The sequence below is a fragment of the Thioclava atlantica genome, assembly GCF_000737065.1.
In the GTDB taxonomy this organism is placed as follows: Bacteria; Pseudomonadota; Alphaproteobacteria; order Rhodobacterales; family Rhodobacteraceae; genus Thioclava; species Thioclava atlantica.
The window spans coordinates 54,979-111,663 of sequence record NZ_AQRC01000006.1; the positions used below are offsets into that span (position 1 = coordinate 54,979).

A 56,685-nucleotide genomic window follows, 5' to 3' on the forward strand; every position below is an offset into this window, starting at 1 on the left:
TCCCGGCAGGATTCGAACCTGCAACCTGCCCCTTAGGAGGGGGCTGCTCTATCCAGTTGAGCCACGGGACCACGCGCCTCTTGATGCCGTCAAAGCGGCGTCTGTGCAAGTCGGGAGCTCCGCAAAAGAAAAGGGGACGCGTATTGGCCCACCGCATCCCCTTTTGGCACTCGCCCCACGATCGGAGTCTACACGCGCTGCGAGCTATGGCGGCGACCGGAAGATCTGGAGTTCGAACCGGCACCGTTATCGCTAACATACGGCGCATCATTCGCTTGCGCAAGGGAAATGTTTGACGCTAACAAGAATTGACCCATCAGAGGAAGATCGCGTGTCCCGCCCCACTGAAACCCGCCGCCCCCTCACCCTGCGCGATGTCTCCGAGGCATCCGGCGTCTCCGAAATGACGGTGAGCCGCGTGTTGCGCAATCGCGGAGACGTGTCCGAAACCACCCGCGAGAAGGTGCTTCAGGCCGCCAAGGCGCTCGGCTACGTGCCCAACAAGATCGCCGGCGCCCTGGCGTCGCAACGGGTCAATCTGGTGGCGGTGATCATTCCCTCGCTGTCGAACCTCGTCTTTCCGAAAGTGCTTTCGAGCATTTCGGACGAGCTCGAGGATACCGGGCTGCAGCCCGTGGTGGGCGTGACGAACTATTCTCCGGAAAAGGAGGAACAGGTCCTCTACGAGATGCTCTCCTGGCGGCCCTCGGGGGTCATCATCGCCGGTCTCGAACACACGCCGGCCGCGCGGGCGATGCTCGAGAATGCGGGCATCCCGGTCGTCGAGATCATGGATGTCGATGGCGAGGGCGTGGATTCGGTCGTCGGCATCTCGCATCGCCGGGCGGGTCTGCACATGGCCGAGGCGATCATCGCCGCGGGCTACCGCCGGATCGGCTTCCTCGGGTCGAAGATGCCCGAGGATCACCGCGCGCGAAAGCGGCTCGAAGGTTTCCAGGAGGGGCTCGCGAAGGCCGGGATCGAGCTGGCCGATACCGAATTCTACGCGGGCGGCTCGGCGCTGGCCAAGGGCCGCGAGATGACCGAGACGATCCTCAAGCGGACCCCCGATCTCGATTTCCTCTACTATTCGAACGACATGATCGGCGCGGGCGGGCTCCTGTGGTGTCTCGATCAGGGGATCGACGTGCCCGGCCGCATCGGCCTTGCCGGCTTCAACGGGCTCGACCTGCTCGACGGGTTCTCGGTGCGGCTCGCGACGATGAACGCCTGCCGCGGCGAGATCGGCCGCAAGGCCGCGCAGATCATCGCGGGACGCTCGCAAAGCAACATGATCGGCGGCGAGGTGATCGAACTCGAGCCCGTACTCGAACCCGGCGACACGATCCGCAAGGCCTGATCCCGAAACGGGGTCAGCGGCGCGCGCCCCAGCTGATCGAGGCGTATTGCCGGGTGTAGAACTCGCCCATCAGCCCGATCATCAGAAGCGCCAGCCCGACATAGAGCGGATAGTGCCAATCCGAGAAATGCGGATTGTAATTGATGAAGGTGAACCCCCGCGCCTGGTCGATCGTGTGGAACAAGGGGTTCCAGTCGAACAGGACCAGCATCTTGTGCGGCAGGTTGTTGGCGAGGAACATCTTGCCCGAGGCGATCATGTTCGCGCGGCTGTAGATCTGCTGGATCACCCCGACCACATCCGGCGCCCAGGGCTTGGCGGCCAGAAGCACCAGCCCGATCGCCAACCCGGTGAACCACGACAGCAGCACCATCCCCAGCGCCCCGACCCAGTTGTAGATCTCGATCGGGTGGAAGGCTGCGTGATAGATGAAAAGCACCACGATCATCGACAGCATCTGGATATAGAGCGTGCTCAGCGCGGCCGCCGAGATCGAGATCGCGGTCGTCATCGGCGCGTGTTTCATCATCGCCGAGGTCGGCCCCTCGGCGCCGAAAACCGCGCCGATCGTCTTGGTATGCGTCATGAACAGGAAGATCCCGCTCATGATGTAGAGCAGGAAATCGCCACGCACCGAATTGCCGCGCATCCCGAGCACGCCGAACATGATGTAGAAGGTCAGCACCAGAAGAAGCGTCTGCACCATGTTCAGGATCAGCCCGACCAGCGCGTTGCCATGCGACTGACGCAACCGGCGGACGGTCGCATGATAGATCCGCTCCAGCAGGCTGAAGGTCGATCCGAGCGTCGAGTTGCTGCGTTCTGCTCTGAACATAATCCTGCCGGTTCGGGGTGCCGCTCTGCCTGACGCCGGGCGCCATGCTTGCTCAAGCCGTGCCGGCGCATCATAAGAGGGGTGTTGGAGCATATCAATTGGGCCAGATCATGGCCGGAATGGAGAGAGCATGGATTTCGAGCATCTGATCAAGGTGATGCGACGGCTCGCGCTCGAGGCGGGCGACAAGATCATGGAGATCTACAACGCGCCCGATTTCGAGGTGAAATCCAAATCCGACAATTCCCCCGTGACCGAGGCCGATGAGGCGACGGATGCGTTGATCTCGGCGGGGCTGCGCGCGGCCTTTCCCGATATCCCGCTGGTGACCGAGGAACAGGCCGAGACCCACGATCAGTCCGTCTCGACCTTCCTGATCGTCGATCCGCTCGACGGGACGAAGGAATTCGTCCAGCGGCGCGGCGATTTCACCGTCAACATCGCCTATGTGGAAAACGGCGTGCCGCTGCGCGGGGTGGTTTTCGCGCCGGCCAAGGGACGGCTCTTCTATACGCTCGCCGAAGGCCGCGCAGTCGAGGAGATCGGCCCCGATTTCTCCAAGGACACGGTCGGAACCCAGAAGCCGATCACGGTCTCGGTGCCCGACAATCGCGGGCTGATGGTGGTGGCATCGAAATCGCATCGCGATCAGGCGACCGACGACTATATCGGCAAATACGCGGTGAAGGACATGCGCTCGGCCGGGTCCTCGCTGAAATTCTGCCTCGTCGCGACCGGGGAGGCCGATCTCTATCCGCGGCTCGGGCGCACGATGGAATGGGACACCGCAGCCGGTGACGCCGTCCTGCGCGGCGCCGGTGGCGAGATGATCCGGTTCGAGGATCATGCGCCCTTCACCTATGGCAAGCCCGGCTTCGAAAACCCCTTCTTCATCGCCTATGCCCCCGGCGTTCTCCTGGTGAAATAATGTCCGTTCTCATCGTCATCCCTGCCCGCTACGCCTCGACCCGCTATCCCGGAAAACCGCTCGTCGAGCTGACCGGGGTCACGGGCGAGAAAAAGACCCTGATCCAGCGCAGCTGGGAAGCCGCGCAAGCGGTGAGTGGCGTCGACCGCGTCGTCGTCGCGACCGATGACGAGCGGATCCGCGCCCTGAGCGAGGGTTTCGGCGCCGAGGTGGTGATGACCTCGGAGGCCTGCCGCAACGGGACGGAACGCTGCGCCGAGGCCGCCGAGACGCTGGGCGGCGGTTTCGAGATCGTGGTGAACCTCCAGGGCGACGCCCCGCTGACCCCCGCCTGGTTCATCGAGGATCTGGTGGCGGGGCTGCGCGCGAATGACTGGGCCGAGCTCGCCACGCCGGTGCTGCGCTGCGAGGGCGCGATGCTCAAGAGCCTCCACGAGGATCGGATGCACGGACGCGTCGGCGGCACCACCGCGGTCTTCGGCGCGGGCAACCGCGGGCTTTATTTCTCGAAGGAGGTGATCCCCTATGCCGGGAAGGATTACGCCCCGGAGGCGCCCACCCCGGTCTTTCACCATGTGGGCGTCTATGCCTACCGCCCAGGCATTCTCGCCGATTACGCGACCTGGCCGATCGGGCCGCTCGAAACGCTCGAAGGGCTCGAACAGCTCCGCTTCCTCGAGAACGGACGCGCGGTGCTCTGCGTCGAGGTCGAGGCGCGCGGGCGGCAGTTCTGGGAGCTCAACAATCCCTCGGACGTGCCGCGCATCGAGGCGATGATGGCCGAGATGAACCTCGCCTGAACGCCCGGCCCCTCCGGCAGCAGACCTGGGGAACCCGATACAGATTTGCGCATTCGGTCAGTGTCTGGGCAATAACCAGCGAGGGACGGGATCATGCGACAGCAGGTTCCTTGTCCCTTCGCGCGTTTGTCGTCACAATGACACCAAACCCAGCGAGCACATCGCAACAGATCGAAGGTGACAAATGAAACGCAAGGTGACGAAGGCGATCTTTCCGGTTGCCGGCCTTGGAACTCGATTCCTCCCCGCCACGAAATCGATCCCGAAAGAGATCCTGACCCTGGTGGACCGCCCGCTCATCCAGTACGCGATCGACGAGGCGCGTGCCGCGGGCATCCGGGAATTCATCTTCGTGACCTCGCGCGGCAAGTCCGCGCTTGAGGATTATTTCGACAACGCGCCCGAACTCGAGGCGGCGCTGCAGGCGAAGAAGAAGACCGAGCTCTACGACGAGCTGCAGAAGACCAACATGGATTCGGGCGCGATCGCCTATGTGCGCCAGAACCAACCGCTCGGCCTTGGTCACGCGGTCTGGTGCGCGCGTCGGCTCGTGCATGACGAACCCTTCGCGGTCATCCTGACCGATGACGTGATCGCGGCCGAGAAGCCCTGCCTGCAGCAGATGATGGAAGCCTATGAGGAAACCGGCGGCAACGTCGTGGCCGCGATGGAAGTGCCGCCCGAGAAGACCTCGTCCTACGGCGTGCTCGACATCGCCGAGGCGAACGGGCCGATGCTGAAGGTGAAGGGCATGGTCGAGAAGCCCTCGCCGGAGAATGCGCCCTCGAATCTCGCCGTGATCGGACGCTACATCCTGACGCCGAATATCATGCAGAACCTCAACAAGAAGGAAACCGGCGCGGGCGGCGAGATCCAGCTCACCGACGCGATCGCGCATGAGATCGAGGTCGGCAATCCGGTCTACGGCTACCGCTTCAAGGGCCAGCGCTTCGATTGCGGCTCGAAGGCGGGTTTCCTGCAGGCCACCGTGGCCTTCGGCCTCCAACGCCCCGACCTCAAGGACGAGTTCGGCGACTATCTGAGCGATGTGATGTCGATGCGGACCGCTGCCGAGTAAGCGATGAAGCCGCATGTTCTGGTGACGGGCGGTGCGGGCTATATCGGCTCGCACGCCTGCAAGGCGCTGAGCGAGGCCGGCTATGTGCCGGTCTGTTTCGACAACCTCTCCACCGGGTGGCGCGAGGCGGTGAAGTTCGGCCCGCTCGAGGAAGGCGATCTCGCCGACCGCGCCCGGCTCGACGAGGTCTTCGCGACATACAGGCCCGTCGCGGTGATGCATTTCGCGGCACTCAGCCTTGTCGGCGAGTCGATGCAGAACCCGTCGAAATACTGGCGCACCAACGTCAATTGCGCGCTCAACCTGATCGAGGCGGCAATCGATGCGGGTTGCCTGAACGTCGTATTCTCCTCCACCTGCGCCACCTATGGCGATCAGGATGGCGTGGTTCTTGACGAGAACACCGAACAGCGCCCGATCAACGCCTATGGCGGCTCGAAACGCGCGATCGAGGACATGCTGCGCGATTTCGGCGCCAGCCACGGGTTGAACTCGGTGATCTTCCGCTATTTCAACGTGGCCGGCGCCGATCCCGCGGGCGACATCGGCGAGCAGCACGTCCCCGAGACGCATCTGATCCCGCTGATGCTCGACGCGATCGCGGGCAAGCGCCCCGCGCTTACCGTCTTCGGATCGGATTATCCCACGCGCGACGGCACCTGCATCCGCGATTACGTCCATGTCTCCGATCTGGTCGACGCGCATGTGCTGGGGCTGAAATGGCTCGAGGCGGGCAAACCCTCGCGGGTCTTCTGCCTCGGCTCGGGCAACGGGTTTTCGGTGCGCGAGGTGATCGAGGCCTCGCGTGCGGTGACCAATCGCGAGGTGCCGATCGTCGAGGGCGCGCGCCGTCCGGGCGATGCGGCGAGCCTCGTCTCGGGCTCACGCCGGGCGCTCGAGGAGCTGGGCTGGCAGCCGCAACGCTCTGATCTTTCGGTTATGATCGCGGATGCGTGGCGCTGGCATCAGGCGAAAGAGTATGAATACTGATCCGCAAGCCGCGGGTCAGGAGTTCGGATGCCATCGCGCCGCGATTTGTGGGAAGCCTACCGGCTGCGCCTGAAGCGCAGGTCGTTCCTGTGGCGGGCCCTGCGCAAGCGGCGCGAGCTGGTGCGGATCGCTGACCGCACGCGGCAGATCCGGCCGGGCGCGATCCTTCTCTTCGCGGTGATGCGCAACGAGGCCGACCGCCTGCCCTTCTTCCTGCAGCACTATCGCGGGCTCGGTGTCGACCACTTCCTGATCGTCGATAATGGCAGCACCGACGGCACGGCCGAGATGCTGCGCGATGCCGGGGATGTCTCGCTCTGGCGGACCATGGCGAGCTATCGGTCCTCGCGTTTCGGGCTCGACTGGGTGACCTGGCTGATGATCCGGCACGGGCATGATCACTGGTGCCTGACGGTCGATGCGGACGAGTTGCTGATCTACCCCTATCACGACACCCGCCCCCTCCCCGCGCTCACCGAATGGCTCGACGCCTCGGACCTTCCGGCCTTTCCCGCGATGATGCTCGACCTCTATCCGAAGGGGCGCCTCGGGGCGCAGCCCTATCGCCCCGGGCAGGATCCGCGCCGCATCCTGAGCTGGTATGACGCGGGCAATTACACGATCACCCGTCAACGCCGCAGCGACGCGCTCTGGATCCAGGGCGGACCACGGGCGCGCGCTTTCTTCGCGGATCGGCCCCGCCGGGCACCGACGCTCACGAAGATACCTTTGGTGCGCTGGAACCGCCGCTGGGCCTATCTCAACTCGACCCATGCTCTGCTGCCGCGCCGCCTCAACCGCGTCTATGACGAATGGGGCGGCGAGGCGATCTCGGGGCTGCTGCTGCACACGAAATTCCTCGATCTGGTCGTCGGGAAATCCGCCGAGGAGAAGAGCCGCGGCGAACATTTCGGCCGACCGGGCGATTTCGACCCCTATTACGAGGCGCTGATCGCGGACCCCGAATTGTGGACGCCGCATTCCTCGCGTTTGGGCGACTGGCGCCAGCTCGAAGCGCAGGGCCTCATGTCGCGCGGAGGCTGGGTCTGAGCGTTTGTCGCCACATTCGACACAATACGCGCGTCGCAAACGCGTTGATTTCTTCTCAGCGCCCGCGAAGGGAGCTATGACTATGCGTGATATTGTAGTGACGCGCGGAACTTGTTTTTCTGAAAACGGCGACACTTAACCCTTTGATAAGTATATTTCGAAACAAGGGACCGCAGCAGCGGAAGGGACAGTAGTTGGGACTGAGGGATCTGATCAGGCTGCGTCGCAAGCGCAGGTTGAGACAGCTTCGCGCCTTTCTAAAAAGGCGGGAACTCAAAGCCCTTTCCGATCGCACCGCCCAGATCCGCCCCGACGACATCCTCGTCTTCGTCACCGCCCGAAACGAACGCGTCCGCCTGCCCTATTTCCTGCGCTATTACCGCGACATGGGCGTCAACCATTTCCTTTTCGTGGACAATGGCAGCGATGACGGTTCGACCGAATATCTCGCCCGGCAGGAGGATTGCTCGGTCTGGCACACGGAAGCTTCCTACAAGGCCTCGCAATTCGGCATCGACTGGATGAATTGGCTGCTGCGCAAATACGGCACCGGTCACTGGACGCTCACCGTCGATCCGGACGAGTTCTTCGTCTACCCGTTCTGCGATACGCGCCCGATCCGCGCGCTGACCGACTGGCTCGACACCTACGGGCTGCGCTCCTTCCCGGCGATGCTGCTCGACATGTATCCGAAGGGCCCGATCGACGCGAAACCCTATATCGAGGGGCAGAACCCGTTCGATCAGGCCTGCTGGTTCGACGCGGGCAATTACATGATCTCGCAGAACCCGGACTACCGGAACCTGTGGATCCAGGGCGGGCCGCGGGTGCGGATGTTCTTTGCCGAGGATCCCTATCGGTCGCCTTCGCTCAACAAGATCCCGCTGGTGAAATGGGCGCGCGGTCATGTCTATGCCTCCTCGACGCACATGCTGCTGCCGCGCGGGCTCAACCAGGTCTATGACACGATCGGCGGCGAGATGGTCTCGGGTTGCCTGCTGCATGCGAAGTTCCTCTCGCCGCTGACGGCGAAGGTGGCCGAGGAGCTGCGCCGCGAACAGCATTATGCCGGGTCGCGGGAATATCACGCCTATGCCCAGACGATCGCGCAGCAGCCCGATCTGTGGTGCAAATGGTCGGAAAAATATATCAACTGGCGCCAGCTCGAGATCCTCGGGCTGATGTCCAAGGGCAATTGGGCGTAGGGGGCTCGGGCGAGTGACGGTCGGTTTCATCATGATGTGCCACACCGCGCTCGACCGGGCGGCACAGGTCGCGCGGTTCTGGGCCGAAAGCGGCGCGCCGGTGGTGATCCATGTCGACAAGCGCGTGCCGGGGCTCGAATTCGGCGGGCTCAAGCGGGCGCTGGCGGACCTCGACACCGTCTCCTTCTCGCGGCGCTACAAATGCGAATGGGGCACCTGGTCGCTCGTCGCCGCGAGCCAGGCCGCGGCCGAGCAGATGCTCGAACGTCACCAGCATGTCCGCCATGTCTATCTCGCCTCCGGCTCCTGCCTGCCATTGCGCCCGGTTCAGGAACTGACCGACTACCTCGACGCCCGGCCCGAGACCGATTTCATCGAGAGCGTGACCACCACCGAGGTCGGGTGGACGGTCGGCGGCATCGATATCGAGCGTTTCACCCTGCGCTTCCCCTTCTCGTGGAAGAAGCAGCGCCGGCTCTTCGACCGCTATGTGGAATTCCAGCGCAAGACCGGCTTCCGGCGCCGCATCCCCGACGGTCTCGTGCCGCATCTGGGCAGCCAGTGGTGGTGCCTGACGCGGCGCACCCTGTCGGCGATCCTGCAAGATCCCGACCGTCCGCTCTACGACCGGTATTTCAAGCGCGTCTGGATCCCGGACGAGAGCTATTTCCAGACCCTCTCAAGGCTCTATTCCACCTCGATCGAGAGCCGGTCGCTCACGCTCACGAAGTTCGATTTCCAGGGCAAGCCGCATATCTTCTACGACGATCACCTGCAGCTTCTGCGGCGCTCGGATTGCTTCGTCGCGCGCAAGATCTGGCCCCGGGCGGACAAGCTCTACCGCACCTTCCTGTCGAAGAATGCCGGCGGTTCGGCGATGGCGGAGCCGAACCCCGCCAAGATCGACCGGCTGTTCTCGAAATCGATCGAACGGCGCACGCGCGGGCGGCCCGGGCTCTACATGCAGAGCCGCTTCCCGCAGAAAGACCACGAGAACGGCAAGACCTCCGCGCCCTATTCGGTCTTTCAGGGCTTTTCGGATCTGTTCGAAAACTTCGACGGCTGGCTTTCGAAATACGTCGGCGCGCGGGTGCATGGCCATCTCTTCGCCCCCGACCGGGCCGAATTCGCGGGCGGCGAGACGATGTTCAACGGATGCCTGACCGATGACGCGACGCTGCGCGACTACAATCCGCGGGCCTTCCTGACGAACCTGATCTGGAATTCCCGTGGCGAGCGGCAGTGCTTCATGTTCTCGCCGCGCGACAATCAGGCCAATAACTGGTTCACCGCGACCGATCCGAACGCGCAGATCTCGGTCATCACCGGGGCCTGGGCGCTCCCGCTCTCGCGGGTCAACGCCGATTTCTCGACGATCCGACGCGAGGCGGCGCGGTTGCAGAAACGCGAACTCGAACAGCTCGAGATCCTGCGCTCGATGTATGTGAAGGCGCGGGTGCGGATCTGGACACTCTCGGATTTCATCGAGAACCCGATGGAGCCGCTGCAGACCATCATCGACGAGATCAGCCCGCGCATGCCCCGGCGCCTGACCGAGGCGCCGCAGATGGTCGACCTCACCGGCTTCGGCCAGTTCCTGCAGAACCTCAAGAACCAGGGGATGCAGCCGCTGGTGATGGGGGATTTCCCGGTCGAGCCCCGCGTTCCGCAGGACATGACGCAGCACAGCCGCCCCTATCTGGTGAAGTGACGCGATGGCCCGGTTCGACAGCTTCGTCGTCTTCGCCGAGATGCGCACCGGGTCGAACCTTCTCGAGGCGGCCCTCAACGGAATAGAGGGCGTCGCCTGCCACGGTGAGGCGTTCAACCCGGTTCTGATCGGCTATCCGCAGAAGACCGAGCTGCTCGGGATCAGCAAATCCGAGCGCGATGCCGATCCGCTTTCGCTCTGGAAGGCGATCCGCAAGCAGGACGGGCTCAACGGCTGCCGCTATTTCCACGACCACGATCCGCGGATGCTCCCGGTTTTCGTCAACGATCCGAAATGCGCCAAGATCGTGCTGACCCGAAATCCGATCGAGAGCTATGTCAGCCTGCTGATCGCGCGCTCGACCGGGCAATGGAAGCTGGGGGATGCGAAAAGCCGCAAGTCGGCGCGCGCGCGCTTCGACGCGGCCGAGTTCGAAACCCATCTCGAGGAATTGCAGGGCTTCCAGGTGACGCTTCTGAACGCGCTGCAGCGCTCGGGCCAGACTGCCTTCTATCTCGATTACGAGGATGCGCAGTCGCTCGACGTGCTCAACGGGCTGGCGCAATGGCTCGGGGTCGAAGGCCAGCTCGAGAAGCTGCCCGAAGGCCTGAAGGTGCAGAACCCCGAACCGCTCGAGGCGAAGGTGTCGAACTTCTCCGGAATGGAGACCTCGCTTGCACGCCTCGACCGGTTCAACCTGTCCCGGACGCCGAATTTCGAGCCCCGGCGCGGTCCCGGCGTGCCTGGCTTCATCGCGGCGAAAGAGGCGGGGCTTCTCTACATGCCGATGCGACCGGCGATGGATGCGCCGATCCGTGACTGGCTCGCCCGGCTCGGCGATCTCGAGGAGGGGTTCTCGCAAAAGACCCTGCGCCAGTGGAAACGCCGCCATCCCGGCCATCGCAGCTTCACCGTGCTGCGCCACCCGCTGATGCGCGCGCATCTCGCCTTTTCGGCGGTGCTGAACTGGGACAACATGTCCGAGACGCGCACCGTGCTGCGCAAGGCCTACAAGCTGCCGATCCCGGACGAGGGCGTGGCGATCACGCCCGAAGCCTATCCCGACGCTCTGATCGCCTTCCTGAAATGGCTCAAGTCGAATCTCGCGAACCAGACGAGCCTGCCGGTGAACGTGCTCTGGGCCACCCAGTCGGCGCAGCTGCAGGGGCTCTCCCAATTCGCCCTGCCCGATCTTCTGGTGCGCGAGGAGAGCCTGGCGGAGGATCTCGCTTATCTCACGCGCGCCGCCGGGATCGACGCGCCCCCCTTCCCCGAATTCGAGCCGGACACCGCGCCGATCAAGCTGGCCGATATCTGGTGCCCCGAACTCGAAGCCACCGCGCGCGAGACCTATACGCGCGACGTGATGCAATTCGGCTTCGGCGACTGGAAACGCGGCTGAGGCGCAACGAGAAAGCGCGCCGGACGGGCCGGCGCGCTGATCTTTTCACCATATCCGCTCGGGCTCAGGCTGCCTGACGGCTCTGCGCCTCGGTCAGCACCGCATGGAGCGCCGCCGGATCGGTATTGGCGCGCAGCTTCTCGCAGGTTTCCGGATCGCGCATGGTGCGCGACACGAGGGCGAGCGCCTTGAGATGCTCCACCCCGGAGTCCTTGGGCGCGAAGAGCGCGAAGACCAGATCCACCGGCAGCCGGTCCACCGCGTCGAAATCGAGCGGTTTCTCGAGCCGCAGGAAGACGCCCACGACCTCGTCGAGATCGTCGAGCCGCGCATGCGGAAGCGCGACGCCATGGCCGACACCGGTCGGGCCGAGGCTTTCACGCTCCTGCAGCGCGTCGACCGTCTGCGCGGCGTCGAGCCGATAGATCGACCCCGCGATGTCACCAAGATCCTGGAACAGGCGTTTCTTGCTGGTGACGTTAGACAGCACCTTGACGGCGCCGGGAGCGAGCAATTTCGAAAGGTCCATATGTCTCGTCTTCTCCGCGCCGTCAGCGTCGGCGCTCATTTGCTGTTGCGCGGGTCGATCCAGCCGACATGCCCGTCGTCGCGCCGATGCACGACATTGACCCCGCCATGTTTCTCGTTGCGGAAGACGAGCAGGGGAACATTCGACAGCTCCATCTGCATGACCGCTTCACCGACCGAGAGCGTGGGAACCTTGGTTTCCATCTCGGCCACGATCATCGGCGCACCATTCGCGGTCTCGCCGGTTTCGTCATCCTCTTCCGCGGCGAGCACATACAGCCCCGCAGCCTCGAATTCAACAGGTTCGCTGCGGTCGCGATGATGATCCTTCAGCCGACGCTTGTGGCGGCGCAGCTGCTTGTCCATCTTTTCGCGCGCGCTGTCGAAGGCGGCGTAGATTTCCGTGGCCTGGCCCTTGGCCGAAGCGGTCAGCCCGGTCGAGAGGTGAACGGTCGCCTCGCAGAGGAAGTTATGCGCATCGCGCGAGAAGGTCACCGTGGCATCGGTCGGGCGCTGCATGTATTTCTCGACGACCTCGCTCAGCTCCGTTTTCACATGGGATTGCAGGGCCTCCCCGACATCGAGCTGCTTGCCACTGATCTGGTAACGCATGGATTTCCTCCTTCACGCATTGGGCCGTGAGACCCCAGCCTCCACGGGCAGGGTTTCCGGCCGGTTAAATCTTTCATAGGGAGCGACGCGGTTGATCCTGCCCGGGCCCTCTTTCGGGGACCTGACGCACGCTCTTGCCGAGGAGAACCCGATCGGCGCGTGCTGGTGATGGGGGCAACGATCACGCATTTGACTCATATTTGGGTACGGAACCGAGGGGGTGTCAACGGGTCACCGTGACCCGTTTGCGAATCCGCTCTCACGCGTCGGTCAAAGGATGCGGAAATGCTGCCCCAGATAGACCCTGCGGACATTTTCGTCCTGCACGACTTCCTCGGTCGTGCCCGACATCAGAACCTTGCCATCATGCAGGATATAGGCGCGATCGACGATTTCGAGGGTCTCGCGCACGTTGTGATCGGTAATCAGAACCCCGATGCCGCGATCCTTGAGCTGGCCGACCAATGCGCGGATCTCCGCGACCGCGATCGGGTCGACCCCGGCGAAGGGTTCGTCGAGCAAGAGATATTTCGGATCGGCCGCGAGACAGCGTGCGATCTCGCAGCGCCGCCGCTCCCCGCCCGAGAGCGCGAGCGCCGGAGCCTGGCGCAGATGCCCGATCGAGAAATCCCCGAGCAGCTCCTCGAGCCTCTCGCGCCGGGTATGGGGGTCGGGCACAGCGATCTCGAGAACCGCCATGATATTGTCCTCGACCGAGAGCCCGCGGAAGATCGAGGCCTCCTGGGGCAGGTAGCCGATCCCCAGCTGCGCGCGGCGATACATCGGCAGGCCCGTCACGTCGCGCCCGTCGATCATCACCTGACCGGCATCGGGGCGGATCAGCCCGGCGATATTGTAGAAACAGGTCGTCTTGCCCGATCCGTTCGGCCCGAGCAGCGCGACCACCTCGCCGCGCGACAGTTCGAGCGAGACGTCGCGAATCACCGGGCGACGGCGATAGCTCTTGCGCAGGCCGCGCACGACGAGCCCGCTTTCTCCCGCGACCGGCGTCAGAGCGGTCGTCTCCGGAACCGTGCCCTGCTCCGCCATTACTGGCCCCCGGTGCCCGGTTGCAGGATGGTGCGCACGCGCCCGTCCATCTGGCCGGTGCCGCTGCGCAGATCGACCTGCAGACGGTTGCCCGACATCACGTTCTCGCCCTGCGTCAGCACGACCTTCCCGGTCATCACGACGGTTCCGGCGACCACGTCATAAGTCGCTTCCTGCGACTCGGCAGCATCGGTCGGCGAGACGAGCGTCACCCCGCCCGTCGCGTGCAGCTTCGAGATCTTCGACCGGTTCGGCCCGTCATAGAGCACCTCGACCTGCGCCGCCGCGAGTTTCATCGTGCCCTGGGTGACCCGGACATTGCCCGAGAAGACGGCCTGGCCGTTTTCCTGGGTCACCTTGAGACTGTCCGCGACGATCTCGACCGGCGCCGACTGGTCGGCGCGGATCCCCGCGAAGGACAATTGCTGGGCCACCGCGAGGGCTGGCAGGAAAATCGCCATCGCCACCAGGGCGGTAAATCGCGCTCGGAACATCACACCCTCACCTTCATGGCTGATATATCAGCTTCACGCCTTCGTTGAAAACAAGATCATGCCCTTTGCCATCTTCGGTCGGCGTCATCGTCATCGCGCCGGCATCGAGCGTGCCGAAGGGGGCCTGCCCCTGCACCGGGCCGGGCGATATCATCGTCCCGAGTGCGGTCTGCAGGTCGATCAGGTCGGAATGCATCCGGTAGCCATCGGAGGTCTGCAAGGCGACCCCGCCCGAGAGCACGACTTTCGACTGATCGGGCCGGAACAGACCCTGTTTCGAATTCAGATCGGTCACCTTGCCGTCGCGCGTGGTGAGCTTCGCCGCGATCTGGTCGGCGCTCGCACCGTCGGTCGAGGTCGCCACGGTGCGGGCCTGCTGCGCCGTCACCGAAAGCGTCGCCCCGCTCCGCGTCATCCCGGCATATTCGGGGCGCGTCAGCGCGTTTTCCCGCGCGAGCTTCTCGACATCGACCTTGGCATAGGGAATCGCCGCGCTCGGGTCGATCCGGCGCGAGATCAGGAAGATCGTGGACAACAAAGCCAGCGCGATCAGCGGCAGGACGATCTTCGCCCAGCCCACCAACCGCGTATGGCTGTTGTCATAGGCCATCAGACGATCCCGGCCCTCATGCAGTCATGGATCTGCAGGAAGCCCACGGGCTGCTCGTTCTCGACCACGAAGAGACAGGTGATCTTGCGCTCGTTCATCTGAGCCACCGCGGCCTCGGCGAGCTGGTCGGGGCCGATCGTGCGCGGATGGGCGGTCATCACCTCGCTCACCTTGTGATCGAGCAGCCCCTCCATATGGCGCCGCAAGTCACCGTCGGTGACGATCCCGACGAGTCGCCCCTCGGCATCGGTCGCGCCGATCACGCCGAAGCCTTTCTGGCTCATCACCAGAAGCGCCTCGGGCATCGGCGTGTCCTGCGAGACCAGCGGCATGTCGCGATGCATCAGATCGGCAACTTTCGACAGCCGGGCGCCCAGCTTGCCGCCGGGATGGAAGGTGCGGAAATGCTCGGCGGTGAATTCGCGATGCTCCATCAGCGCCACCGCGAGCGCATCGCCCAGCGCGAGCGTCATCGTCGTCGAGGTGGTGGGCACCACGCCCGTCCCGCAGGCTTCCTCGGCCGCGGGCAGCTCGAGCGCCAGATCCGCCTGCCGCAACAAGGTCGAGCCGGGGCGGCTCGCCACCCCGATCAGCGGGATCTGGAAACGGCGCGTATGCGCGATCAGGTCGGCCAGTTCCGGGGTCTCGCCGGAATTCGACAGCACCAGCGCCAGATCGTCGCGCGTGACCATCCCGAGATCGCCATGGCTCGCCTCGGCGGGATGAACGAAATGCGCGGGCGTTCCGGTCGAGGCCAGCGTCGCCGCGATCTTGCGCCCGATATGGCCCGACTTGCCCATGCCCGAGACGATCACCCGCCCCTTGGTCTCGAGGATCATCTCCACAGCGCGGGAAAACGCGCCATCGAGACTCGCGGCCAGCGCCTTGAGCCCTGCCGCCTCGATCTCGATCACCCGGCGCGCGGTCGCGCTGTAATCAGTGGTGGAAGATGTCATTGGGCTCCTCCCATCCCAGCAGGTCGAGATGCGCGCGCGTGGGCAGGAAATCGAAACAGGCCTGGGCCAGATCCATGCGGCCTTCGCGCTTGAGGCGGATCACCAGCTCGGCCTTGATCTTGTGAAGGTAGAGCACGTCCGAAGCCGCATATTCCATCTGCGCGTCGGTCAGCTCCGCCGCGCCCCAGTCCGAGCTTTGCTGCTGCTTCGAGATATCGACGCCCGCGAGTTCCTGCACGAGCACCTTCAGCCCGTGACGGTCGGTGAAGGTCCGCACCATCTTCGATGCGATCTTGGTACAGAAGACCGGCCGGGTGAGAACGCCGAACGCGTTATAGAGCGCGGCGATATCGAACCGGGCGAAGTGAAAGAGCTTCTCGGTATTGCGGTCCTCGAGCAGCGCGCATAGCCGCGGCGCCTCGGTCTGGCCCTTCTCGATCTTGACCAGATGCGCATCGCCGTCGCCCGCGGAAAGCTGCACGAGGCAGAGCCGGTCGCGGCGCGGGTCGAGCCCCATGGTTTCGGTATCGATGGCCACGACGGGCCCGAGATCGAGCCCCTCGGGCAGATCGTTGTGATGCAGGTGGATCGCCACGGCTTGTCCTTCCTCGTCTTTCTGCCGGGGCATATAAGCGCTTTGATGCCCGGTTGCCAACGCGCGAAGCCCCGCATCGGCGCGCAATCCGCTCTGCCGATGCGCGATCTTCCGCACGCGCCCGCAAACCCGCCCGCAATCGGCGCTCAATGCGGGACGAACCGCGCCTCGAACCCGTCCGCGCGCCCGGGCGCCGGTGAATAGAGGCGCAGATCCGCCCCCGCCCGCTCGGCCACGACATGGACGATCGCGAGCCCCAGCCCGGTGCCGTCCCCCGCCCCGTCGCCGCGTGCGAAACGGTTCGAGAGCCGCGCCAGGTCCGCCTCCTCCACGACCTTGCCCTCGTTGCGCACGCTCAGGCTGCCAGTCGGAGCGAGGCTCACCTCGACCGGCCGGCCTTTCGCGCCGTGGCGCAGCGCGTTCTCGATCAGGTTGCGCGCGAGGATGCCGAAAGCGTCGGGATCGAGATCGGACATCACCGGCGCATCGGGCAGATCGAGCGAAACCGGGGCCGGGGCCCCTGCGCGGGTGAAATCCTCGACCACCACGCGCAGCACCATGCGCAGATCGCTCTCGCGGTCGAGCCGCAGCCGCGAGCCCTCGGCGCGTGCGAGTTGCATCAGCTTCTCGGACAGCGCGTTGAGCCGCTTGAGCGTCGCCTCGATCTCGTCCGCCCGCGCCGCCGCCGCCGGATCCGAGGTCTCGGCGCGCAGTCTCTGCGCCTGCGCGATCGCGCCCGCGACCGGCGTGCGCATCTCATGCGCGGCATTCGAGGCGAAGGCGCGCTCGGCATCGAAAGCGGCGCCCAGCCGTTCCATCAGCCCGTCGATCCCCACCACGATCGGAACCAGTTCCCGCACCACCCCCTCGCTCGGAAGCGGATCGAGCCGGGTCGGCCCGCGCGCCTCGAGCTCCGCGCCCAGCCGGGCCACCGGCGCGAGCGAACGCCGCACCGCGAACAGGATCGCCGCCAGCGCGATCGGGATCACCAGCACCAGCGGCAGCGAAAGCCCCATCAGCATTTCGCGCGCGACGGCGTGCCGGTGCGACAGTGGCTCGCCCACCGTGATCGAGAAATCGCCACGCGGGGAACTCACCGTGTAGAAGCGGTGATCGGAGACCGTGGCGAACCCGTTCTTCGGCGCATCGGGGAACGGCATCGCGGCCGCCCCCGACGAGCGCAGAAAGACCTCGTCGTAGCGATTGCGCAGCACGAAGGCGAGCGCGTCATTGCCTTCGCGCAGGCGGCTCAGGTCGATCGCGTCATGGCTCTGGTCGGCATCATGCGTGCCGTCGTCGTCTCGCCTCTCATGGATGATGATCGGCAGGATACGCTCGGCTGTCGCGCGCATCTCGCGGTCGAAGACCTGCCCCATCTCGCCCGAAAGGAGGCGCGCGGTGATCCCCGCGGCGAGGAGCCACAGGATGGTGACGGCCGCGCCCGCGGCGAGCGCGACGCGCCAGGTCAGCGAGCGCACCTTCATCGCGCCCCCAGCCGATAGCCCAGACCGCGCTCGGTCACGATCACGTCGCGCCCGAGTTTCTTGCGCAGATGGCTGACATGGACCTCGATCGTGTTCGAGCCCACGCAATCGTCGTAGGAATAGAGCACCTCCTCGAGCTGCGGCTTGCTCAGGAGCTGGTTCGGCCGCTGAACGAAGGCTTCGAACAACGCCCATTCCCGCCCGGTGAGCGCGACCTTGCGACCGTCGCGCAGCACCGACCGCGCGGCGAGGTCGATCTCGAGCCCGCCCAGCGTGATGAGCGGGTTCGGATTGCCGGCATAGCGCCGCGCGACCGAACCGATCCGGGCCGAGAGCTCGGCCAGATCGAAGGGTTTCACGAGGTAGTCATCGGCCCCCGCATTGAGGCCCGAGATCCGGTCAGAGACCTGATCGAGCGCGGTGAGGATGATGACCGGGGTGACATCGCCGCGATTGCGCAGCTCCTTCAGGAAGGGCAGCCCCCGCCCGTCGAGCAGCACGAGATCGTAGCCCGAGCTGCGAAAGGCCGCATCGGCCTCGTCGAGCCGTGTCGCCCAGTCGAGCCCGTGGCCATCGGCCCGGATCTGGTCAGCCACGGCCGAGCCCAGCACCGTGTCATCCTCGATCAGCAGAATTCGCATCGCATCCCCTCGGCCCTCGCGCCGGCCGCCCGTCATGCTGCCACTTATAGCGCCGAACCTTAAGCCGCGCTGAAGCACAAGGCGAGAGCGCTTCAGGACACCTTCAGACGCACGCGCGAGAAGGGCTGCAATCGGAGATGTTCCGAACCGAGCAGAAAGAAGGATGCGACTCATGAAGAAGTTGATGGCCACCCTTGGCGTGACCACTGCGCTCACCCTGCCGGCGCTGGCGTCGGCGCAGACCGTGACCCTTCATACCCAGATGCGCAACTACTGGGGCAACCCCGCCTATCTCGCCTATTACCTGACCGATCCTCAGGGCCGTTACGTGCGCACGCTCTGGCTGGCCTATGGCGAGCGCCGCTACTGGCCGCACCTGATCGACTGGTATCGCGCGACGGGCGGGTCGCCCTCCGCGGTCGCGGGCGTGACCGGCGCCTCGGTCGGCTCGGGTCGCTCGCTCAACGTGTCGGTCGATCTCAAGCAGTCGCTGATCGACGCGGGCTATCAGATCCGGATCGACGCCGCGGTCGAAGGCATGCCCGAAAGCCCCAATGACGTGATCGTCCCGCTCAGCAGCAAGAATGCGGGCAAACCCGTCGCGGGGCGCGGCTATATCCAGTCCTTCAGCTTCAGCATGTGAGGTGAGCCATGCTGCGTGCGCTGCATCGCTGGGCGGGGCTTGCCGCCGCCATCGTCCTGATCGTCGTCTCCCTGACGGGCGTCGCGCTCTCGGTCTTCCCCGCGCTTGAAGGGTCGGGCGGCGGCGCGCCGAGCGATCTCGCGACGCTGGTAAGCCATGCCGAGACCGCGATGCCCGGCCTGAGCCAGATCGAGCGCAAGCCGGGCGGCCAGGTGATCGCCACCGCCTTCGGTCCGAACGGCTTCCAGCGCTCGCGCCTCGATCCGGCGACCGGCGCGGTGATCGGGCCCTATGCTCCGTCGCGGATCGAGACCTGGCTGGTCAATCTTCACCGGGCGCTGTTTCTTGACAATCCGGGCCGCCTGATCGTGCTCGCCGCGGCGGTAGCGATGGCGCTCCTGATCTTTTCCGGCTACGCGGTCGCCGCGCGGCGCATGGGCGGCTGGCGCGCGCTTTTCGGCACGGTGCGCAACCGCTCCGCCAATGCCTGGCATCTGCGGATCGCGCGGGTCGCGGGGATCGGGCTCATCGTCTCGGTCCTGACCGGACTGACGATGGGCGCGGCCACCTTCAACCTCGTTCCGGTCACCGACCCGATGCCCGCCTTTCCCGCGCAGGTCGCCTCCGGAACACCCCTGCCGCCCGCCACGATCCCGAGCCTGCGCACCATTCCGACGAGCGATCTCGTGAAGATCTCGCTGCCGCGGCAGGGCGATCCGAACGGGCTCTACCAGATCGAGACGCAGGCCGGAGCCGGCTATATCGACCCTGTTTCGGGCCAACTCGAGGGTTGGGCCCCGCGCGGGACGCTGTCGAAGATCATGGGCTGGGTGCGGATGATCCATACCGGACAAGGCGCGGCCTGGCTGGGCCTACTCCTCGGTCTGTGCGCTCTGGCCGTTCCGGTCCTGAGCGGCACCGGGCTCGTCGCCTGGCTCAAGGGACGCAGCTCGCGCCAGAAGGGCAGCGCCTCTGCCCGCGACGCCGAGATCATCCTCCTCGTGGGCTCCGAAAGCGGCACCACCTGGCGCTTTGCCGAGGCCGCGGCGCGGGCGCTGCGGATGGCGGGCAAGAGCGTCCATCTGGGCGAGATGCACAATTTCGACCCGAGCCGCTACCTTGCGGCCGAGGCGATCCTGCTCTTCGCGGCGACCTCCGGCGATGGCGATGCGCCCGAGGATGCGCGCGGCTTCCTCGGCCGGCTCAGGGCATTGCCGCGCCCGCCCAGCGCGCCGCTCGGGCTTCTGGGGTTCGGGGACAGCTCCTATCCGAACTATTGCGGTTTCGCGGCGAAGATCGTCGATGCGGCGCGGGACCTGCGCTGGAAGATGCTGCTCACTCCCGGCGGCGTGGACCGCCAGTCGGAACGCGATGCCGCCGACTGGGTGAAGGCGATGGGCCATGCGCTCGGGCTCGAACTGCATTTCGCGCTCGCCCCGCCCCGGACCCGGACGCTGAGGCTGATCTCGCGGCGCGATTACGGAACGGACATGCAGGCGCCGACCTCGATCCTGCGCTTCGCGCTGCCGCGCCGGTCGCTGGCCGACCGGCTGCGCGGGCGGGGTTTCGCGGGCTTCCAGGCAGGCGACCTGCTGATGATCCATCCCGATGGCGCGGGCAGCAGGCCCCGTTCCTATTCGCTCGCAAGTTCGGCGCGCGACGGTTTCGTCGAGATCTGCGTGCGCTCGCAGCCGGGCGGGTTGGTCTCGCCCTGGCTGACTTCGCTGGAACCGGGGGCGCAGGTCCGGGCCTCGCTCGCGCCCAATCCGCGCTTTCGCGTCGCCTCGGATGACGCGCCGCTCATCCTGATCGGGGCGGGGGCCGGCGTCGGCGCGCTCGCGGGCTTCGTGCGCGGCAATCGCCGCAAGCGCGACGTGCATCTCTATATGGGTTTTCGCGCCCGCGAGAGAGAGATGCCCTATCACGACGACCTCGCCCGGTGGCAATCGGAGGGCAAGCTCACCCGCCTGATGACCGCCAGTTCGCGCAGCCGTCCGGGCCGCTATGTGCAGCATCTCCTGATCGAGGATGCCGAACAGGTCGCCCATCTGATCGCGCAGGGCGCTCGGGTGATGATCTGCGGCGGGCGCGACATGGCGCATGGCGTGGGCCATGCGCTGGCCGAGGCGCTGGCCCCGCTCGGGCTGGACCCCAACCAATTGCGGCAGGAGGGACGCTATGTCGAGGATGTCTTCTGAATTCGGCCTGATCCGGCACACGCTCAGCGGGCCGGTGATGGGCACCCGCTGGCAGGCTCTGTTTCACCTGCCCGAAGGGATTTCGGCCGAGCCCGTGCGCGCTGCGATGGAGGTCGCGGTGCGCCGGGTCGACGCCCAGATGTCGGCCTGGATCGAGACGTCCGATCTCAACCGTTTCAACCGCACCGCGCCCGGCATCTGGGTCGACCTGCCGCCCGAGATGATGGCGGTGCTCGATCTGGGGCTGACGGTCGGACGTCTCTCTCGCGGCGCTTTCGACATCGCCCTGGGTTCCGTCACCCGTGCCTGGGGCTTCGGACCGGACCCCGCCGACGGCTCGGCGATCCGTGACGAGATCACGGGCGGGCGGCGCCCACCTGGACATGAACTGGTCGAGCTAGATCTGCCCAACGGACGCGCCCGCGCCCATGCACCCCTTGCCCTCGATCTCAACGGGATCGCGAAAGGCTTTGGCGCCGACCGGCTCGCCGAGGCGGCCCGGATGCAGGGTATCTCGGCCGGTGTCTTCGGAATCGACGGCGAGTTGCGGGTTCTCGGAAGCCGCCCCGACGGGCGCGGTTGGCCGATCGTGCTGGAAAAACCCGATTACGAGATCCGCGACGGGTTGAAACTGATCGAGCTGGAAGCGGCCGCGATCGCCACCTCGGGCGATTACCGCCACTGGGTCGATCTTGGGGAGACCCGCCTGCCGCATACGATGGACCCGGCCCGGCGCGCACCGCTGCCCGAAGGCCCCGCTTCCGTCACCGTGATCGCAAATGCCTGCGCCGCCGCCGATGCCTGGGCCACGGCCTTCACCGTGCTGGGGGAGCGCGCGGGCGGCGAGATCGCGCGGGATCTCGGGCTCGAGGTTCTGTTCCTGCGCCGGGATGGCTTGGGCGGGTTCACCGAAACCTTCATCGAAGGCCGCAAGACCCCGGTTCGGCGGCACTGACCCAAAGGCCTGACATCGCAAGGCCAGAAAAGCTCCGCGCCTCGCACCCCTCATGAAGAGACGGAACCGAACCGGGATCGCATCGGTTCAAGTGTTCGGGAGGGAATGTGAGGTATCGGACCTCCGGACCTCCGCTCGATGAACTTGAGGACATCCGCATGGGCAAAGCTGGGATGCGTGCCAGGCAGGGCGAGCCCGTCGGGCATGTCGGTGGCGCGCCACCGGTGCGGCGAGGGAATGCTCCGCTTGCGACAGTGGCCTTGATCGGGGGCGGGCCGACGGCAATCTACGCGCTGCGCCATCTGCTCGATGCACCCTTCCCTCTCGATATCCATGTCTTCGAGCGGGACCGCGAAGTCGGTCCCGGCATGCCCTATCGCGAAGAGATCAACACCAGTGAGATGCTCTCCAATATCGGAAGCCGCGAGATCCCGCCGGTGTTGCAGACATTGGTGGAGTTCCTGTCGGACTGCGACACCCAGACCCTAAGCGAATTCGGCCTTTCGGAGGAGGAAATCGGCCCCGAAACCTTCTTTCCCCGTCTCGTCCTGGGCCGCTACTTCACCGCTCAGCTCGCGGCGCTCGTCGCGCGGGCGCGCAGGCTCGGGCACCGTGTCGAGGTCCGTTCGCGCTACACGGTGAGGGATATCGTGCCAGGCCCCGAGGGAACGGAGGTCTCGTGGCAATCTCCCTCCGGGGATGGCACGGCGCGCTATGACCATGTCGTCGTGGCGACCGGGCATCAATGGGCGGACAGGGTCCACAGCTCGGGCGTGACCCTTCACGCGCCCTGGCCCGCCAAAGCGCTCAGACGGTTCATCGGGTGCAAGGTCGGGATATTGGGAAGCTCCCTGACTGCGATCGACACGGTTCTGGCCCTGGCCGTGTTCCACGGGACCTTCGTCGAGGACGGCGAGGATGTGCGCTGGGACCCGGCCCCGTCCGCCGAGGCGTTCCGGGCGGTAATGATGTCGCGGCGGGGCCTGTTGCCGGATGCAGACTGGTATTACGAATTGCCGCTTCCGGGTCTCCCGAGCTTTGATGAAGACGCGGTCTCCAGGGAAATCGCGCGCGGTCCGAAGAACCTCCTGGCGCGCTGCCACCGGATCCTTGCGAGCGACATCGCGGCACTCGACCCGGACTACGCCCAGCGAACCTCTCCCGAGAAACTGGACGGGTTCGCCGACCGGCATTTCGCGGAGCGGATGAAGGGAGATCCCTGGGAGGTTGCCCGCTCCCTCGTGGAAATCGCATCGGTTCAGCGTGAGGCGCGCACCGCCGACCCCTGGCGCCCGGCGCTGCTGAAGGCGCATGAGATCTATGAGCGGATCATCCCGCATCTGAGCGCGCAGGAGCGGGAGATCTTCTCGCGGGAGCTGAAACCGGTCTTTGCCGACATCTATGCCTCGGTCCCGCACAGGTCCATTCGCCGCATGCTCGCCCTGCATGAGGCAGGGGTTCTGGAGCTGACGCGGCTCGGCTCCGACTACACGATCAACCCGCGCGGCGCCGGCGTCCTCGTCGAGGGCGCTTCGGGGGCGCTTTTCGTCGACGCTCTCATCGATGCGCGCGGGCAAAGAGCCGCGGACCTCTCCGGCCTGAAGTTCCCGACCCTCGCGGCAATGGGAGAATTCGACCCGTCGACCCTCTCCATCCGCGTCCCGGAAGGGTGCCGGGGAACGATCACATGCGTCGCGATCCCGGTGCTTCTTCCCAGCAATCCGTTCGTGCAGGGACTGGAGCGGGCACGCGATCTGGGCCGATTGGCAGCGGAGCGGATCATCGGCGAAGAACGCGATGCCGTGTCCTGACCCCGGCGGGCGCGACACGTCGCCACCGGTGCCGCATTTTGTCGCGGGGCCGCCCGCCTCATGGCGACCCGGTGCTGCGATCGAATGACGACTGTTTAGCGCAGTTCGGAGCCAGGAAAGAGAAAAGCCCGGAAAACCGAAGTTTTCCGAGCTTTTCGCTGGTATTTGGTGCCCAGGAGAGGACTCGAACCTCCACGCCTTGCGGCACACGGACCTGAACCGTGCGCGTCTACCAATTCCGCCACCTGGGCAGGTGTCGTGGAGCGCGATTTACAGAGGCGTGCAATAACTGTCAACGGGGATTGGCGCGAATTTTTACCAGCCCCCCCGTTCACGGGTCTTTGCCCTTGTTCCAGCAGGGTCTTGGGAGTAATCAAGAGGCGAAAAATCTCGGAAGGAAAGGCCTCTGCCCATGTCGAAGCTGGTCACGATTTACGGCGGTTCGGGGTTCGTCGGGCGCTATATCGCGCGACGTATGGCAAAGGACGGCTGGCGCATCCGCGTCGCCGTGCGGCGGCCGAATGAGGCACTTTTCGTCAAACCTTACGGCGCGGTGGGCCAGGTCGAGCCGGTTCTGTGCAACATCCGCGACGATGCCAGCGTGCGCGCGGCGATGCAGGGCGCGGATGCGGTGATCAACTGCGTGGGCCTGCTGGTGAACGAGGGCAAGAACACCTTCTCCTCCGTGCAGGAGGCCGGTGCCGGGCGTGTCGCGCGGATCGCCGCGGAACTGGGCGTGCCGAAACTGGTGCAGATCTCGGCGATCGGCGCCGATCCCGAAAGCGAGAGCGCCTATGCCCGCACCAAGGCCGTCGGCGAGAAAGCCGTGCTCGAGGCCTATCCGCAAGCGGTGATCCTGCGCCCCTCGGTGATCTTCGGCAACGAGGACGGGTTCTTCAACAAATTCGCCTCGATGGCGCGCTTCTCGCCGATCCTGCCGATCACCGGCGGCCAGACCAAATTCCAGCCGGTCTTCGTCGATGACGTGGCCAAGGCCGCGGTGAAGGCCGCCGATGGCGAGGTCGCGCCGGGGATCTACGAACTGGGCGGACCCGATGTCGAGACCTTCCGCGACCTGATCGACAAGATGCTCGGGATGATCAATCGCCGCCGCGCGGTGATTTCGCTCCCGCGCGGGATCGCCTCGTTGCTGGGTGGCGTCTTCGATCTGGGGCAAGTCGTGACCGGGGGGCTTTTCGTCAACCGCATCCTGACCCGCGATCAGGTGAAGAACCTCCAGAAGGACAATGTCGTCTCGGAGGGCGCGAAGGGCTTTGCCTATCTCGGCATCCAGCCGGTCGCGCTGGAGGCGGTGCTGCCGGGCTATCTGTGGCGCTTCCGCCCCCACGGGCAATATGACGCGATCAAGGCCTCGGCGAAGAACCTTCGCAAGATCTGAGATCCGCGGCTGGCCCGCGACCAATTTCCATCCTGAACGGGGCGAGCATTCGTGACCTATCTCAATGATGTCGTGCTCGGTGTGATCGAAGGGATCACCGAGTTCCTTCCCATTTCCTCCACCGGCCACCTGATCCTCGCCGAACATTGGCTCGGCACGCGGTCCGACACCTATAATATCGTGATTCAGGCCGGGGCGATCCTCGCGGTCACGCTGATTTACTGGCGGCGTCTGATGGAGCTGCTGTTTCACTGGCGCGAACCCGCGAACCGCGATTATCTCCTCAAGCTGACGGTGGCCTTCGCGATCACAGCGGTTCTGGGCCTGATCGTGAAGAAGATGGGCTTCGAATTGCCGACCACGATCCAGCCGGTGGCCTGGGCGCTGGTGATCGGCGGCATCTGGATGCTGTTTGCCGAGCAGGTCGCCGACAGGCAGCGCGACAACAGCGCGATCCTCTGGCGGGTCGCGATCGGGGTGGGTCTGGCGCAGATCGTCGCGGGGATCTTCCCCGGCACCTCGCGCTCGGCGGCGACGATCTTCGTCGCGATGCTTCTGGGCACCTCGAACCGGGCGGCGGCGACCGAGTTCGCCTTCCTCGTCGGCATCCCCACGATGTATGCGGCGAGCGGCTACGAACTGCTCAAGCAGATCACCCACGGCAACGGCCAACCCGAGAACTGGGGCTCGCTCGGCATTGCCTTCGTCGTCTCGACCGTGACCGCCTTCGTCGCGGTGAAATGGCTGCTCGGCTACATCCAGGGGCACCGCTTCACGATCTTCGCGGTCTACCGGATCCTGTTCGGGGGGCTGTTGCTGACTCTTCTGGGCACCGGTGTGGTAAGCTGAGGGGGTTCGAATCGATCAACTCGGGCCTGCCGACGCCAATTTTTCAACGGCGCGGCGAGGTAAAGGTAACGCGAGTTGACCTATTTTTTGCGAAAATGGTGCGGCCGCCCACACCTTTCGGCCAAAAATCTGACATTTAGGTCAGTTGTGCTTACTTTTATTGCCCTGAGAAGCGGTGTAGCAATGCGCACCCACGGTTCACTCAGGGAGGCGCCGACATGGCCAAGCAACCGATGCTCAAATTCGTCCACACGGCGAAGGAGATGCCTCAGAAGCGGGATGCAGATGTCCGCTCCCATGATTTCAACGAGATCTATCGCGAATTCGCCGACGAGAAGGCGAAGGAACAGGCGAGCCGCTGCAGCCAGTGCGGCGTGCCCTATTGCCACACGCATTGCCCGCTCCATAACAACATCCCCGACTGGCTGCGCCTGACCGCCGAGGGTCGTCTTCAGGAGGCCTACGAGCTCAGCCAGGCCACCAACACCTTCCCCGAGATCTGCGGCCGGATCTGCCCGCAGGACCGCCTGTGCGAAGGCAATTGCGTGATCGAACAGTCGGGCCACGGCACCGTCACCATCGGCGCGGTCGAGAAATACATCACCGACACCGCCTGGGACATGGGCTGGGTGAAGCCGATCAAGCCCGCCACCGAGCGCGCCGAGAGCGTCGCCATCATCGGCGCGGGTCCGGGCGGCCTTTCGGCGGCCGACGTGTTGCGCCGCGCCGGCGTGCAGGTCACCGTCTACGATCGCTACGACCGCGCGGGCGGGCTGATGACCTATGGCATCCCCGGCTTCAAGCTGGAGAAGGACGTGGTGATGAACCGCGTCAAGCAGCTCGAAGAGGGCGGCGTCGAATTCGTGCTCAACTGCAATGTCGGCACCGACATCTCCTTCGACGCGATCCGCGGCAAGCATGACGCGGTACTCATCGCGACGGGCGTCTACAAGACGCGCGAGTTGACCGATCCGGGTGCGGATGCCGCGGGCATCGTGCGCGCGATCGACTACCTGACCGTCTCGAACAAGCTCAGCTTCGGCGATGACGTGCCGGAATTCGAGGACGGCACGCTGAATGCGGAAGGCAAGCGCGTCGTCGTCATCGGCGGTGGCGACACCGCGATGGACTGCGTGCGCACCGCCATCCGCCAGGGCGCGACCAGCGTGAAATGTCTCTATCGCCGCGACCGCGCGAACATGCCGGGCTCGCAGCGCGAAGTGCAGAACGCCGAGGAAGAGGGCGTCGAATTCGTCTGGCTCTCGGCGCCCGCGGGCTTCTCGGGCGATCCGGTGCAGAAGGTCCTGGTGCAGCAGATGCGTCTGGGCGCCCCCGACGCCTCAGGCCGGCAGCGTCCCGAGAAGATCGAGGACGGCATCTACGAGGAAGAGGCCGATCTGGTGATCAAGGCGCTTGGCTTCGAACCCGAGGATCTCGCCGGCCAGTGGCAGGCGGACGATCTCGAAACCACCCGCTGGGGCACCGTGAAGGCCGAGTTCGGCACCCATGCCACCTCGATCCCCGGCGTCTATGCGGTGGGCGACATCGTGCGCGGCGCGAGCCTCGTGGTCTGGGCGATCCGCGACGGTCGCGAGGCCGGCGGCTCGATCCTGCGCTACCTCGACAATGTCGCGGCGGTCGCGGCGGAGTAATCCGCCCCTGCCTCTTCTCGAAAGGATGGATCTGGCAATGTGGTCGAAGACGATCGGCACCGCGATCTGGGGGGCGCTTCTCGGCGCTCTGCCCGCGCACGCGGCCGATTTCGCGCCGCCCGCCGGTTGCGAGGTCTTCATGACCGTGCAGATGCACAATTGCCAGGTCGCCAATCACTACCGCTGCGCCGCAGATCCCGCCGGCGATCAATGGGCGGCCTATAGTGATGGCAACGGGCTCTATTACGTGAGCCATATCGACGGCGAGACGCGCTGGCTCGAGAGCCTTGCAACCGAGACCGGCGAGGTCGAACTGCTCGACACTGCCGCCTCGGGCGATCTTCCCTCCTTCTCGACGCTCCTTTCCACTGGCAAGGACGATTACGATTTCGTCACGCGGAGCAATTTCGGCGAGAGCCGGCGCTATCGCGGGACGGACCGGCTCACCGGCAAGTCGATCAAGATCGACGATGTGCTGCTCGAGACGATCAGTTTCGAGCTGCGCGAGGAGACCGGCGCGGGCGAGCCGATCTCGAACCGCTCCGGCACGCAATATATCAGCCGCAAGGAGCGCCTGTTCCTCAGCGGCCCCGAACGCTTCGAAAGCGCCGATGGCGAGGTCGCGACATTCGACGACAGCCCCGCGCGTTTCGATTTCCCCGGCGATCCCGGCTTTTCCAGCCAGACGCCGGAATATGACTGCGACATGATGATGACCGGAGCGCCCGGGGCGGCGCAGACCCTGATCCGGTTCACCCCGAATTCCCGCTCATTCTCCAAGGAGGCACTGAGATGACCAAATATGATGAAGCCTGGGTGGCCGCCGAGGAAGCCAAGCGCAAATGGATGGACGAGAACTCGCTCTGGAAGGAAGAGGACGAGAAGGCCTCCTGCGGCGTGGGCCTCGTGGTCTCGCTCGACGGCAAGGCCTCGCGCAAGGTGGTCGAGCACGGCATCGACGCGCTCAAGGCGATCTGGCATCGCGGTGCCGTCGACGCCGACGGCAAGACCGGCGACGGGGCGGGCATCCACGTGCAGATCCCGGCGCCCTTCTTCTATGACCAGATTCGCCGCACCGGCCACGAGCCGGACATGGAGAAGATGATCGCGGTCGGTCAGGTCTTCCTGCCGCGCACCGATTTCGGCGCGCAGGAGCGCTGCCGGACGATCGTGGAATCCGAAGTTCTGCGGATGGGCCACTACATCTACGGCTGGCGCCACGTGCCGGTGAATACCGAGGTGCTGGGCGAGAAGGCCAACGCGACCCGTCCCGAAATCGAGCAGATCCTGATCCGCAACGACAGGGATATCGACGACGAGCAGTTCGAGCGCGACCTCTACATCATCCGCCGCCGCATCGAGAAAGCGGCGATCGCGGCACAGATCAACGGGCTCTACATCTGCTCGCTGTCCTGCCGTTCGATCATCTACAAGGGGATGATGCTGGCCGAGCAGGTCGCCGAGTTCTATCCCGACCTCAAGGATGATCGGTTCGAGAGTGCCTTCGCGATCTACCACCAGCGCTATTCGACCAACACCTTCCCGCAATGGTGGCTGGCCCAGCCCTTCCGGATGCTCGCCCATAACGGCGAGATCAACACGATCAAGGGCAACAGCAACTGGATGAAGAGCCACGAGATCCGCATGGCCTCGTCGGCCTTCGGCGAAGGCGCCGAGGACATCAAGCCGATCATCCCGGCCGGCGCCTCGGATTCCGGCGCGCTCGATGCGGTGTTCGAACTGATGGTGCGCTCGGGCCGCAACGCGCCGATGGTGAAGACCATGCTGGTGCCCGAGCCGTGGTCGAACGCGATCGACAACATGCCCTCGGCCTGGCAGGACATGTATGCCTATTGCAACGCGGTGATGGAGCCGTGGGACGGCCCCGCCGCGCTCGCGATGACCGATGGCCGCTGGGTCTGCGGCGGTCTCGACCGCAACGGGTTGCGCCCGCTGCGCTACGTCATCACCGGCGACGGCCAGCTGATCGCGGGCTCGGAGGCCGGCATGGTGCCGATCGACGAGGCCACCGTGGTCGAGAAGGGCGCGCTCGGCCCGGGCCAGATGATCGCGGTCGACATGAAAGAGGGCCGCCTCTATCACGACGTGGAAATCAAGGACAAGCTGGCCGCCAGCCAGCCCTTCGGCGAATGGGTGAGCAAGGTCACCGATCTCAACGCGCTTCTCGCCGATGTGCCCGAAGAGTCGAAATTCTCCGGCGGCGACCTGCGCAAACGCCAGATCGCGGCGGGCTACTCGATCGAGGAGATCGAACAGATCCTCTCGCCGATGGCCGAGGACGGCAAGGAAGCGATCGCCTCGATGGGCGACGACACCCCTCCGGCGGTTCTCTCCAAGCAATACCGCCCGCTGAGCCACTTCTTCCGGCAGAACTTCAGCCAGGTCACCAACCCGCCGATCGACAGCCTGCGCGAAAGCCGCGTGATGTCGCTCAAGACGCGCTTCGGCAACCTCAAGAACGTGCTGGACGAGGACAGCTCGCAAACCGAGATCTGGATCCTCGAAAGCCCCTTCCTCGCGAATGCCGAATTCGAGGTGATGCTGAAGCAATTCGGCGAGCAGGTGACGATGATCGACTGCACCTTCCCGGCTGATGCCGATCAGGAAGCGCTGCGCGAAGGTCTGACCCGGATCCGCCTGGAAGCCGAGGATGCGGTGCGCTCGGGCGCGCTCCATATCGTGCTGACCGACGAGGGGCAGGACGAGGGCAAGGTCGCGATGCCGATGATCCTCGCGACCTCCGCCGTGCATAGCTGGCTCACCCAGAAGGGCCTGCGGACCTTCTGCTCGATCAACGTGCGCTCGGCCGAGTGCATCGACCCGCATTACTTCGCGGTGCTGATCGGCGCGGGCGCGACCACCGTGAACGCCTATCTCGCGCAGGACACGATCGCCGACCGGATCAATCGCGGCCTGATCGAAGGGTCGCTCGTCGATGCGATGCGCCGCTATCGCGACGCGATCAATGCCGGCCTTCTCAAGATCATGTCGAAGATGGGCATCTCGGTGATCTCCTCCTATCGCGGCGGCCTGAATTTCGAGGCCGTGGGCCTGAGCCGCGCGATGGTGAACGAGTACTTCCCCGGCATGCAGAGCCGGATCTCGGGGATCGGTCTGCACGGCATCCAGCACAAGCTCGAAGAGGTTCATGCCAAGGGCTGGAAAGGCGGTCAGGACGTGCTCCCGATCGGCGGCTTCTACAAGGCGCGCCGCACCGGCGAGGCCCATGCCTGGGGTGCGCAGTCGATGCATATGCTGCAATCGGCCTGCAACCGCGCGAGCTACGATCTGTGGAAGCAGTATTCCGCGATGATGCGGGCGAACCCGCCGATCCATATCCGCGACATGCTCGACATCAAGCCGCTGGCGAAACCGGTGCCGATCGAGGAGGTGGAATCGATCACCTCGATCCGCAAGCGCTTCGTCACCCCGGGGATGTCGCTCGGCGCGCTCTCGCCCGAGGCGCACAAGCTGCTCAACGTCGCGATGAACCGGATCGGCGCGAAATCGGATTCGGGGGAAGGCGGCGAGGATCCGGCGCATTTCGTGCCCGAGCCCAATGGCGACAACCCCTCGGCGAAGATCAAGCAGGTGGCCTCGGGTCGTTTCGGTGTGACCGCCGAATACCTCAACCATTGCGAAGAGCTTGAGATCAAGGTGGCCCAGGGCGCCAAGCCGGGCGAAGGCGGCCAGCTTCCCGGCATGAAGGTCACCGACCTGATCGCGCGGCTGCGTCACTCGACCAAGGGCGTGACGCTGATCTCGCCGCCGCCACACCATGACATCTACTCGATCGAAGACCTCGCGCAGCTGATCTACGACCTCAAGCAGATCAACCCGAAGGTCAAAGTGACGGTGAAGCTGGTGGCCTCCTCGGGCGTCGGCACGATCGCGGCCGGTGTCGCGAAGGCGAAGGCCGACATCATCCTGATCTCGGGCCACAATGGCGGCACGGGTGCGTCGCCCGCGACCTCGATCAAATATGCGGGTCTGCCGTGGGAGATGGGTCTGACCGAGGCGCATCAGGTGCTCGCGATGAACAACCTGCGCGAACGCGTCACCCTGCGCACCGATGGCGGGTTGCGTACGGGCCGCGACATCGTGATGGCGGCGATGATGGGGGCCGAGGAATACGGCATCGGCACCGCGGCGCTGATCGCGATGGGCTGCATCATGGTGCGTCAGTGCCAGTCGAACACCTGCCCGGTGGGCGTCTGCACGCAAGACCCCGAGCTGCGCGCCAAGTTCACCGGCACGGCGGACAAGGTGGTGAACCTGATCACCTTCTATGCCCAGGAAGTCCGCGAAATCCTTGCCTCGATCGGCGCGCGTTCGCTCGACGAGGTGATCGGGCGTGCCGACCTGCTCCATCAGGTCAGCCGCGGTTCGGCGCATCTCGACGATCTGGATCTCAACCCGCTCCTGATCACCGTCGATGGCTGGGACAAGATCGTCTATGACCGGTCGAAGCCGCGCAACTGGGTGCCCGACACGCTCGATGCCGAGATCATCCGCGACGGTGCACGCTTCTTCGAGGATGGCGAGAAGATGCAGCTCTCCTATGCGGTGCGCAACACGCTGCGCACCATCGGGACGCGCGCCTCGAGCCATATCGTGAAGAAGTTCGGCATGAAGAACGCGCTTCAGCCCGACCATCTCACGGTGAAGCTGACCGGGTCCTGCGGCCAGTCGCTCGGGGCCTTCGCGGCGCCGGGGCTCAAGCTCGAGGTTTCGGGCGATGCGAACGACTATGTGGGCAAGGGCCTGTCGGGCGGCACGATCGTCGTGCGTCCGCCGATGGTCTCGCCGCTCGACGCCTCGGAGAACACCATCATCGGCAATACCGTGCTTTACGGGGCGACCGACGGGTATCTCTTCGCGGCAGGCCGCGCGGGCGAGCGTTTCGCGGTGCGCAACTCGGGGGCGAAGGTCGTCGTCGAGGGCTGCGGTTCGAACGGCTGCGAATACATGACGGGCGGCGTCGCGGTGATCCTCGGCTCGATCGGGGCGAATTTCGGCGCGGGCATGACCGGCGGCATGGCCTATCTCTACGATCCCGAAGGGGTTGCCGAGGACATGATGAACCTCGAAAGCCTCGTGACCTGCGGGCTCGGCCATGCGCATTGGGAGGCCCAGCTCAAGGGGCTGATCGAGCGCCATGTCGCCGAGACCAACTCGCGCAAGGCCAGCGAAATCCTTCAGCACTGGGACACCGAGAAAGCCAATTTCCTGCAGGTCTGCCCGAAGGAAATGCTCGTCCACCTGCCCTACCCGCTGAGCGACGAACCCCAGGCGGTTCCCGCAGAGTAAGGAACCCGCGACGATCCCGGACGTTTTGGGGGCGAGGCGAAAGTCTCGCCCCTTGTCACGTCCGGAGGAAGCGATGTCCGAACTTCTGATCCTCGCCCATGACACCGAAAGCGCCGGTTTCGCGCTTCGTGACCAGCTCGAGGCGCTGCGCCGCGAAGGGATGATCTCCGCGCAGGATATCGTCCTCGTGACCCGCGAACCGACCGGCGACGTGCGCCTGCATCAGGAGGCGAACACCACCGCGATGGGGGCCGTCGGCGGGGCCGTCTGGGGCGGTCTGCTCGGGCTCGTCTTCATGGCGCCGGTGATCGGGGCCGCGATCGGAGCGGGCGCCGGTGCGGTCGCGGGCCATGCCACCGATCTCGGTATCAATGACGGGTTCCTTCACGCCGCCGGCGAGAGCCTGCCCGAGGGCGGTTCCGCGGTCTTCGTCCTGCTGCACAAGGGCACCGCGCATGAGACGCTCGATCGTCTGCACCGGCTGGGCCATGTTTCCGACCGGATGCTGCAGACCCGGATCGAGCCCGATTTCCACCACCGGATCGAGACGGCGCTTCGCGAAGGCGGCACCACCGCGCTTACGGGGCGCGAAATCTCGCAGGGCTCGATCGGTGATCTGGCCCGGATCGTGGGGCCTTCCGCGCTCTGACGGACGACCTCGCTGCTCCAGAACCACCGTCTAGACGCCTCAATTTAACCAAGATTTCTGAGTATTTCCCGGCTCAAGGCCCGGGAAATGGGCAAGAAATTGCAGGCGGCGAGCAGGACAGTGGCGACTTATTACGATCAGTTCTTCCTGATGGATCCGGGCAATCCGCCCTCGGCGGGCACCGCCCTTTCGCCGACCACGCTGTCGATCACCGATCACAACAATGACGGGTGGATCACCACCAATTACTGGGCCCGCGATTCGATCGACGGCACGCGGGTCAACGCGGTCTGGCGCGGCGACACGATCACCGTCGAGAAACCCAACGGCGTGCAATACACGATCACCGGCGACACGTTCTACCTTACCGACGGGCGCGCGGTCTTCACCCCCTCGGACGGCACCATCCTGCATAACGTGACCTTCGTCAGTGCGACCTATGTCACCCAGAGCACGCAGGCGCCGGTGGGCGATCTCGGCCCGCAATGTTTCGCGGCCGGAACGCTCATCGCGACGCCCGGAGGCGAACGCCCGGTCGAGACGTTGCGGGCGGGCGATTTGGTGCTGACCCGCGACGGCGGCGCGCAGCCGATCCTCTGGGCCGGCGGGCGCGAGGTGCGCGGCGATGGCAGCCACGCCCCGGTCCGTTTCGAAGCCGGCGCGCTCGGCAACCGCCGCCCGCTTGTCGTCTCGCAGCAGCATCGAATGCTGATCGAGGGCTGGCGCGCGGAACTCACCTGCGGGGTGGACGAGGTTCTCATCGCCGCCAAACACCTCGTGAACGGCCACACGATCCGGATCATGCGCACTTCCAGCGTGCGCTACGTGCACCTGCTGCTCGATGCCCATCACATCCTCACCGCGGAGGGCGTGCCGAGCGAGAGCCTGTTTCCCGGCAACATGATCCTGGAGGAGAGCCGCGCGCTCAGTTCCGAGATCCGCGCCGCCTGGGCGCGCCGTCACGCCGACCCGATCGAGAACATGGTAACTGCGCGACAGGTCGCGCGCGGGGCGGAATTGGCGCTCTTGGCGGCTTGACCCAAACGCCTGCTCCATGACTTATGGCGCCATGGCGACGAAGAAGAAATCGAGCAGGAAAACCCGCAAACCCTCCACGCGGGCGCGCGGCACGGATGCGCTGAAGGCACCGTTCCGGCGGGTCCTGAAATGGGCCGCACGCGGGGTGCTCGCGTTTGCGGCGCTGCTGCTCGCGCTGCTCTTTCTCTACAAGTTCGTCAATCCGCCGACCACCTGGACGATGTGGAACGCGCGCCGCCATCTGGGCGTGATCGACCAGAAATGGGTGCCGCTCGAGAAGATCGCACCCGTCGCCGCGCGCTCGGTCGTCGCGGCGGAGGATGCGAATTTCTGCAATCACTGGGGCTTCGACATGCGCGCGATCCGCGAGGCGATCGACGAGGGTGGCAATCGCGGTGCCTCGACGATCACCCAGCAGACCGTGAAGAACGTCTTCCTGTGGCAGGGCCGGAACTGGCTGCGCAAGGCGCTCGAAGCCGCGCTCACCCCCTTCGCCGAGGCGATCTGGGGCAAGAAGCGCATCCTCGAAATCTATCTCAATGTGGCCGAGTTCGACAAAGGCGCCTTCGGCATCGACGCTGCCGCCTATCGCTATTTCCGGACCTCGCCCGACAAGCTTTCGGCGCGGCAGGCGGCACTGATCGCCGCGGTGCTGCCCGATCCGAAGGACCGCTCCGCCGCCAAGCCGACGGCCTATCTGTCGCGCCGCGCGAACGCGATCATCGACGGGGCCGCGACGATCAAGCGCGACGGGCGCGCGGAGTGCTTCGAGTGATCACTCCGCCGGTCCGGCCATCGGGCGCATGACCGCGAAGAGCTCGGCCACCTTGACCCCGAACTTGCGCATCTGCGATCGGTTCAGCAACGTTCCGTCCGGCATCAGATAGATCCAGTCGGTGACGTCGAGCACATGCCCGCCCGCATCCTCGGGCAGCCGCAGCCGGTAGCGCATCCGGAGCGCGTTGCCCTTCTGCTCCATCTCGGCCCTGCCCTCGATATCGTCGGCGGTCGAGGAGATCTCGCCATTCGGACCGAACCGGATATGCCAGGCACGGTTCTGCCGCCGGCCCGAGGCATATTCGAATTCCTCCTCGATCACCCCGCCCTCGTTGGTGAAGCTGCCGCGCATGATCGCCCGGAAGCGCGAGGTCACGCGCCCGGTGGGGCCATAGATGATGCCATGCGCCTCGACCGGCCCTGCGAAGGCCTGGCGGATGTCGAAGACCGGTGTATCGGCCGCGTAATCGGCACTGCGCTGAGCGGGAAAACTGAAAAACACATGCCGCAGCACGATCCCCGCCAGGATCAGGAGGAGGATGGCGAAGAGGATCTTGATCATCATCTCATGCCCTCGCATGTGCCAGTTGGACCTGAACGACATCGGTATGGCCAACCGCAAAGGCCGCCGCGCAGGCTTCGAGATAATAGAGCCAGCCGCGCAGGAACTCGGGGCCATAGCCCATCTTCGCGGCCCGCGCGCTGCGCTCCTTGAGGCGCGCGGCCCATTGCCGGCAGGTCTCGGCATAGTCCTGCCCGAAGCCGAAACTCTCGCGCACCGCGAGCCCGGCTCTCTCGGCCTGATCCCGGATCACGCCATCCGACAGCAACATCCCCCCCGGGAAGGTGTATTGGCGAATGAAATCCGAGGTCTCGCGATAGGTCGGGAAGTAGGAATCAGACACTGTTATGGCCTGAATCATCGCCGTTCCCCCTTCCGAGAGCCGATCCTTGAGCGTGCCGAAATAGGTCGGCCAATAACGCTCGCCCACCGCCTCGATCATCTCGATCGACACGATATGGTCGAAGGTTCCGGGCGTGCGCCGGTAATCCTGCAGCCGGATCTCGGCGCGCCCGTCGAGCCGCGCATCGGCATAACCCTTCTGGCTGGGCGAGATCGTGATACCGGTGACCTGCCGCCCCTGATCGGCGGCGCGTTCGGCGAAATGCCCCCAGCCGCAACCGATCTCGAGCACCCGCTCGCCGGTGCCGAGATTGTCGAGGATCCGGTCGAGCTTGCGGTTCTGGGCCCGGTGCAGATCATCGTCGCCCGGCGCGAAGAGACCCGAGGAATAGCTCATCCCCTCGTCGAGCCAGATCTGGTAGAACTCGTTGCCCACATCGTAATGCGAGCGGATGTTGCGCGACGCACCGCGCAGCGAGTTCGCCCGCAGCAAACGGTCCACGATCCGGAACTTCAGGTTCGACCAGAACCCGGCATAGGCATAGCCGTCGACGATCTCGAGATTCTTCAGCGCGAGCGAGAGCAGCGCCTCGATCGAGGGCGTGTCCCAGAACCCCGCGATATAGGCCTCGCCCAGGCCGACATCGCCGCGCGCGGCCATCATCACCACCGCCTGCCAGTCACGGATCTCCATCTCTGCGTGCGGCGCGCCGCGACCGAAATACCGCGTCTCGCCCCCCGGCAGGCGCAGATGCAACGTGCCGTGCTGGATCTTTTCGCAGGTTTCGAGGAATTCGTGGCGGATGCGGTTCGTCAGGAAGGGCATCATCGGCTGATCTCCTCGCTGGGGGGAACGGGGCGCGGCAGGTAGCGCGCCCCCTTGAGCTTGAGCTTGAGGGCCTGCCAATGGATCAGGCCCATCGTCCGGATCGGGGTGAGCGGCCGACGCAAAGCCGCGCGCAGCAAGGCGCGCGACGTCAGCGGCAGACGATCGACACCGAGCGTCGCGATCACGCCTTCCGCCCCGTTGCGATGGTCGATCCGGATCCGGATCCGCGCCACGTCGATATGGAAGCGGAAACGGTACTCTCCGGCGATTTCCTGGAACGGCGAGACATGGAAGATCTTGCGCACGAAAAGTTCGGTTTGAGCCTCGATAGGCTCGAAATTCTCGGTCGCGCAGAGATAGGAATGCCGGTCGCCGAAAGTGTTGTTGACCTCGGCGAGGACGGCACGCAACGCGCCCTCCGCATCAAAGGCGAACCAGAGATTCACCGGGTTGAAACCCGCCCCGAAAATGCGCGGCTGGGTCAGAAGCAGCAGCTTTGCGGGCTGCGGCGCCCCCAGGCGGGCGAGCTGGCGCCGGACCCAAACAGCCCCCTCGCCCTTGCCCGGCGCACCGCCATAGTCGCGATCCTCCACCCGCGCCAGCGCCCGGCCCTTCCGCGAGAACAGCCGAGGCCATGGGCCCTCGGCCTCGGGATCGATCAGGACATAATCCACGTGGTAACGGAACTGATGCCCGATCGCGCCGCGCCGGGAATGGATCGTCGTTCCGGGGCAGAATTCACCGTTCATGCCAGCACCTTTTCGAGACCGGGTTGCGGGATCGCGCCGCGATTGAGCGCCCGCGCCACCCGCACCGCCGAGGCGAACCCGTCCTCGTGAAACCCGTGGCGCAACCATGCCCCGGCATACCAGGTGCGGTTTTGACCCTGAATCGCCTGGATCTTCTCCTGCGCGCGCAGGGCGGGCCGGTCGAAGACGGGGTGCCAGAAGACCTCGTGATCGTAGATCGCCTCCTCGGGGATCGGGGTCTCGGGATTGAGCGTCACGAAGTGCGGATCGGACTCGGGGATGTTCTGCAACCGGTTCATCCAGTAGGTAACGCCGAGCCGCGTCTCCGCAGCTTGCGTATGCGCCTGATAGACCCAGCTCGACCAGCAGGCCCGGCGCTTGGGCATCTGTCCCGCATCCCGGTGCAGATAGACATCGTTGGGCTGGTAGCGCACCGCCGAAAGCGCGGTCGCCTCGGTCTCGCCGGGTTTCGCAAGCAGCCTCAGCGCCTGATCGGAATGGCAGGCGAAGATCACCTGATCGAACTGCTCAGGAGACGCGTTTTGCGCCGAAATAGTGACGGATTTGGACCCGCGCTGGACTGAGGTCACTGGCGTGCCGAGCCGAAATTCGACCCCGCGCAGCCGAAGCGCTTGCTCCAGCCGTTTCACATATTCGATCGAGCCGCCCGACACCGTCCACCACTGATGCTGCCCCGTCGCCGAGAGCAGCGCGTGGTTCTCGAAGAAGCGCAGCAGGCTTTTCGCCGGGAAAGCGCCGATCTCGTCGGCCGGCGTCGACCAGATCGCCCCGCAGATCGGCAGAAGATAGTAGCGGCGAAACCACTCGCCCAGCCCCAACTCGTCGAGAAGCATGTCGATCGTGACCTCGTCGCTCTTCGCCATCTCGACCGCGCGCGAGTTGAATTTCGCGATATCCGCGATCATCCGGGCAAAGCCGGGACGCAGCAGGTTGCGTTTCTGCGCGACGAGCCCGCGCAGGTCGCGCAGTGCATATTCGATCCTTCCCTGGTCGATCGAGACCCCGAAGCTCATGTCCGAGCGCTCCACCGGGACGTCGAGCTCTGCGAACATCCGGGTCAGATGCGGATAATTCGCGTAGTTGAAGACGATGAAGCCGGTATCGACAGGCTGGTCGCCATTGCGCCCGGCGGTGATGGTCCGCGAGTGCCCTCCCAGCCGCGGTTCCGCCTCGTAGATCGTCACGCGGTTATGGGGTGCGAGCTGCCAGGCCGCTGCCAGACCGGAAATACCCGCACCGATGATGGCGATATGTTGCGCGTGAGGATGCTGGGCATCGAAGGACATGGACACTACTCCCAAAGCTCTTGCAGACGTAACGTTGGCTGCTAGGCTTTGGATCAGAAGTTTTGCGACCTCCGGGTGATCCCTTTTCGCCGTCCTGCCGTAACAGGACCATGCTGAGGGAAATGACCATAGACTTCGAGAGAAATTTGCCTCCGTCGATCACGGCGGCTGCGCCTCGTTCCGGGAAGAAGATGGACGATCGAAAACCTTCAGCTGCGACGCCCGAGGGCCCTTGCGAGCAAACGGAATGGCTCGTTGCGGTGCGCGACAGGCGGGACAAGGCAGCTTTCGCGCGGCTCTACGATTACTTCGTGCCGCGTCTCAAGGGGATGCTGATGCGCTCGGGGATGCCTGGTGCGGCAGCCGAGGATGTGGTGCAGGACGTGATGCTCACGATCTGGCGCAAGGCGCATCTCTACGATGAAAACCGTGCGCGCGCCTCGGCCTGGATCTACCGGATCGCGCGGAACCGGCAGATCGACGTGATCCGGCGCCGGCCCCGCCCGGTGCCCGACGAGATGGTCGCCGAGGCCGAGACGCGCGACACACCTCAGGCCGATGCGCTCATCGGTCTGGAACAGGAGGCCGCGCAGCTCCGCGAGGCGCTCGAGACGCTGCCCCAGGCGCAGCGCGAGATCATCGAGCGCGCCTATGTGGGCGAGCTGACGCAGGCGGAAATTCGGGAGGCCACCGGTCTCGCCCTGGGAACGATCAAGTCGCGGATCCGGCTGGCGCTGGAGAAGCTACGTCACGAATTGAGGGATCTGAGAGAAGAATGAAAGAGATCTCGCATCATCTGCCCGACTGGCTCATCCGGTCCTATGCGACCGGCAGCCTCGGCCATGCGTTCTCGCTGGTCGTGGCCGCGCATGTGAGCCAATGCGACGATTGCCGCGCGCGCCTCGAGGCCGAGGAGCTTGCGGGCGGGCTGGTACTGGAAACGCTCGACACGGTCGCGCCCTCCGACGATCTGCGGGCGCGGATCTTCGACGGGCTCGACGCCGATCCGTCGCCCGAGCCCGCGAAACCGCAGCGGACCGGGATCTATCCCGGCGCGGTGGTCGAGGCGATGGGAGGGCCGGAGCCGCGCTGGCGGTCGCTCGGCGGCGGTATCCGACAGGCGATCCTGAGCGAGGATGGCGAGGGGTCGGCGCGGCTGCTCTACATCCCGCCGGGGATGGCGGTGCCCGATCACGGCCATAACGGGCTCGAACTGACGCTGGTGCTGCAGGGCTCCTTCTCGGACGAGACCGGACGGTTCGGCGTCGGCGATGTGGAGGTCGCGACCGATGATCTCGATCATACGCCGGTGGCGGGGATGGAGGATGTGTGCATCTGCCTCGCCGCGACCGACGCGCCGCTCAGGTTCAAATCCCTCCTGCCGCGGATGCTGCAGCCGATTTTCCGGATCTAGACCCTATATCAGCCGAAACAGCGTCGCGATCCAGAGCGCAACCGTGCCCGCCCGGCTTTGGCGATAGAGCCTGAGCCGGGCGAATTGCGTCAGGCGACCCGGCAAAGGCGCATCGCGCATCGCGACGAACGCATCGAGAAGCGCACGGTTCTCCGGCGTCATCCGATGGCGCGCGGGTTCGAGGGCCGCCAGCGCCCGCCCCGTCCAGTCGCGCCATTCGCCCCGCCGCAGCCTGCGCAGCCGGTCGAGTTTCGCGCCGAGCGACAGGTTCGCTCCTTCCGCATTGCCCGCGTGCTGGCGGTAATAGAGCGAAGGCCTGTCGTCATGGATGAGCGTCGCGCCGATCCCGGACAGTAGCTGGTAGATCCACCAGTCATGCTTGTGGATCGCTTCGCTCTCCGCGGCGGCCTCGACGACAAGCGCCGCGGAAGCGGGGTTGAGAACGATCGTGTTGCCGGCGGCGACGTTTTGCACCAACGCATTGCGAAACCCCAGGGGTCGCGGGCGCGGCGCTGAGGGCCGGGGATCGGACAGATCGGCGCGGGTCACGAAGGTTCGGCTGCAATAGAGCGCCGGACCGCCCTGCCCGTCCAACGCCGCCACCGCGCGTTCGAGCTTTTCCGGCAGCCAGACATCGTCCTGATCGCTGAATGCCAGATAGCCTTGTGCGCCCAACTCCCGTGCTCGGAGAAGGAGCGAATGGAAATTCGCTCCCGCCCCCCGGCGCGGCCCGTCGAAAACCGCGACGTCATGCCCGGTCGTTGCGAAATCGGCGAGCAGATCGCGCGCCGCGGCGTCAGAGCCGTCGTCGCTGACGATCAGTCGCCAGTCGCGATGAGTCTGAGCGGCAAGACTTGCGAGTTGCTCGGCGAGCTCCGGTCCGGGGCGACAGATCGCCATCAGGATCGTGACGCGCGCCATTTTTCCGGCCTAGCCGATCAGACGGCTCAGATAGGCGCCATAGCTGTTCTTGCCGAATTTCTTCGCCCGCTCGGCCAGATCCCCGGCGCTGATCCATCCCTTCTCGAACGCGACCTCGTCGGGCGAGCCGCTTTGCAGGCCCTGCCGCTCCTCGAGCGTGCGCACGAAATTCCCCGCATCGAGCAGGCTTGCATGGGTGCCGGTGTCGAGCCAGGCGAAACCGCGGCCCATCTGCTTCACCGAAAGCGCCTCGTCATGCAGGTAGCTTTCCAGAAGCGAGGTGATCTCGAGCTCGCCGCGTGCAGACGGCGTGATCGTCTTCGCCCGCTCGGGCGCCGTCGCATCGAGGAAATAGAGCCCGGTCACCGCATATTGCGAGGGCGGGACCTCGGGTTTCTCGATGATCGCGCGCACCCGGCCCGCGGCGTCGAAATCGACGACGCCATAGCGCTCCGGATCGGCGACCCGGTAGCCGAAAACCGTGCCGCCCGTGGCTGTCGCATCGGCTTCTTTGAGAACCGTCTGAAGACCCGCCCCGAAGAAGATATTGTCGCCCAGAACCATTGCCGACGGGCTGTCGCCCAGGAAGCTTTCGGCCAGAAGATAGGCCTGCGCGAGCCCGTCCGGAGAGGGCTGGGTGATATAGGTCAGCGAGACGCCCCATTGGCTGCCATCGCCAAGCACGCGCTTGAACTGCTCCTGGTCCTGCGGCGTGGTGATCACCGCGATCTCGCGGATGCCGACCAGCATCAGCGTGGTCAGCGGATAGTAGATCATCGGCTTGTCATAGACCGGCAGAAGCTGTTTCGAGACGCCCAGAGTGATCGGGTAGAGCCGCGTGCCCGAACCGCCCGCCAGAATGATGCCCTTGCGTGTCATGCTGCTCCAAGCTCCTTGAGAACATCGGTCAGGTCGGCCCGCCAGTCGGGCCGCTCCAGATCAAACGCCGCGAGCGCGCTGCAGTCGAGGCGCGAATTGAGCGGCCGGCGCGCGGGCGTCGGATAGTCCGAGCTCGGGATCTCCTCCACCGCGACATCGCGCGCGGCCTGTGCGAAGATCTCGCGCGCGAACCCGGCCCAGCTTACATCGGGCGCGCCTGAGAAATGGTAAATGCCCGACAGGTCCGGGGTCCGCTGCAGGGCGTCGGCAATCGTCAGGCAGGCCTGCGCGATCGCGCGCGCGGGCGTCGGCCCACCGATCTGATCGGCCACGATCCGCAACCGGTCGCGGGTCTCCGAGAGCCGCAGCATCGTCTTGACGAAATTCGCCCCATGCGCCGAGAAGACCCAGCTCGTGCGCAGGATGGCATGGGTGCAGCCTGCCGCGCGGATGCCCGCCTCGCCCGCAAGCTTCGTGCGGCCATAGGCCCCGAGCGGCGCGGTCGGGTCGGCGGGCGAAAACGGCGCCTCGCCCGAGCCGTCGAAGACGTAATCGGTCGCGATATGCACCAGCGGGATGCCCAGCTCGGCACAGGCTCCGGCCATCGCGGCAGGCGCCTCGCCATTGATCTTGAGCGCGAGCGGCTCTTCCTCCTCGGCCTTGTCGACGGCGGTATAGGCCGCGGCATTGATCACGGCGGTGGGGCGCATCTCGCGAATTGCCTCAGCGGCGGCCTCGGGATCACTCAGATCGACCCTGTTCCGGCCCAAAAAGCGTGCATCCGGCGCAAGTCGCTGCAATTCGCGCGCGACCTGGCCGCTTTCTCCGAAGACGAGGATCATGCCTTCCCCAGCCTTTCCCCCACGCCCTGCCGCGTCTGGAGCGGGCGCCACCAAGCCTCGTTCTCGAGATACCAGCGCACGGTGCGTTCCAGCCCTTCCTCGACGGTCACGCTCGGCCGCCAGCCCAACTCGGTGCGGATCCGGGTCGGGTCGATCGCATAGCGAGCGTCGTGGCCGGGGCGGTCGGGTACGAAGGTGATGAGATCCGCATAAGGTTTGTCGCCCGGGCGCAACCGGTCGAGAATGGCGCAGATCGTACGCACCAGTTCGAGATTCGCCCGCTCGTTCTCGCCGCCGATATTGTAGCTGCGCCCCACCGCGCCCTTTTCCAGCACGAGGAGCAGCGCGTCTGCGTGATCCTCCACATATAGCCAGTCGCGCACATTCGAGCCATCGCCATAGATCGGCAGCGGCTTGCCCGCGAGCGCGTTGAGGATGATCACCGGGATCAGCTTTTCGGGGAAATGATAAGGACCGTAATTGTTCGAGCAATTGGTCAGAATTACCGGCAGCCCGTAGGTCTCGTGCCAGGCCCGCACCAGATGATCCGACCCCGCTTTCGAGGCAGAATAGGGACTGTTCGGCGCGTAAGGCGTCTCTTCGGTGAACTGACCCGTGGCCCCGAGCGTGCCATAGACCTCGTCGGTCGAGATGTGGTGGAAGCGGAAGCTCTCGGGTCGACCCTCGGCCTCCCAATAGGCGCGCGCCGCCTGCAGCATATTGTAGGTGCCCATCACGTTGGTCTCGATGAAGGCACCGGGCCCGTCGATCGAGCGGTCGACATGGCTTTCGGCCGCGAGATGCATCACCGCATCGGGCTTGTGGCGCGCGAAGACCGACGCCAGCGCGTCCGGGTCGCGGATATCGGCTTTCTCGAAGGCATAAAGCGGGCTGTCGGCGACAGGCGCGACATTCTCGAGGCAGGCCGCATAGGTCAGCGCGTCGAGATTGACCACCTCATGGCCGCGGGAGATCGCGAGCCGGACGACCGCGGATCCGATGAAGCCGGCGCCGCCGGTGACGAGGATTTTCATCTCAGCCCTCCCATGAAAACGGCGAGTTCAGCGCCGCGAAACCCGGAGCCTCGGCATCCTTGGCCGAGAGAACAGGCTCTGTTCCTGCCGAAATCGGCCAGTCGATGCCCAGATCCGCGTCGTCCCAGCGGAGCGCGCCCTCGCAATCGGGCGCGTAGTAATCCGAGCATTTGTAGACGATCTCGGTGCCCGGCTCGAGCGTGACGAACCCATGCGCGAAGCCTGCCGGGATCAGCATCTGCTTGCCGTTCTCGAAGCTCAGCTCGGTGCCGAACCATTGCCCGTAGGTCGGGCTGCCGCGGCGGATATCGACCGCGACATCCCAAAGGCGCCCGCGCCCGCAACGCACGAGTTTCGCCTGCGCATGGGGCGGCGCCTGGAAATGCAGACCGCGCACCGTGCCCGCAGCCTGGGACAGCGAATGGTTGTCCTGCACGAAACCGATCGCGATCCCGGCCTCGGCAAAGCGCTGCGCCGAATAGCTTTCGGAGAAGAATCCGCGATGGTCGCCGAATCGCTTCGGGGTGATGACCAGAACGCCGTTGAGGGGGGTATGCTCGACCTGCATTGGTTCCTTGCCCGTCCTGTACTGTTGGCGCTTTGTGCCAAAGCTGGGGCCGAAACGCCAGATGCGTCGCCTCAAGAGCTGAATTTGAGCAAGATTTCGGGAAATGGTCGGAGCGAGAGGATTCGAACCTCCGACCCCCTGCTCCCGAAGCAGGTGCGCTACCAGGCTGCGCTACGCTCCGACCGTGGGCGGGGAATTAGCGCCTCGTGCAAGCTTTTGCAAGGGGTCTCGGTCAGCTTCTGGCATTCCGTCCCCGAAGGCCCATCGCACGGCCCAGAAGCGAGGCGCGCGGCGCGGTCGCGGTTTCGGTACGCCCGCGCGTCCGCAGCACCGGCTGGTATTGCGACACGTTCGCCCGCGCTTCGCGGAAGACGATGTAGAGACCGGAGAAAATCACCACGCCCGCCCCGATCAGCGTCGGCGCATCGACCCGCTCCTTGAAGATGACCCAACCGTAGAAAATCGCCCAGAGGATCTGCGAGTATTGCATCGGCGCGACGATCGCCGCCTCGCCCGCGCGATACGCCAGGATCTGCAGGAAAGAACCGGTCAGACCGAAGACCGCGATCACCGCAAGAAGCCCGAGATCGGGCAATTGCAGCGGCACCCAGACGAAGGGCAGCGACGCCCCCATCACCAGCACGTTGCCCAGAAGCGGCGAGAGCAGCAACACGACCGAGCGTTCCTCGCCGCCGATCTTGCGCACGATGATCGAGGCCATCGCCCCGCAGACCGCCGCGGTCATAGCCGCGAAATGACCAAGTTGCAGATCCGCCTGCCCGGGGCGTACCACGATCACCACGCCGATCAGGCCGACGATGACCGCCGCCCAGCGATGGATCCCCACCTTTTCGCCGAGGAAGGGGATCGACAGCACCGTGATCAAGAGCGGCATCGCGAAGAGCAGCGGGTAGACCTGCGCCAGCGGCAAGGTCGAGAAGGCGTAGAAGGCGCAAAGCCCGGTGACCACCGTGCAGGCCACCCGCAGGGCGACCCAGCCGGGATGGATCGGGCGCAGGCTGCCCTCGCGCTTGTCGTTAAGCAGGATGATCGACAGCAGAGGAAAGCTCAGCAGAGCCGCGAAGAACACGATCTCGACCGGGGAATAGGTCTGGCCGAGATGCTTGATGATGACGTCATGGGTGGCGAAGATCGCCATCGAGGTCAGGCCGAGCGCCGCCCCCTTCCCGTTCGATTTCGCCTGCATGTCCGCCATTGCGCGCCTCTTCCGTTACCGCTCACATCTTCTGCGGATAACGGCGGGTTGCAACCCCGCAATGACTGCCCAACGAAACGGGCGCGAGCTTTCGCCCGCGCCCTCTCAAAACGGCTGTCGGTCCGATCAGAGCGAGGCGTCGAGCGCCGCCACGATCTTGTCGCCCATCTCCGCGGTCGAGACCGGGACACCGCCCTCGGGGCCCATCAGGTCCGCGGTGCGCACGCCGTCGGCGAGCACGGTTTGCACGGCGGCCTCGAGACGGTCCGCCTCGGCGCCCTGATCGAAGCTGTAGCGCAGCGCCATCGCGAAGCTCAGGATGCAGGCGATCGGGTTCGCCTTGCCCTGCCCCGCGATATCGGGCGCCGAGCCGTGCACCGGCTCGTAGAGCGCCTTCGGGCGGCCGTTCTCCATCGGCGCGCCGAGGCTGGCCGAGGGCAGCATCCCGAGCGAACCGGTCAGCATCGCCGCGCAATCCGAGAGGATGTCGCCGAACAGGTTGTCGGTCACGATCACGTCGAACTGCTTGGGCCAGCGCACCAGCTGCATCGCGCCGTTATCGGCATACATGTGGCTCAGCTCGACGTCCGGGTAATCCTCGCCGACGCGGGTCACCACCTCGCGCCACAGGATGCCCGACTCCATCACATTGGCCTTTTCCATCGAGCAGAGTTTCTTGTTGCGCTTCATCGCCAGTTCGAAGGCGGCGCGCGCGACGCGCTCGATCTCGGACTCGGTGTAGCGCTGCGTGTTGATGCCCACGCGCTCGTTGCCCTCTTCGAAGATGCCGCGCGGTTCGCCGAAATAGACGCCCGAGGTCAGTTCGCGCACGATCATGATGTCGAGCCCGGCCACGACATCCTTCTTGAGCGAGGAGAAATCGGCCAGCGCGTCGAAACATTGCGCCGGGCGCAGGTTCGCGAACAGGTCCATTTCCTTGCGCAGACGCAGCAAGCCGCGTTCCGGCTTCACCGAGAAGTCCAGAACGTCGTATTTCGGACCACCCACGGCACCGAGGAGAACCGCGTCCACCTCCTGCGCCTTCGCCATCGTCTCATCGGCCAGCGGCACGCCGTGCTTGTCATAGGCTGCGCCCCCGACGAGGTCTTCGGAGACGTCGAAAGCCAGGTCACGCTTCGCGCCGAACCAGTCGATGATCTTGCGGACCTCGGTCATGACTTCGGGGCCGATCCCGTCGCCGGGGAGGATGAGGATGGAGGGGTTTGACATATGCGGATCTCCCGGAAAAATAGGGTCAAAAGCGGCGTAGCCCCTGCCCGCCCCTTGGTCAAGCGGCACGGGTCGCGAAACCGTGTCCGGGCAATCGGCAGAGGCTTGCCGAAGTTTCGGCGGGCTTTTGCGGATCCGAGCCCGCAGATGTGGCGCTTTGGCGCCGATAGGCGCATGTTGGGGCGAAACGAGCAGGTAATGAAACGAGGCCGGATATGAATCGCAGGGTGCTGATCCTGGGAATGGGCGGATTATTCGGCTCGGCCGCGGCGCGGGCCTTCCGCGCGGCTGGCTGGAACGTGGACCGCTATCACCGCGGCACCGACATGGCGGTGGCGGCGCGGGGCGCGCGCTGGATCGTGAACGCGATGAACCCGCCACGCTATCACGACTGGGACACCCAGATCCCGGCCATCACGACCCAGGTGCTTGCCGCCGCGCGCGACAGCGGCGCTTCTGTGCTGGTGCCGGGCAATGTCTATGTCTACGGCCGCGAACCCTCGCCCTGGCGCTCCGACACCCCGCATCACGCCTGCACCCGCAAGGGCCGCATCCGCGCCGAGATGGAGGAGCGGTATCGCGATTTCGCCGCGGAGGGCCATTCGGTGGTGATCCTGCGCGGCGGCGATTTCATCCATGCCGAAGCTCCCGAGACGATCCTCAATCAGGTGATGCTGAAGGATCTGCGCAAGGGCCGGATCACCGCGATGGGCAAGCCCGATGCGCGGCGCGCCTATGCCGATCTTTCCGACATGTCCCAGGTTGCGGTGCGGCTCGCGGAAACCTGCGACACCGCGCCGGGCCTTGTCGATCTGGCGTTTCCGGGCACCACCTTCTCGGCGCGCGAACTGGCCGATGAGCTGGCCTCGCAACTCGGCCGCAAGATCGCGATCAAACGCTTTCCGTGGACGATGCTTTCGCTGGCCTCTCCCTTCTGGGAACTCGCGCGGGAACTGCGCGAGATGCGCTATCTCTACGACATGCCGCACGAGATCGACGGGGCGGAGTTCCGGGCGCGTTTTCCCGACTTCAAGATCAAGACGCTCGACCGGATCGTGTTCGAGCATCTCTATCTGCGCGGCATGAAAGTCGTTCCCAATCCCGGCGGGACGATGTCCACGCAGACCAGCCTGTGACGAGAAACGCGCCGCTCCGGAGGGAGGCGGCGCGTCATTGTCGGGTCGGAAAGACTGCGGTGAGGGTTACGCCCCGGCGATCAGGCCGCGACGTAGCCGCCGGTCTCCTGAAGCCTGCGCTTTTCCTCGATCATGTGGGCAATCCGGCCAAGGGCGATCCCGCGCATGAACAGGCTGGCGGGCAGGAACGCCCATGCGGTCACCATCCAGATCAGCGTATGTGCGCTCTGCATCGTCACGAGCATGAAGCTCGAGGCGACGAGCTTGAGCACCGCCGGAATGAGGAAGGGCAGAAGGAAGCCAAGCGCGAGGTTGAACCACGCGTCGCGGCGCAGGTGATCGACGACATCGCCGCCCGCCGTCGGGTCGAAGGTGGGCAGGTTCACCCAGACATTGAACTGCGTTTGCGCATGCGGCCAGCCGATCACCCGCAGAACGATGACGAAATATCCGAGACTGAAGAGCGAGATCAAATAGGCCATGCCGGCGGCCGTCCGCACGAGTTCGAGCTGCGCGGCGCTCGCATTCGAGGGCAGGGTGAGCTGAAGCAGGCGGACCGGGCTGTAGGGGACGTCGATCGAGCTCGCGACCGTCGAGCCGATCGCTTCGATAAATCGCGTCAGTGTCGTCGGGTGGGTCTCGGACAGCACGACCATCGTCAACAGGACGACCGTCGCATAGAGCGAGACGAAGCGGATCCGGTTGAAGGGCGGTGCGTCACGAAACTCGATCAGGCCAGGATAGACCGCCGCATATTCGAACAGCGTGAGCGTCGCCCCGAAAAGCGCGACGAGGGCCACGATCTGCGTGGTGTCGTTCGTTGTATCGGGCAGCGCCATTGCCGGCGTTGCGATCGCAATAGCAACGAGAATGGCGCGAATGAGCGCCCCAGTCAGACGTGAAACCACTATCCTTACCCCCTCAAACCGGCACGATTCGATGCATTGCCGAACCATTTCTCCGCGCATCTCTCCTCGGAGCGCGACGGCTTGCCTTTTTTTGGGGACAAACTGCCTCTGTCCCCAACCTTTGGCAATCTTTCATTAAACTTAACAGTTCGTTTCCGGCGTTTTGGGGGAAGAACTGGTGCGGCTTTGCATCAATAAGATAGCAAAATTGTGGCGCCCTAGACATCTGCACCAAATCTTGTGGTGCGCGAAATCGCGTCCTCAACCCCTTCATTTGCGGCGCGCCGCGAAGCCGAGCGCGACGAGGCCGATTCCGTCCGCAAGGAGCTGAATCCCCAGCAAAAGACCGAGCAAGGCGCTTCCGGCCTTCTCGAAATCGGAGAAAACGAGGATACCGATCAGAATCGAGGCCGCCCCGGTGAGCCATAGCAACAATCGGAGCTGACCCGCGGCGAGTTGAAAGCCGATCATCAGCCGCAGCGTGCCCATGATCAGGAACAGCCCCCCCACGACCGCCGCGAGCGAGAGCGTTCCGGCCAGCGGATTGGCCACCAGCCAGACCCCCACGACGATATTGAGCAGGGCGACGACGCCGTGCCAGAGCCGATGCGCGCCGTCGCGGTCCTGAAAGGTCAGCCAGGCCTGAACGATCCCGCCGATCAGAAAAAGCGCACCGATGAAGGTGGTCACCGCAAGCGAGGCGGCGAAGGGATTGGCCAGGGCCAGAACGCCGAACAGGATCATCACGATCCCGGTCAAGAAAAAGAGCGTCGCGGCCTGCATCCCCCGCCTCCTGCATCTCGCATATGTCAGAAGACAAACACCGCAACCGCGGCCGGGTTCCGGCCCGGATGAGAAAAGGCCGCCCGGAAGGGCGGCCTCGAAACGGGTTGTGAGGGCGATCAGACCCAGGGCCGGCTTTGCGCCAGCTGCGTCTCGTAGCTGTCGATCGCCGCCGCCTTCTCCAGCGTCAGCCCGATATCGTCGAGCCCCTCGAGCAGGCAGTGCTTCTTGAACGGGTCGATCTCGAACTCGAACGCCTCGCCTTCGGAGGTGGTGATGGTCTGATTTTCCAGATCCACCGTCATCCGCGCATTCGAGCCCTTCTCGGCATCCTTCATGAGGATATCGACCTGATCCTGCGGCAGCACGATCGGAAGCATCCCGTTCTTGAAGCAGTTGCTGTAGAAGATATCGGCAAACGAGGTCGAGACGATCGCCTTGATGCCGAAATCGGCCAGCGCCCAGGGCGCGTGCTCGCGCGAGGAACCGCAGCCGAAATTGTCGCCCGCGATCAGGATCTGGGTCTCGCGGTATTGCGGCTTGTTGAGCACGAAATCGGGGTTCTCGTTGCCCTCGCGATCGTAGCGCATCTCGTCGAAGGCATGAATGCCGAGCCCGGTGCGCTTGATCGTCTTCAGGAACCCTTTCGGGATGATCATATCGGTGTCGATATTGACCAGCGGCATGGGGGCGGCGATGCCGGTGAGTTTTTCGAACTTTTCCATTCTCGTCGCTCCTTACGCGTCTTCCAGTTCCATCAGCTCGCGCACATCGGTCAGATGTCCGGTGACGGCGGCAGCGGCGGCCATCGCGGGGCTCATCAGATGGGTGCGGCCCTTGTAGCCCTGACGGCCCTCGAAATTGCGGTTCGAGGTCGAGGCGCAGCGCTCGCCCGGAGCCAGCTGGTCTGGGTTCATCGCGAGGCACATCGAGCAGCCCGCCATGCGCCATTCGAAACCGGCGTCGAGGAAGATCTTGTCCAGACCCTCTTCCTCGGCCTGCGCACGCACGAGGCCCGAGCCCGGCACGACCATCGCGCGGACGCCATCGGCGAGCTTGCGGCCTTTGACGACCTCGGCGGCGGCGCGCAGATCCTCGATCCGGCCGTTGGTGCACGAGCCGATGAAGACCACGTCGATCTTGATGTCCGTCAGCTTGGTGCCCGGCTCCAGACCCATGTAGTCGAGCGAACGCTTCGCCGCCTCGACCTTGCCGCCGGTGAAATCCGCCGGCGCGGGCACGGCGCCCGAGATCGGCAGAACGTCCTCGGGCGAGGTGCCCCAGGTTACGACCGGCTCGATATCCTCGCCCTTGATGGTGACGACCTTGTCGAAATGCGCGCCCTCGTCGGTATAGAGCGTCTTCCACCAGTTCAGCGCGGCTTCCCATTGCGCGCCTTTCGGCGCATGGGGGCGACCCTTGATATACTCGAAGGTGGTCTCGTCCGGCGCGATGAGGCCTGCGCGCGCGCCGCCCTCGATCGCCATGTTGCAGACGGTCATGCGGCCTTCCATCGACAGGTCACGGATCGCCTCACCGCAATATTCGATGACATGGCCGGTGCCGCCGGCGGTTCCGGTCGCACCGATCACCGAGAGGGTGATGTCCTTGGCGGTGACGCCCGGGCGCAGCTTGCCGGTGATCTCGACCTTCATGTTCTTCGATTTCTTCTGGATCAGCGTCTGCGTGGCCAGAACGTGCTCGACCTCGGAGGTGCCGATGCCGTGGGCCAGCGCACCGAAGGCGCCATGCGTCGCGGTATGGCTGTCACCGCAGACCACGGTCATGCCCGGCAGCGTCCAGCCCTGTTCGGGCCCGACGATATGCACGATGCCCTGGCGCACGTCCGAGACCGGGTAGTAGTTCACACCGAAATCCTTCGCGTTCTTGTCGAGCGCGTCGACCTGAATGCGGGATTCCTCGTTCTCGATCCCCTTGGCGCGATCAAGCGTCGTCGGCACGTTGTGATCCGGAACGGCGATGGTTTTCTCGGGCGCGCGCACCTTGCGGCCGGCAAGGCGCAGACCTTCGAAAGCCTGGGGCGAGGTCACTTCATGCACCAGGTGACGGTCGATATAGAGCAGGCAGGTGCCGTCTTCGTCTTCGGACACGACATGCGCGTCCCAGATCTTGTCATAGAGGGTCTTCGGAGCGGACATGGCTCTCACTTTCCTTGGATAGCTGGATTTCGGACATGGGGAAGCGCAGGCCGAAGCCTGCGGGGCCGGAGCATCAAAGTCGGGCCAGCACCGAACGGCTCTCGCCGTAGAAACGCTCGCGCAGGCGGGCGCGGTCATCCATGTCGAAAATTCGCGTCATGGCCGCGTAAATACGGCGAATCCGTCCCTGTGGCAATCGAAAGAGTCACCGTTTGCGCGCCGCACAAAGCGGGATAACCTGTGCGAATGGATTTCACGAATGCCGATATGCTCAAGATCCTCGGCTCCATCTGGAGCCAGATCGAGATTTTCTTCCGCTCGATGATGCTGCCCTCGCGGCTGTGGCAATTCGCGATCATCGCCATCTGTTTCGCGCTCGCCCATTTCGGCCGCGTGTGGATTGCGCCGAAGATCGACGACTGGGCCCGCAGGCGCGAACTCACCACCCGCCAGAAACGCTGGGTGATCCTGATGCGCCAGAGGGTGCGCGGAATCCTGTTCGTGTTGCTCGCCTGGGCGTCGGTGCTGATGCTCGATGCGGTCAAGGGGTTCTATTCGTGGCGTTTTCTCGTCGTTCTCGCAGCGACGCTGGTGACCGCGTGGCTCGTGGTCGGCCTCATTGCACGGTTCATCCGCAACGGCATCCTGCGCGCCGCCGTCCGCTGGGGGGCATGGATCTGGGTGACGCTCTACTATCTTGGCTTCTGGGACGAGACGGTGCGCATTCTCGAGGGCGCGGCGGTCGAGCTGGGCGGGTTCCGCATCACCGCCTATGCGCTGCTCAAGGCCCTGGTGCTCACCACGATCCTTCTGTCGGTGGCCCGGATCGTCACGGGACAGACTTCGGTGCGGGTCCGGACGAACGAGGATATCAGCCCCTCGATGGCGGAACTGGTCATCAAGGTGATGCAGGTCGTCCTTTACGGAGCGGCGATCTTCATCGGCATCAAGGCGGTCGGATTCGACCTCACCGGGCTCGCCGTGCTGTCGGGCGCGATCGGTGTGGGCCTCGGCTTCGGCTTGCAGAAAGTCGTGTCGAACCTGGTCTCGGGCGTGATCATCCTGATGGACAAGTCGATCAAGCCCGGCGACGTGATCTCGCTCGGCGAGACCTTCGGCTGGATCAATTCGCTCGGCGCGCGCTATGTCTCGGTCGTCACCCGTGACGGGAAGGAATATCTGATCCCGAACGAGGATCTGATCACGGGGCAGGTGGTCAACTGGTCCCATTCCGACGAGTTCGTCCGTATCGACCTGAATTTCGGGGTTTCCTATCACGACGACCCGCATCTCGTGCGCAAGCTCGCGATCGAGGCCGCGCAATCGGTCGGCCGCGTGCTGAGGAACCGGCCCACCGTCTGCCACATAACCGGGTTCGGTGACAGTTCAGTCGATTACATCCTGCGGTTCTGGATCACCGACCCGGTCGAAGGGCTGACCAATGTCCGCGGCGCGGTCTTTCTCGCGCTCTGGGACACGTTCAAGGAACACGGCATCTCGATCCCGTTCCCGCAGCGCGAAGTGCGTGTCGTCGAGGGGTCGCAACTCGCCGTCGCACGGGATGGCGAAAAACCGCCCCAGGAAAATTGAAATCAGGAATGGGCGATGCTACTTTAAACATACGCCCAGCGCCGGGGTCTTGGCGGCGCTCAATCTCTGGAGGACCATGTCCTGTCTCATCTTTCACTCGTGCCGAGTGATGCCGGCACAAGGGCGGCGGCCATGACGACGAAGGTCGCCAATGCCGATTTTACGAGCGAAGATATCCTCGCTCGCGTCATTTCTTCCCTCGAAGACGACAAGGCCGAAGACATCGTGACGATCGACCTCCGCGGTCGGTCCTCGATCGGCGATTACATGGTGATCTGCTCGGGCCGCAGCTCGCGCCAGGTCAGCGCCATCGCCGAAAAGCTCGCCGAGCGTCTCAAGCACGATTTCGACCGTGTCTGCAAAATCGAGGGCAAGGATCAGGGTGACTGGGTGCTGATCGACAGCTCCGACGTGATCGTTCACGTCTTCCGCCCCGAAGTGCGCGAGTTCTATCAGCTCGAGAAGATGTGGATGCCCGCGGGCGCCCCTGTCTGAGGCGCCCGGCCGATGAAGATCACGATCTGCGCGGTAGGCCGCCTGCGCAAGGGGCCCGAGCGCGAACTGATCGACGACTATCTCAGCCGTTTCGAGAAAACCGGGCGGGCCTACGGGCTCGGCCCCGCCTCCATCGTCGAGGTCGAGGACAAGAAGGGATTGGGGCAGGGGGCCGAGGCCGAGCTTCTGGCCCGCGCCATCCCCGACAGTTCGGTCATCGTCACGCTCGACGAACGCGGCAGCCTGATCTCCTCTCCGGATTTCGCCCGCAAGATCGAGGGCTGGCGCGACGGCGCGCGCGACATAACCTTCGTGATCGGCGGAGCGGATGGGATCGAACCGGGGCTGCGCGACCGGGCCGAGTTCTCGATCTCCCTGGGCAAGATGGTCTGGCCGCATATGCTCGCCCGGGTGATGCTCGCCGAACAGATCTATCGCGCCGGCCAGATCATCGCCGGCACCCCGTATCACCGCGCCTGAATTCGGGAATCGCCTCGGCGCCGGTTCGTAAACGCAGGAAAAAGGGGCGGCACATTGACCAGCATCCAGCCGATGCAGAGTTTGCGCGAGATGGCGATCACCCGGGGCTCGATCCCGGATGACGCGCTCGCCCTGATGGGGTTTCAGCGCACCCGCCAGATCAGTGCCACCGCCCGCCAGGCCTGGGAAACCGGCGATCGCGACAGTCTTCTCGAAGAGGTCCGGGCCCGCGGCGACGAGATCTTTCGCGGCACCCTTGCCGAGGTGTTCACCGAATATCTGCCGCTCCGCAAGACGCTCACCGATATCGGCCGCGTACCGCGCCATGTGATCGATATCGGCTGCGGTCAGGCGCTCAATGATGCCTTTCTGGTCAAGGATTACGGCTGCAAGGTCACGCTCATCGACATCGAGGAGACGCCCGAGCAGTATCATGCCTGGAACGAGGAGGGATCGGGTTATGCCTCGCTGACGGCGGCGCGGGATTTCCTGAAGGAGAACGGCGCATCGGAGGTGGTGACGCTCAACCCGCTCCGCGAGCCCGAGAAACTGCGCGACCTCGAAGGCGATCTCGTGACCAGCCTGATCTCCTGCGGCTTCCACTATCCTGTCGGCGATTACCTCGATCTTTTTCTCGAGGCGCTGAAGGGCGGGGGCGCGGTGATCCTCGATCTGCGGCGCCACTATCTGCGCAATCCCGATGACGCGCTCGCCACGCTTTTGCGCGAGAGCCGCCAGACCCCAATCATCGGGTACGAATCCAAGGCCGATCGCATCATGTTTCAAGCCTGATCACGGCCCCGGTGGTTGCCGCGCCGCGGGGCGAGGCGTAAACAGGGCCCAGATCTCAAGGAGGCCGCCATGACCCGTCCGAAACCCGTCGTCCTGTGCATTCTCGATGGCTTTGGTGAGCGAAAGGAGCGCGAGGGCAATGCCCCCCTGCTGGCCGACACCCCGACCCTCGACAAGTACATCTGGAACAACCCGACGAAATCGACGCTGATCACCTTCGGCCCCGATGTCGGCCTGCCGAGCGGCCAGATGGGCAATTCCGAGGTGGGACATACCAATATCGGCGCGGGCCGGGTGGTGGCGATGGATCTCGGCCAGATCGACCTCGCGATCGAGGACGGGACTTTCTTCGAGAACAAGGCGATACTGGACTTCATCGAGACGCTGAAAGCCTCGGGCGGCCGGGCGCATCTAATGGGCGTCGTCTCGGATGGCGGGGTTCATGGCCATATCGAACACCTTCTGGCGGCCGCGAAGATGATCTCCGAGGCAGGCGTTCCGGTGCTCATCCACGCGATCACCGACGGCCGCGACGTGGCCCCCGACAGCGCGAAACGCTTCGTCGCGGATCTCTGCGACCGGCTGCCCGCGGGCTGCACCGTGGTCACGGTCGACGGACGGTATTACGCGATGGACCGCGACAACCGCTGGGAGCGGGTCGGGCTGGCCTATGACGCGATGATCAAGGGGGAGGGCCCCGGGGCCGACACCCCCGTCGCCGCGGTCGAGGCGAGCTACGCCAAGCAGGAGATGGACGAGTTCATCAAGCCCACCGTGATCGGCGGTTACGACGGCGCGAAGGATGGCGACGGTTTCTT

The 56,685-nt window shown here is 65.0% G+C and carries 54 protein-coding genes and 3 tRNA genes (2 of these 57 cut by a window edge); 29 read left to right on the top strand and 28 right to left on the bottom strand.

Annotation, left to right across the window (positions count from 1 at the left end; translation table 11 throughout):
• A tRNA-Arg gene (locus DW2_RS08970) sits at positions 1–71 on the bottom strand; it reaches 6 nt to the left of the window's first position.
• 260 nt (positions 72–331) lie between these two features.
• Between DW2_RS08970 and DW2_RS08975 the strand changes: the two genes are divergently transcribed.
• On the top strand, positions 332–1,360 hold the full coding sequence (locus DW2_RS08975; protein ID WP_051855741.1) for a LacI family DNA-binding transcriptional regulator: 1,029 nt from the start codon (positions 332–334) through the stop codon (positions 1,358–1,360).
• A gap of 13 nt (positions 1,361–1,373) precedes the next feature.
• On the opposite strand, the gene DW2_RS08980 is transcribed toward DW2_RS08975, so the two are convergent.
• Positions 1,374–2,195, bottom strand: coding sequence for an ABC transporter permease (locus DW2_RS08980; protein WP_038145596.1), 822 nt, complete (start codon positions 2,193–2,195; stop codon positions 1,374–1,376).
• 130 nt (positions 2,196–2,325) lie between these two features.
• Here DW2_RS08980 and cysQ point away from each other — a divergent pair, with 130 nt between their 5' ends.
• The 8 genes from cysQ (at position 2,326) to DW2_RS09020 (ending at position 11,359) form a co-directional block, all read left to right on the top strand.
• Positions 2,326–3,123, top strand: a complete 798-nt coding sequence (gene cysQ, locus DW2_RS08985; protein ID WP_038145599.1) for a 3'(2'),5'-bisphosphate nucleotidase CysQ — start codon at positions 2,326–2,328, stop codon at positions 3,121–3,123.
• On the top strand, positions 3,123–3,923 hold the full coding sequence (locus DW2_RS08990) for a 3-deoxy-manno-octulosonate cytidylyltransferase (RefSeq protein ID WP_038145601.1): 801 nt from the start codon (positions 3,123–3,125) through the stop codon (positions 3,921–3,923). The genes cysQ and DW2_RS08990 overlap by 1 nt, the downstream gene beginning before the upstream one ends.
• A 184-nt stretch (positions 3,924–4,107) precedes the next feature.
• The gene (gene galU, locus DW2_RS08995) at positions 4,108–5,001 is read left to right on the top strand and encodes a UTP--glucose-1-phosphate uridylyltransferase GalU (RefSeq protein WP_038145604.1); all 894 of its coding nucleotides are present in this window, start codon (positions 4,108–4,110) and stop codon (positions 4,999–5,001) included.
• A 3-nt stretch (positions 5,002–5,004) separates the two neighbouring features.
• Positions 5,005–5,991 (top strand): UDP-glucose 4-epimerase GalE, encoded by a 987-nt coding sequence (gene galE, locus DW2_RS09000; RefSeq protein ID WP_038145605.1) that lies wholly within the window; start codon positions 5,005–5,007, stop codon positions 5,989–5,991.
• Positions 5,992–6,018: 27 nt separating this feature from the next.
• Complete coding sequence (locus DW2_RS09005; protein ID WP_038145607.1) at positions 6,019–7,041, top strand: glycosyltransferase family 2 protein; 1,023 nt, start codon at positions 6,019–6,021, stop codon at positions 7,039–7,041.
• Between the two features lie 194 nt (positions 7,042–7,235).
• On the top strand, positions 7,236–8,246 hold the full coding sequence (locus DW2_RS09010) for a glycosyltransferase family 2 protein (RefSeq protein ID WP_038145609.1): 1,011 nt from the start codon (positions 7,236–7,238) through the stop codon (positions 8,244–8,246).
• Between the two features lie 13 nt (positions 8,247–8,259).
• Positions 8,260–9,957, top strand: coding sequence for a DUF5927 domain-containing protein (locus DW2_RS09015; RefSeq protein ID WP_038145610.1), 1,698 nt, complete (start codon positions 8,260–8,262; stop codon positions 9,955–9,957).
• Between the two features lie 4 nt (positions 9,958–9,961).
• Complete coding sequence (locus tag DW2_RS09020) at positions 9,962–11,359, top strand: nodulation protein NodH (protein ID WP_038145611.1); 1,398 nt, start codon at positions 9,962–9,964, stop codon at positions 11,357–11,359.
• 64 nt (positions 11,360–11,423) lie between these two features.
• On the opposite strand, the gene DW2_RS09025 is transcribed toward DW2_RS09020, so the two are convergent.
• The 9 genes from DW2_RS09025 to DW2_RS09065 form a co-directional block, all read right to left on the bottom strand.
• On the bottom strand, positions 11,424–11,888 hold the full coding sequence (locus DW2_RS09025; RefSeq protein WP_038145612.1) for a PTS sugar transporter subunit IIA: 465 nt from the start codon (positions 11,886–11,888) through the stop codon (positions 11,424–11,426).
• Positions 11,889–11,923: 35 nt separating this feature from the next.
• Positions 11,924–12,499, bottom strand: coding sequence for a ribosome hibernation-promoting factor, HPF/YfiA family (gene hpf / locus DW2_RS09030; RefSeq protein ID WP_038145613.1), 576 nt, complete (start codon positions 12,497–12,499; stop codon positions 11,924–11,926).
• A 270-nt stretch (positions 12,500–12,769) separates the two neighbouring features.
• Positions 12,770–13,549 (bottom strand): LPS export ABC transporter ATP-binding protein, encoded by a 780-nt coding sequence (lptB, locus tag DW2_RS09035; protein ID WP_051855746.1) that lies wholly within the window; start codon positions 13,547–13,549, stop codon positions 12,770–12,772.
• On the bottom strand, positions 13,549–14,043 hold the full coding sequence (lptA, locus tag DW2_RS09040) for a lipopolysaccharide transport periplasmic protein LptA (RefSeq protein ID WP_038145615.1): 495 nt from the start codon (positions 14,041–14,043) through the stop codon (positions 13,549–13,551). The genes lptB and lptA overlap by 1 nt, the downstream gene beginning before the upstream one ends.
• Before the next feature lie 13 nt (positions 14,044–14,056).
• Positions 14,057–14,653, bottom strand: coding sequence for a hypothetical protein (locus DW2_RS09045; RefSeq protein ID WP_038145617.1), 597 nt, complete (start codon positions 14,651–14,653; stop codon positions 14,057–14,059).
• Positions 14,653–15,609, bottom strand: coding sequence for a KpsF/GutQ family sugar-phosphate isomerase (locus DW2_RS09050; RefSeq protein WP_038145619.1), 957 nt, complete (start codon positions 15,607–15,609; stop codon positions 14,653–14,655). Before DW2_RS09050 ends, DW2_RS09045 begins: the two co-directional genes overlap by 1 nt.
• Positions 15,590–16,204 carry a ribonuclease D gene (locus DW2_RS09055; RefSeq protein WP_038145621.1) on the bottom strand — a complete coding sequence of 205 codons (615 nt, stop codon included), beginning with the start codon at positions 16,202–16,204 and terminating at the stop codon, positions 15,590–15,592. Before DW2_RS09055 ends, DW2_RS09050 begins: the two co-directional genes overlap by 20 nt.
• 146 nt (positions 16,205–16,350) lie before the next feature.
• Positions 16,351–17,688, bottom strand: a complete 1,338-nt coding sequence (locus DW2_RS09060; protein WP_038145623.1) for a sensor histidine kinase — start codon at positions 17,686–17,688, stop codon at positions 16,351–16,353.
• Positions 17,685–18,329 (bottom strand): winged helix-turn-helix domain-containing protein, encoded by a 645-nt coding sequence (locus DW2_RS09065; protein ID WP_038145625.1) that lies wholly within the window; start codon positions 18,327–18,329, stop codon positions 17,685–17,687. Before DW2_RS09065 ends, DW2_RS09060 begins: the two co-directional genes overlap by 4 nt.
• A 172-nt stretch (positions 18,330–18,501) precedes the next feature.
• On the opposite strand from DW2_RS09065, the gene DW2_RS09070 reads away from it, so the two are divergent.
• The 4 genes from DW2_RS09070 to DW2_RS09085 all read left to right on the top strand — a co-directional run bounded on the left by DW2_RS09070 (position 18,502) and on the right by DW2_RS09085 (position 23,936).
• Positions 18,502–18,972, top strand: coding sequence for a DUF2271 domain-containing protein (locus DW2_RS09070; RefSeq protein WP_038145628.1), 471 nt, complete (start codon positions 18,502–18,504; stop codon positions 18,970–18,972).
• A gap of 8 nt (positions 18,973–18,980) precedes the next feature.
• The gene (locus DW2_RS09075) at positions 18,981–21,170 is read left to right on the top strand and encodes a PepSY domain-containing protein (protein ID WP_038145630.1); all 2,190 of its coding nucleotides are present in this window, start codon (positions 18,981–18,983) and stop codon (positions 21,168–21,170) included.
• Complete coding sequence (locus DW2_RS09080) at positions 21,151–22,125, top strand: FAD:protein FMN transferase (RefSeq protein WP_202900106.1); 975 nt, start codon at positions 21,151–21,153, stop codon at positions 22,123–22,125. The genes DW2_RS09075 and DW2_RS09080 overlap by 20 nt, the downstream gene beginning before the upstream one ends.
• A gap of 158 nt (positions 22,126–22,283) precedes the next feature.
• A complete protein-coding gene (locus DW2_RS09085) occupies positions 22,284–23,936 on the top strand; it encodes an FAD/NAD(P)-binding protein (protein ID WP_081874923.1) in 1,653 nt (550 codons plus the stop codon).
• Positions 23,937–24,102: 166 nt separating this feature from the next.
• On the opposite strand, the gene DW2_RS09090 is transcribed toward DW2_RS09085, so the two are convergent.
• Positions 24,103–24,187, bottom strand: a tRNA-Leu gene (locus DW2_RS09090).
• Between the two features lie 161 nt (positions 24,188–24,348).
• Here DW2_RS09090 and DW2_RS09095 point away from each other — a divergent pair.
• The 8 genes from DW2_RS09095 to mtgA all read left to right on the top strand — a co-directional run bounded on the left by DW2_RS09095 (position 24,349) and on the right by mtgA (position 35,629).
• Entirely contained in the window at positions 24,349–25,335 is a 987-nt protein-coding gene (locus DW2_RS09095) for a complex I NDUFA9 subunit family protein (RefSeq protein WP_038145631.1), read from the top strand.
• A 51-nt stretch (positions 25,336–25,386) separates the two neighbouring features.
• Positions 25,387–26,184, top strand: coding sequence for an undecaprenyl-diphosphate phosphatase (locus DW2_RS09100; protein WP_038145633.1), 798 nt, complete (start codon positions 25,387–25,389; stop codon positions 26,182–26,184).
• A 218-nt stretch (positions 26,185–26,402) separates the two neighbouring features.
• Positions 26,403–27,836, top strand: a complete 1,434-nt coding sequence (locus DW2_RS09105; RefSeq protein WP_038145635.1) for an NAD(P)-dependent oxidoreductase — start codon at positions 26,403–26,405, stop codon at positions 27,834–27,836.
• A 37-nt stretch (positions 27,837–27,873) separates the two neighbouring features.
• Entirely contained in the window at positions 27,874–28,632 is a 759-nt protein-coding gene (locus DW2_RS09110; protein WP_202900107.1) for a hypothetical protein, read from the top strand.
• A complete protein-coding gene (gltB, locus tag DW2_RS09115) occupies positions 28,629–33,167 on the top strand; it encodes a glutamate synthase large subunit (RefSeq protein ID WP_038145638.1) in 4,539 nt (1,512 codons plus the stop codon). The genes DW2_RS09110 and gltB overlap by 4 nt, the downstream gene beginning before the upstream one ends.
• 73 nt (positions 33,168–33,240) lie before the next feature.
• Positions 33,241–33,816 carry a DUF1269 domain-containing protein gene (locus DW2_RS09120; RefSeq protein ID WP_051855753.1) on the top strand — a complete coding sequence of 192 codons (576 nt, stop codon included), beginning with the start codon at positions 33,241–33,243 and terminating at the stop codon, positions 33,814–33,816.
• An 87-nt stretch (positions 33,817–33,903) separates the two neighbouring features.
• On the top strand, positions 33,904–34,854 hold the full coding sequence (locus tag DW2_RS09125) for a Hint domain-containing protein (RefSeq protein WP_081874924.1): 951 nt from the start codon (positions 33,904–33,906) through the stop codon (positions 34,852–34,854).
• A 16-nt stretch (positions 34,855–34,870) separates the two neighbouring features.
• On the top strand, positions 34,871–35,629 hold the full coding sequence (mtgA, locus tag DW2_RS09130; RefSeq protein WP_038145640.1) for a monofunctional biosynthetic peptidoglycan transglycosylase: 759 nt from the start codon (positions 34,871–34,873) through the stop codon (positions 35,627–35,629).
• Here mtgA and DW2_RS09135 read toward each other — a convergent pair whose 3' ends face one another.
• From DW2_RS09135 to DW2_RS09150, 4 genes are read right to left on the bottom strand one after another with little or no spacing between them, the layout of a single operon-like run.
• Entirely contained in the window at positions 35,630–36,196 is a 567-nt protein-coding gene (locus DW2_RS09135; RefSeq protein WP_337588240.1) for a DUF3833 family protein, read from the bottom strand.
• Position 36,197: 1 nt separating this feature from the next.
• Entirely contained in the window at positions 36,198–37,361 is a 1,164-nt protein-coding gene (locus tag DW2_RS09140) for an SAM-dependent methyltransferase (RefSeq protein WP_038145891.1), read from the bottom strand.
• Positions 37,361–38,113 carry a DUF1365 domain-containing protein gene (locus tag DW2_RS09145; RefSeq protein ID WP_038145642.1) on the bottom strand — a complete coding sequence of 251 codons (753 nt, stop codon included), beginning with the start codon at positions 38,111–38,113 and terminating at the stop codon, positions 37,361–37,363. The genes DW2_RS09140 and DW2_RS09145 overlap by 1 nt, the downstream gene beginning before the upstream one ends.
• A complete protein-coding gene (locus tag DW2_RS09150; protein ID WP_051855759.1) occupies positions 38,110–39,420 on the bottom strand; it encodes an NAD(P)/FAD-dependent oxidoreductase in 1,311 nt (436 codons plus the stop codon). Before DW2_RS09150 ends, DW2_RS09145 begins: the two co-directional genes overlap by 4 nt.
• 191 nt (positions 39,421–39,611) lie before the next feature.
• Here DW2_RS09150 and DW2_RS09155 point away from each other — a divergent pair, with 191 nt between their 5' ends.
• Together DW2_RS09155 and DW2_RS09160 are read left to right on the top strand one after the other, a co-directional pair.
• Positions 39,612–40,199: a sigma-70 family RNA polymerase sigma factor gene (locus tag DW2_RS09155; RefSeq protein WP_051855762.1), complete on the top strand. Its 588-nt coding sequence runs from the start codon at positions 39,612–39,614 to the stop codon at positions 40,197–40,199.
• Positions 40,196–40,834 (top strand): ChrR family anti-sigma-E factor, encoded by a 639-nt coding sequence (locus tag DW2_RS09160; RefSeq protein WP_038145643.1) that lies wholly within the window; start codon positions 40,196–40,198, stop codon positions 40,832–40,834. The genes DW2_RS09155 and DW2_RS09160 overlap by 4 nt, the downstream gene beginning before the upstream one ends.
• A gap of 3 nt (positions 40,835–40,837) precedes the next feature.
• Here DW2_RS09160 and DW2_RS09165 read toward each other — a convergent pair whose 3' ends face one another.
• The 8 genes from DW2_RS09165 to leuB all read right to left on the bottom strand — a co-directional run bounded on the left by DW2_RS09165 (position 40,838) and on the right by leuB (position 47,524).
• The gene (locus DW2_RS09165; RefSeq protein ID WP_038145645.1) at positions 40,838–41,755 is read right to left on the bottom strand and encodes a glycosyltransferase; all 918 of its coding nucleotides are present in this window, start codon (positions 41,753–41,755) and stop codon (positions 40,838–40,840) included.
• Between the two features lie 9 nt (positions 41,756–41,764).
• Complete coding sequence (gene rfbA, locus DW2_RS09170; protein WP_038145646.1) at positions 41,765–42,634, bottom strand: glucose-1-phosphate thymidylyltransferase RfbA; 870 nt, start codon at positions 42,632–42,634, stop codon at positions 41,765–41,767.
• Positions 42,631–43,476, bottom strand: coding sequence for a dTDP-4-dehydrorhamnose reductase (rfbD, locus tag DW2_RS09175; RefSeq protein WP_038145647.1), 846 nt, complete (start codon positions 43,474–43,476; stop codon positions 42,631–42,633). Before rfbD ends, rfbA begins: the two co-directional genes overlap by 4 nt.
• Positions 43,473–44,510, bottom strand: coding sequence for a dTDP-glucose 4,6-dehydratase (rfbB, locus tag DW2_RS09180; RefSeq protein WP_038145649.1), 1,038 nt, complete (start codon positions 44,508–44,510; stop codon positions 43,473–43,475). The genes rfbD and rfbB overlap by 4 nt, the downstream gene beginning before the upstream one ends.
• 1 nt (position 44,511) lies before the next feature.
• A complete protein-coding gene (gene rfbC / locus DW2_RS09185; protein WP_038145651.1) occupies positions 44,512–45,078 on the bottom strand; it encodes a dTDP-4-dehydrorhamnose 3,5-epimerase in 567 nt (188 codons plus the stop codon).
• Between the two features lie 104 nt (positions 45,079–45,182).
• A tRNA-Pro gene (locus tag DW2_RS09190) sits at positions 45,183–45,259 on the bottom strand.
• A 51-nt stretch (positions 45,260–45,310) separates the two neighbouring features.
• Positions 45,311–46,285, bottom strand: a complete 975-nt coding sequence (locus DW2_RS09195; RefSeq protein WP_038145896.1) for a DMT family transporter — start codon at positions 46,283–46,285, stop codon at positions 45,311–45,313.
• A 135-nt stretch (positions 46,286–46,420) separates the two neighbouring features.
• Entirely contained in the window at positions 46,421–47,524 is a 1,104-nt protein-coding gene (gene leuB, locus DW2_RS09200; RefSeq protein WP_038145654.1) for a 3-isopropylmalate dehydrogenase, read from the bottom strand.
• Positions 47,525–47,739: 215 nt separating this feature from the next.
• Here leuB and DW2_RS09205 point away from each other — a divergent pair, with 215 nt between their 5' ends.
• On the top strand, positions 47,740–48,660 hold the full coding sequence (locus DW2_RS09205; RefSeq protein WP_051855767.1) for a Rossmann-fold NAD(P)-binding domain-containing protein: 921 nt from the start codon (positions 47,740–47,742) through the stop codon (positions 48,658–48,660).
• 80 nt (positions 48,661–48,740) lie between these two features.
• On the opposite strand, the gene DW2_RS09210 is transcribed toward DW2_RS09205, so the two are convergent.
• The 4 genes from DW2_RS09210 to leuC all read right to left on the bottom strand — a co-directional run bounded on the left by DW2_RS09210 (position 48,741) and on the right by leuC (position 52,510).
• The gene (locus DW2_RS09210; protein ID WP_337588241.1) at positions 48,741–49,499 is read right to left on the bottom strand and encodes a hypothetical protein; all 759 of its coding nucleotides are present in this window, start codon (positions 49,497–49,499) and stop codon (positions 48,741–48,743) included.
• A 339-nt stretch (positions 49,500–49,838) separates the two neighbouring features.
• Entirely contained in the window at positions 49,839–50,351 is a 513-nt protein-coding gene (locus DW2_RS09215; RefSeq protein WP_038145656.1) for an HdeD family acid-resistance protein, read from the bottom strand.
• 119 nt (positions 50,352–50,470) lie between these two features.
• Positions 50,471–51,076, bottom strand: a complete 606-nt coding sequence (gene leuD / locus DW2_RS09220; protein WP_038145659.1) for a 3-isopropylmalate dehydratase small subunit — start codon at positions 51,074–51,076, stop codon at positions 50,471–50,473.
• 12 nt (positions 51,077–51,088) lie between these two features.
• On the bottom strand, positions 51,089–52,510 hold the full coding sequence (leuC, locus tag DW2_RS09225; RefSeq protein WP_038145662.1) for a 3-isopropylmalate dehydratase large subunit: 1,422 nt from the start codon (positions 52,508–52,510) through the stop codon (positions 51,089–51,091).
• A gap of 246 nt (positions 52,511–52,756) precedes the next feature.
• Between leuC and DW2_RS09230 the strand changes: the two genes are divergently transcribed.
• The 5 genes from DW2_RS09230 to gpmI form a co-directional block, all read left to right on the top strand.
• A complete protein-coding gene (locus tag DW2_RS09230) occupies positions 52,757–54,100 on the top strand; it encodes a mechanosensitive ion channel family protein (protein ID WP_038145664.1) in 1,344 nt (447 codons plus the stop codon).
• A 132-nt stretch (positions 54,101–54,232) separates the two neighbouring features.
• The gene (rsfS, locus tag DW2_RS09235; RefSeq protein WP_038145666.1) at positions 54,233–54,595 is read left to right on the top strand and encodes a ribosome silencing factor; all 363 of its coding nucleotides are present in this window, start codon (positions 54,233–54,235) and stop codon (positions 54,593–54,595) included.
• Positions 54,596–54,607: 12 nt separating this feature from the next.
• Positions 54,608–55,075, top strand: coding sequence for a 23S rRNA (pseudouridine(1915)-N(3))-methyltransferase RlmH (gene rlmH, locus DW2_RS09240; RefSeq protein ID WP_038145668.1), 468 nt, complete (start codon positions 54,608–54,610; stop codon positions 55,073–55,075).
• 54 nt (positions 55,076–55,129) lie between these two features.
• A complete protein-coding gene (locus DW2_RS09245; RefSeq protein ID WP_156102932.1) occupies positions 55,130–55,867 on the top strand; it encodes a class I SAM-dependent methyltransferase in 738 nt (245 codons plus the stop codon).
• Positions 55,868–55,936: 69 nt separating this feature from the next.
• A protein-coding gene (gpmI, locus tag DW2_RS09250) for a 2,3-bisphosphoglycerate-independent phosphoglycerate mutase (RefSeq protein ID WP_038145671.1) crosses the window boundary here: on the top strand, positions 55,937–56,685 show its 5' end (the start). It continues 775 nt past the right edge of the window; 749 of the gene's 1,524 nt are visible here — the first part of the coding sequence; it begins with the start codon at positions 55,937–55,939; its stop codon lies beyond the right edge, outside the window.

Coding starts and splice junctions, on each gene's coding strand:
- rfbD (WP_038145647.1), bottom strand. CDS start 43,476: ATGATCCTCGTCTTCGGAGAAAGCGGCCAGGTCGCGCGCGAATTGCAG.
- lptB (WP_051855746.1), bottom strand. CDS start 13,549: ATGGCGGAGCAGGGCACGGTTCCGGAGACGACCGCTCTGACGCCGGTC.
- DW2_RS09155 (WP_051855762.1), top strand. CDS start 39,612: ATGGACGATCGAAAACCTTCAGCTGCGACGCCCGAGGGCCCTTGCGAG.
- DW2_RS09165 (WP_038145645.1), bottom strand. CDS start 41,755: ATGGCGCGCGTCACGATCCTGATGGCGATCTGTCGCCCCGGACCGGAG.
- rfbA (WP_038145646.1), bottom strand. CDS start 42,634: ATGACACGCAAGGGCATCATTCTGGCGGGCGGTTCGGGCACGCGGCTC.
- galE (WP_038145605.1), top strand. CDS start 5,005: ATGAAGCCGCATGTTCTGGTGACGGGCGGTGCGGGCTATATCGGCTCG.
- DW2_RS09020 (WP_038145611.1), top strand. CDS start 9,962: ATGGCCCGGTTCGACAGCTTCGTCGTCTTCGCCGAGATGCGCACCGGG.
- DW2_RS09005 (WP_038145607.1), top strand. CDS start 6,019: ATGCCATCGCGCCGCGATTTGTGGGAAGCCTACCGGCTGCGCCTGAAG.
- DW2_RS09120 (WP_051855753.1), top strand. CDS start 33,241: ATGTCCGAACTTCTGATCCTCGCCCATGACACCGAAAGCGCCGGTTTC.
- cysQ (WP_038145599.1), top strand. CDS start 2,326: ATGGATTTCGAGCATCTGATCAAGGTGATGCGACGGCTCGCGCTCGAG.
- DW2_RS09105 (WP_038145635.1), top strand. CDS start 26,403: ATGGCCAAGCAACCGATGCTCAAATTCGTCCACACGGCGAAGGAGATG.
- leuB (WP_038145654.1), bottom strand. CDS start 47,524: ATGTCAAACCCCTCCATCCTCATCCTCCCCGGCGACGGGATCGGCCCC.
- rfbC (WP_038145651.1), bottom strand. CDS start 45,078: ATGCAGGTCGAGCATACCCCCCTCAACGGCGTTCTGGTCATCACCCCG.
- DW2_RS08990 (WP_038145601.1), top strand. CDS start 3,123: ATGTCCGTTCTCATCGTCATCCCTGCCCGCTACGCCTCGACCCGCTAT.
- leuC (WP_038145662.1), bottom strand. CDS start 52,510: ATGTCCGCTCCGAAGACCCTCTATGACAAGATCTGGGACGCGCATGTC.
- DW2_RS09215 (WP_038145656.1), bottom strand. CDS start 50,351: ATGCAGGCCGCGACGCTCTTTTTCTTGACCGGGATCGTGATGATCCTG.
- DW2_RS09075 (WP_038145630.1), top strand. CDS start 18,981: ATGCTGCGTGCGCTGCATCGCTGGGCGGGGCTTGCCGCCGCCATCGTC.
- rfbB (WP_038145649.1), bottom strand. CDS start 44,510: ATGAAAATCCTCGTCACCGGCGGCGCCGGCTTCATCGGATCCGCGGTC.
- DW2_RS09145 (WP_038145642.1), bottom strand. CDS start 38,113: ATGAACGGTGAATTCTGCCCCGGAACGACGATCCATTCCCGGCGCGGC.
- DW2_RS09085 (WP_081874923.1), top strand. CDS start 22,284: ATGGGCAAAGCTGGGATGCGTGCCAGGCAGGGCGAGCCCGTCGGGCAT.
- mtgA (WP_038145640.1), top strand. CDS start 34,871: ATGACTTATGGCGCCATGGCGACGAAGAAGAAATCGAGCAGGAAAACC.
- DW2_RS09195 (WP_038145896.1), bottom strand. CDS start 46,285: ATGCAGGCGAAATCGAACGGGAAGGGGGCGGCGCTCGGCCTGACCTCG.
- galU (WP_038145604.1), top strand. CDS start 4,108: ATGAAACGCAAGGTGACGAAGGCGATCTTTCCGGTTGCCGGCCTTGGA.
- gltB (WP_038145638.1), top strand. CDS start 28,629: ATGACCAAATATGATGAAGCCTGGGTGGCCGCCGAGGAAGCCAAGCGC.
- DW2_RS09110 (WP_202900107.1), top strand. CDS start 27,874: ATGTGGTCGAAGACGATCGGCACCGCGATCTGGGGGGCGCTTCTCGGC.
- DW2_RS09140 (WP_038145891.1), bottom strand. CDS start 37,361: ATGCCCTTCCTGACGAACCGCATCCGCCACGAATTCCTCGAAACCTGC.
- DW2_RS09070 (WP_038145628.1), top strand. CDS start 18,502: ATGAAGAAGTTGATGGCCACCCTTGGCGTGACCACTGCGCTCACCCTG.
- DW2_RS09125 (WP_081874924.1), top strand. CDS start 33,904: ATGGGCAAGAAATTGCAGGCGGCGAGCAGGACAGTGGCGACTTATTAC.
- DW2_RS08980 (WP_038145596.1), bottom strand. CDS start 2,195: ATGTTCAGAGCAGAACGCAGCAACTCGACGCTCGGATCGACCTTCAGC.
- rlmH (WP_038145668.1), top strand. CDS start 54,608: ATGAAGATCACGATCTGCGCGGTAGGCCGCCTGCGCAAGGGGCCCGAG.
- DW2_RS09160 (WP_038145643.1), top strand. CDS start 40,196: ATGAAAGAGATCTCGCATCATCTGCCCGACTGGCTCATCCGGTCCTAT.
- DW2_RS09135 (WP_337588240.1), bottom strand. CDS start 36,196: ATGATGATCAAGATCCTCTTCGCCATCCTCCTCCTGATCCTGGCGGGG.
- DW2_RS09210 (WP_337588241.1), bottom strand. CDS start 49,499: ATGGCGCTGCCCGATACAACGAACGACACCACGCAGATCGTGGCCCTC.
- leuD (WP_038145659.1), bottom strand. CDS start 51,076: ATGGAAAAGTTCGAAAAACTCACCGGCATCGCCGCCCCCATGCCGCTG.
- DW2_RS09060 (WP_038145623.1), bottom strand. CDS start 17,688: ATGAAGGTGCGCTCGCTGACCTGGCGCGTCGCGCTCGCCGCGGGCGCG.
- DW2_RS09025 (WP_038145612.1), bottom strand. CDS start 11,888: ATGGACCTTTCGAAATTGCTCGCTCCCGGCGCCGTCAAGGTGCTGTCT.
- DW2_RS09080 (WP_202900106.1), top strand. CDS start 21,151: ATGTCGAGGATGTCTTCTGAATTCGGCCTGATCCGGCACACGCTCAGC.
- rsfS (WP_038145666.1), top strand. CDS start 54,233: ATGACGACGAAGGTCGCCAATGCCGATTTTACGAGCGAAGATATCCTC.
- DW2_RS09095 (WP_038145631.1), top strand. CDS start 24,349: ATGTCGAAGCTGGTCACGATTTACGGCGGTTCGGGGTTCGTCGGGCGC.
- DW2_RS09050 (WP_038145619.1), bottom strand. CDS start 15,609: ATGACATCTTCCACCACTGATTACAGCGCGACCGCGCGCCGGGTGATC.
- DW2_RS09045 (WP_038145617.1), bottom strand. CDS start 14,653: ATGGCCTATGACAACAGCCATACGCGGTTGGTGGGCTGGGCGAAGATC.
- lptA (WP_038145615.1), bottom strand. CDS start 14,043: ATGTTCCGAGCGCGATTTACCGCCCTGGTGGCGATGGCGATTTTCCTG.
- DW2_RS09230 (WP_038145664.1), top strand. CDS start 52,757: ATGGATTTCACGAATGCCGATATGCTCAAGATCCTCGGCTCCATCTGG.
- DW2_RS09150 (WP_051855759.1), bottom strand. CDS start 39,420: ATGTCCTTCGATGCCCAGCATCCTCACGCGCAACATATCGCCATCATC.
- DW2_RS09065 (WP_038145625.1), bottom strand. CDS start 18,329: ATGCGAATTCTGCTGATCGAGGATGACACGGTGCTGGGCTCGGCCGTG.
- DW2_RS09205 (WP_051855767.1), top strand. CDS start 47,740: ATGAATCGCAGGGTGCTGATCCTGGGAATGGGCGGATTATTCGGCTCG.
- hpf (WP_038145613.1), bottom strand. CDS start 12,499: ATGCGTTACCAGATCAGTGGCAAGCAGCTCGATGTCGGGGAGGCCCTG.